This is a genomic window from Vreelandella sp. 162(4c), assembly GCF_058152265.1.
The window spans coordinates 3,380,734-3,437,325 of the sequence record NZ_CM176981.1; the positions used below are offsets into that span (position 1 = coordinate 3,380,734).

The window sequence follows — 56,592 nt, forward strand, 5'->3', positions numbered from 1 at the left end:
CAGCGATTCGAGGGGAGCCGCGTGAGTAGTAAACCTCAGGCGCCGACTCTGGTAATGCTCCACGGTCTGTTGGGCGATGCTCAGGACTGGGGTGAGATCATCGCTGGCTTGGAAGGCATCCGCTGCCTCGCGCTGGATTTACCCGGCCACGGTGAGAATCACCACGTGCAGGTAGGCTCTTTTGAGGCTTTTCACCACTGGCTTGGCGATACGCTGATAACTCACGGTGTTCGCCGTTACTGCCTGCTGGGTTATTCCCTGGGCGGGCGCTTGGCGCTGTATCATGCCAGCCGTCAGCCACCGGGGCTGGAAGCACTCTGGCTGGAAAGTGCTCACCCAGGATTGCCCGCCAGTGAGCGTTCTGCCCGAATTGATCACGATGAGCACTGGGCAACACGCTTCGAGCAGGAACCATTGGAAAACGTACTTGCCGACTGGTACCAGCAGCCGGTGTTCGCCGACTTAACCGAGGTTCAGCGCGGTCGGCAGATTCAACGTCGGCTAGCGAATCATGGGCCAACTATTGCCAGCATGCTGCAATCAACTTCCTTGGGTCAACAGCCTACGCTTTGGCAGTGGCTGGAAAGCACCTCGCTACCGGTGGGGTACTTTTCGGGGCAGCGGGACATCAAGTTCCACACTCTGGCGTCTCATCTGGCAACAATGGCCCCGCGCCTGCGCCATATCACGCTGGAAGGGGGCCACAATCTTCATGCTGAGCAACCTGAGATGATTGCTCAGCAGCTCAATGCCTGGTATCGCACGCTAGGCTAATGTTTATCAGCTGATCACCATTAACCAGGGCAGGCCGACCACCAGCCAAACCACTAGGAATAGCAGCCCGAAGACCGCCCCTAGGCGCCAAAAGAGCGCGCTGGGCAGGTAGCCGCTGCCGTAGTAAACCGGGCTTGGCCCTGTGCCGTAGGGGGTCAGAATGCCCATAAAGCCAAGTGTGGGTAGCAGTAGCAGAACAAACATCTGCATATCCAGACCGGCAATGCCTGATGCCGCTGCCAGAATCACCGGTAGCAAGGCGGTAACGTGGGCAGTAACACTGGCAAAGAAGTAGTGCAGTAGATAGAAAATGACCACCAGCGCCACCATGGCCATTAGGGGGTTGAAGTGGCTTATTTGCCCGCCAACCACATTGCCAAACCAGTTAACGAAGCCGACTTGGCTGAGCCCGCCCGCTAGTGCCACCAGGGTGGCAAACCATACAAAGGTATTCCAGGCTGCTCGGTTATCGAGAATATCGCTCCAGGTCACAATGCCGGTTAACAGCATGCCGCAGATCACCACCAAGCCTACCAGCGACCCAGAGATAATATCGCCCGCAAAAATCCATAGCAGCAGGGCGGTGACCACCATAATGACCAGCATTATTTCATGGCGGGTCAGTGCTCCCAGCTTGGTTAACTCTTGCCCCGCCCAGTCGGAGATTTCATTCCCCGCTTTCACTTCGGGCGCGCATAGCCAGTAGCTCAGCAGCGGCACCAGCAGGAGCAGCAGAATGCCGACAGGTGCTACTGCCATAAACCACTGCCCCCAGTTGATATGAATACCTGTCGCGCTCTCGGTTAGCGCGATCGCCAATAGATTGGGCGCCAGAGCGGTCAAAAATAGCGAACTGGTCACACAGGTGGAAGCCAGCGCGGTCCACATCAAAAAGCTGCCCATGCGCTTCATGCTGGGGTCATTGGGGTGCGAATCGTAAAGCGGCGGCAGGTTGCGAATCACGGGGTAGATCGTGCCTGCGCTACGTGCGGTGTTCGAGGGCGTAAACGGCGCCAGAATGCCATCGGCAATCATCACCGCGTAGCCAAGAGTCAACGTACGTTTTCCCATTGCCTTGACCAGCCAAAGCGATATTCGCCTGCCGAGTCCGGTTTTTTCATACCCCAAGGCAAACATAAATGCGCCGAAAATCAGCCATACGGTGGAATTGGTAAAGCCCGACACCGCCCATGAGAATGCCTGGTTAGCAGCACTGAATCCGTCAGTCGCCAGTTGCTCCGGAGAGAACAGCACCCACCGGGAAAGTAGTGCCACCAGGGTAACGCCGACCAGGCCCACCACTGCGCCCGGCAATGGTTCAAGAATAAGGCCAACCACACAGCCGAGGAAAATGGCGAAAAAGTACCACGCATGAGGCGCAAGCCCCAGGGGAGTGGGTATCAGCGCGACGATGATAGCAACTGCTAGCGGCGCTAACAGTTTCCATCGCGGTGAGGGTTGAGCATCGGTCGTCATGCGGCACCTCTCTTCAGTGTTGGTAGTGTGCTCTTTTTGCTTGGTGGGCAGTGGTCTGCCCGGCAGTGAGTGATTTGAAGAGTAGGCGGTGCAGCACTAGGGTAAAAGTGATGCTAGCTCGATTCCTCCCTTTCTTGATGTACATCAATAGTCCTTTGGACTAATGAACAGGGCCTTCCCCTTGTATGGTAAGTTCGAATAGACAAGACGGCAGCGCAGATTGCCGCCAGTACCACCTTTGACTTGGCTAATGAAGGGGCTTTTCATGCAACAGCGAGATTTTGATATCGTCATTGTTGGTGGGGGTGGTGCAGGCTTACGCGCTGCTATCGGGGCTGCCGAGCAGGCCAAAGAGCAGGGCACTCCCCAGCGCATAGCGCTGCTGTCCAAGGTTTACCCCATGCGTTCCCATACCGTGGCGGCTGAAGGTGGCGCTGCCGCCGTCACCAGTGCCGAAGATTCCCACCAAGCGCATTTCGACGACACGGTGTCAGGCGGTGACTGGCTGGTTGAGCAGGGCGTCGTCGACTACTTTGTTCATCACGCTTATCAAGAATTGGTGCAGATGGAGCGCTGGGGCTGCCCCTGGAGCCGTAAAGGCGATGGCCAAGTGCAGGTGCGCCGCTTCGGGGGCATGAAAACCGCACGCACCTGGTTTGCGGCCGACAAAACCGGCTTTCATATGCTCCACACCCTGTTTCAGACCTCGCTGAAGTACCCAGAGATTGAGCGTTTTGATGAGTTCTTTGTGCTCGATCTGGCGGTACACGAAGGTGCGGTTATTGGCGTTATAGCCCTGCAGATCGCTACCGGTGAACTGACCCTGCTGCGCGCTAAAGCGGTGATTCTCGCTACCGGCGGCGCAGGGCGCTTGTTCCGCTTCAATACCAACGCGGGAATTGTCACCGGCGACGGCATGGCGATGGCCTATCGTCACGGTGTGGCGTTGCGGGATATGGAGTTTGTCCAGTACCACCCCACCGGCCTGCCCGGTTCTGGCATTTTGATTACCGAAGCGTGCCGGGGCGAAGGCGGCATTCTGCTCAATAAAGAGGGCTACCGCTATCTGCAGGATTACGGCCTGGGCCCAGAAACTCCGCTTGGCAAGCCGGAAAACAAATATATGGAACTGGGGCCACGGGACAAACTCTCCCAGGCCTTCTGGCAAGAGCAGCAGGCGGGCCGCACCGGCAAGTTTGGCGACAGCGATGTGGTCTATCTCGACCTGCGCCACTTGGGTGAAAAGTACATTCTGGAGCGCCTACCGTTTATCTGTGAACTGGCTAAATCCTATATCAATGTTGATCCGGTGAAAGACCCCATTCCCATTCGCCCGGCGGTTCACTACACCATGGGTGGGATTGAGACCGACCCTCAGTGCGAAACCTCCATTGCCGGGCTTTACGCCGCCGGGGAGTGTGCTTCAGTTGGTTTGCACGGTGCCAACCGCCTGGGCTCCAACTCGCTGACCGAGCTGCTGGTATTTGGCCGCTTAGCCGGTGAACAAGCGAGCCAGCGAGCGGCCAAAACCGAGTGGGCTGATGAGCGCTTGCTGGAAGCCCAGGGCGATCGCCAACAAGCCAAGCTGTTGCGGCTCTGTGACGGAACCGAGGGGGCAGAGAATTGGGTAGCACTCAAGCACGCCATGGTGCAAGCCATGGAGAGTGGCTGCGGTATTTACCGCACTGAAGAGGGCATGCGCCATTCGCTGGATACCATGCGTCAGCTACGTGAGCGCTTTAATAAGGTTCGCGTTAATGATACCAGCAAGATATTCAATACCGAGCTACTGGAATGTCTTGAACTGGAGTGTGGCCTGGATATTGCCGAAGCCTCTTGCTTAGGGGCGCTTGAGCGTCGTGAATCCCGTGGTGCCCATCAGCGCCTGGATGAAGGTATGCAGAAACGCGACGACGTTAACTACCTCAAGCACAGCCAAGTGTTTTATCAAGGCGATGCCCATGCCGAGCTACACTGGCAGGATGTCGATGTGCGGTTTTCCGCCCCGGCGGAGCGGGCTTATGGCGATGCGGGCAAGGGGGGCAAGGCATGAACACCCAGCAGATCAGCACCAAACAAATCAGCGTTAAACGCTATTTGCCAGACAGTTCGGCTGAGTCCTACTGGCAGCAGTACGAACTGCCGGTGGACGACAGCACCTCTTTGCTGGATGCCCTCAACCACATTAAAGAACAGCTCGATAGCACGCTGAGCTACCGCTGGTCGTGCCGGATGGCGATTTGCGGCTCCTGCGGGGTCATGGTGAATGGCATTCCCAAGCTCGGCTGCAAAACCTTCCTGCGCGATTATGAAGGCGAGATCCGCATCGAGCCGCTATCCCACTTCCCGGTGCAGCGGGATTTGGTGGTGGATATGGAGATATTCCTTGAGCACCTGGCCGCGGTTAAGCCCTACCTGATTGATGACAACCCGGTAAAACCGTATGACCCCCAGGCGCCGGAAACCTATCAGCAGTCCCCTGAGCAGCTCGCCCGCTATAAGCAGTTCGCTAACTGCATTAATTGTGGCCTCTGCTACTCGGCCTGCCCGCAGTTTGGCTTGAATCCTGAGTTCCTTGGCCCGGCGGCGCTAACGCTGGCCCACCGCTACAATCTGGATAGCCGCGACCACGGCAAGAAGCAGCGCATGGCCGAACTTAACCGCCACGAAGGCGTTTGGAGCTGCACCTTTGTGGGCTTCTGCTCCAAGGTATGCCCCAAACACGTTGACCCCGCCGCTGCGGTCAATCAGGGCAAGGTCGAAGCGGCCAAACACACACTCATTGCGCTGTTTAAAGGGTAGGGGAGGAACGTCATGGATAAATCATCATCGCAACGCCTGCCGCCACTGAAACGCAACTGGTGGCTGAAACACCGCTTTTTTAAACTCTACATGCTGCGCGAAGCCACTGTGCTGCCGCTGGTGTTTTTCACGCTCTGCTTACTCGCCGGTATGGTTGCTCTTCTTCAAGGGGCAGAAAGCTGGCAGGGGTGGATCGCCTTTATGGGCTCCCCCATCGTATTAGTGCTGAATCTTCTAGCGCTGGCCGCCAGCCTGTTTCACGCCGCCACCTTCTTTGTGCTGTTCCCACGGGTAATGCCGCTGCGTATCGCCGGGCATAGCCTGCCTGATCAGGCTATTGTTGCCGGGCAGTGGGCAGGGGTAGTGGCGGTCGCACTGCTGTTTTTCTGGCTATTCGGGAGGGCGTAATTATGGAAAAACTAGCCATGAATAAACCAAGCATGGGCAAAAACAGCGCTCAGCATAAACAAGCCTTTGATGAGCCGCTCTGGTGGGGGCTGTTTAGCGCGGGTGGCGTCTGTTTTGCCGTCTTTCTGCCTGCCGTGATTCTATTTATCGCCGTTCTACTGCCCCTTGGCCTGCTGCCCGCCGAGGTGCTGAGCTATGAGCGGGCATCGGCACTGCTGTTCAGTGTACCGGGCTTTCTGTTTGTGGGGGCGGTAGTTTGCTTGCCGCTTTTTCATGCCGCCCACCGCCTGCGCCATGGGATGTTTGATATCAGCGTGGGCAATGACGCACTCAACAAAAAGCTAATGTACGGTGGTGCTGCGCTGGTAAGCATTGTGGCGCTGGGTCTAGTCGTCGCAGGTATGCTGGGTTAAACGGCTCGCTGTCAGCATTTCGCCCCAACAGATAAGAAGAGATAGGCATGATTAACGGACTCACTGAAACGGAACTCTATGCGCCGGTAGAGTGGCAGGATCGCTCCGATGGCTATCAGGATATTTTGTACCACACCACTGCCGATGGCATTGCGCGCATCACCATCAACCGGCCCGAGGTGCGCAACGCCTTTCGCCCGCTGACGGTTAGCGAGATGGCCCAAGCGCTGAATCGCGCCCGCCACGACAGCTCTATAGGCGCCATTCTGCTCACTGGCGCAGGCGACAAAGCGTTCTGTGCCGGCGGTGACCAGCGCATTCGCGGTGACTATGGCGGCTACCAGGATGAAGAGGGCACCCACCACCTCAACGTGCTGGATTTCCAGCGCGATATTCGCACCTGCCCCAAACCAGTAGTGGCGATGGTGGCGGGCTACGCTATCGGCGGCGGCCACGTGCTGCATCTAATGTGCGACCTGACCATTGCCGCCGAGAACGCTGTCTTCGGCCAAACCGGCCCTAAAGTCGGCTCTTTTGATGGCGGCTACGGCGCCTCGTATATGGCGCGCATTGTGGGTCAGAAAAAGGCCCGGGAAATCTGGTTCCTGTGCCGCCAGTACAGCGCCGCCCAAGCGCTGGAAATGGGGCTAGTCAACCACGTGGTGCCGCTAGACGAGCTAGAAAAAGAGAGTGTGCGTTGGTGCCGCGAGATGCTGCAGCATAGCCCTATGGCACTGCGTTGCCTGAAAGCTGCACTCAATGCCGATTGTGACGGACAGGCCGGGCTTCAAGAGCTGGCGGGTAACGCCACCATGCTCTACTACATGACCGAAGAGGGGCAGGAAGGGCGTAACGCCTTTAACGAAAAGCGCCGCCCGGATTTTTCCCGCTACCCGCGTAACCCGTAATGCAGCTGGCGCTTTACCGCTACTCCCTCCCGTTCCGTCAGCCGCTAATGTTTAAAAGAGAGCGGTTGGCGAACAGAGAAGGGCTGTTAGTTTCCATTAACGGGCAGTGGGGCGAGATTGCCCCGCTACCTGGCTTCTCAACGGAAACCCTGGCGGAAGCTGAAGCCGAAAGTCTGGCTTGTTTGGCTGCTTTGAGCCGAGGCGAAATAGTCTCCCCAACGCTGCCATCGGTGCAGTTTGGGTTTGACTGCGTCCAACGCTCTTGGCCACTCAATCTTCCTGAGCCTTTGCCGCCCTACCCACTGCTCCAGGGTGCACCTGCCGCGCTGATCCAGTCTCTTTCAACCACCGATTGGCAAGCCTCGCTACCGTCTCGGCTCAAGCTGAAAGTGGCACGCCATGCTATGGAGGAGGAGCTGGCGCTGATTGAACAACTTGCCGCTCGGCTGCCCACCACCAAGCTGATTTTGGATGCCAACGGCGGCTGGACGCGGGAAGATGCCCAGCGCTTCTGTGAGCGCCTCCCCCTTAAACAGATCGACTACCTGGAAGAGCCCTGCGCTGCCTTTGCTGACACCATCGCCGTGGCAGAAGCAACGGGGGGGGCCATTGCCCTGGATGAAACGCTATCCCGCCGGGAAGAGTGGTACTGCCACCCACAGCTCAAAGCCTTGGTAATCAAACCCACGCTAATCGGCTCGCTAAGCGACTGCGAAGCACTCGTTCAACGGGCACGGGCGGGTAATCTTCGCGTGGTGGTCTCCTCCAGCTTTGAATCCGGTCTAGGCCTTGTGCAGCTTGCCCGCCTGGCAAGCGAGTGGGCGCCTGATGAGCCGCCTGGGTTGGATACCGGCCATTGGCTTGCCGGACGTGTGACTAATCTAGCGGGTGAGGTGATGACAGAAAACGTGCACTGTCTTTCTAAAATGGAAAATTTAGCGTGATAGATACCTGCCCCATTCACTACTGGGCCAAAGAGACCCCTGAGCATATTGCGGTAGAGGCTGGCTCCGTGTGTCTTAGCTACCGAACGCTTAATCGCCGGGTGGCGTCTTTAACGCAGCAACTGAAGCGCGCAGGTTTTGTGCCCGGTGATCGCTTAGTGGTGCCCGCCAAAGGCTCGCTTAAATCCTTGCTGCTGGCGTGGGCCTGTCTGCGGGTTGGGGTTGTTTTCTGCCCGTTTAACCCAGCATTCCCTGTTACCCAGCAGCTCAATTTAGCTGAGCGCTTGCAGGCTGGCCGCGTCTGCCAAACGGAAAGTGACAATGATTACTCTTCACAGCTAACCTCTTCACCGCTAACGCCGATCACCCTGGATTTCCTGGCGGAAGCTGGCTCAGGTGAGTCGCCAGCGCTCGATGGCAGCCAGCTGTGTAACACCATTTTCACCTCTGGTTCCAGCGGTACGCCCAAGGCGGTGCTACATCGTGTGGCCAATCATTTAGCCTCCGCCCGCGGTTCGGCGTCGCTGATTCCCGTTGATCAGAACAGCGGTTGGCTACTGTCGCTGCCGCTGTTTCATATCGGCGGCTATGCGATCCCGTTTCGCGTCTTTCTCGCCGGTGGGCGGGTGATCCTCGACGATGCTCCCGATACGCTGGCGGAGCGCCTTGAGCAGCAGGCGATTAGCCATCTTTCCCTGGTGCCTACCCAGCTTTGGCGGCTGCTGAAAGCGGGCTTTACGCCCCAGCGCACCCAACTACGTGAGCTGTTACTAGGCGGTGCGGCGATTCCAGCACCGCTGGTGGCGAAGATGACATCACTGGGGCTGACGCCGAAGGTTAGCTATGGGCTGTCCGAGATGGCCAGCCAGGTATGCACTGGCATACCCACCGCTCCGGGCGTCGTCGGTAAGCCGCTGCCAGGTCGTGAGGTCAGAATAGTCGAGGGTGAGATACAGGTACGCGGCGAGACTCTGTTCTGCGGCTATTTGAATAACGGCAAAATGAATCCAGGTCTCAATAACGAAGGCTGGTTTGCTACCCGTGACAAAGGACACTTCACTTCGGAAGGCGCGTTGGTGGTGGAAGGGCGGCTCGATAACGGTTTTATCTCCGGCGGTGAGAATATTCAGCCAGAAGCTATTGAGCAGCGCTTGGTTGATCACCCTGGCGTTGCCCAGGCGTTGGTTGTAGCAGTGCCCCACCCCGAGTGGGGCGAGCGCCCGGTGGCGTTTATCGATTGGCACGGTGAGGCCGTCCAAGAGCAGGCGCTAAACACCTGGGTGCGTGAGGCACTGCCCGGCTTTATGGTGCCCGACGCCTGGCTAGCCTGGCCGCCAGGAGTGGGCTTTAAACCCTCCCGCACGCGGTTTGCTGAGCTGGCGCGGGCACGCGTGAATTTTACCGTTTAGCGGCGCAACCCATTGGTGACTTAATACCTATTCCGCTAGGCCAGCAGCGTCCAGCATGGCGTGGAGCAGAACGTTACAGCCTGCATGAATGTGTTCCGGCGTGGCGCTTTCGATCTCGTTGTGGCTAATGCCGTCCTTGCAGGGAATAAAGATCATTGCCGCGGGGGCTACGCGGCCCACAAACATTGCATCGTGGCCCGCGCCGCTGATGATATCCATGTGTGATAGGCCGAGCTTCTTCGCTCCTTCACGCACCGCATCAACACATTCTTTGTTGAAGTGTTCCGGGGCAAAATCCGCTGTGGGCGTTAATTCATATGCCAGCCCGTGGCGTTGGCAAATGTCTTCCACGGCGGCGGCCACCGCCTTGCCCATTGCGATAAGGGCTTCAGGCTCCCAGTGGCGCATATCCAGAGTCATTTTAACCTGGCCGGGAATCACGTTACGTGAACCGGGGTGCAGCGTCATACAGCCCACTGTGCCACGGCCGTGGGGCTGATGTTCAAAGGCGATACGGTTGAGCGCTTGGGTGACTTCGGCTGCGCCCATCATGGCATCCCGACGTAGGTTCATCGGTGTAGGGCCTGCGTGGGCTTCAAGTCCAGTCAGCGTTAAGTCGAACCACTTCTGCCCAAGTCCGCCGATAACCACACCAATAGTGGTGTCGGTATCTTCCAAAATCGGGCCCTGCTCAATGTGTGGTTCAAAGTAAGCTTTGATCTCATCTGGCGAGACGCTGTCGCTGCCACGGTAGTGAATGGCGTCCAGGGCATCGCTTACCGTGACGCCATCGGCGTCGGTGCGCGCCATCATGGCATCAAATTCCAGCTCGCCGGTAAATACGCCGGAACCCATCATGCAGGGCGGAAAACGGCAGCCCTCTTCGTTAGTCCAGGCTACGACTTCGATTGGGGATTGCGTGGTGATGTTGTGCTGGTTAAGGGTGCGGATCACTTCCAGGCCAGAGAGCACGCCGAAGCAACCGTCGTACTTGCCACCGGTAGGCTGACTATCAAGATGGCTACCGGCCATAACGGTTTTGGCGGTTGGATCGCTGCCTTCCCTACGGGCAAAGATATTGCCGATATTATCAATGCGAATAGTGCAGCCCTCGGCACGGCACCACTGGATAAATAGGTCACGTCCCTGGCGTTCTAAATCGGTAAGCGCCTGGCGATTAACGCCGCCCTTAGGGGTGGCGCCTAGTTTGGCCATCTCCATTAGTGCTTCCCAGAGGCGGTCACTGTCAGTGCGCAAATCAGCTGTAGCGATTTTCGGTTCAGCAAACGAGTTCATATGACTTCCTTTTATTGAGCACGGAGGAAGCTGGCGACTCCCCGATTATTGTTTGGCTCATTGCTAGAGTAGAGATAAAAAAGCCGACGTTACGTATAGATTCTCTAACGTGAACAAAAGAAAAGCATAATTTTATAAACGTGTTTGCTGGCGCATGCTGAGACCAAGTCTTATAGCGATGGAGCTGGACAGCATGTTTGGAATAAAAAGCAAAACGAAGCCTGAAGCATCGAGCTCTTCTATGGAGGAGGTGTCTTCTAAAACGGCACTTAATCAGCACTACTGGATGCCGTTTAGTGCCAACCGCGACTTCCATGCCAACCCGCGTGTGATCACCGGTGCGGAAGGGCGCTACTACATTGATGACCAGGGTCGTAAGCTGTTCGATTCACTTTCCGGGCTATGGACCTGCGGCGCGGGCCACAACCGTGAAGAGATTCAAAAAACCGTAGCGGCGCAGCTAGGTAGCCTCGACTTTGCGCCTGGCTTTCAAATTGGCCATCCGTTGGCGTTTAAACTGGCGGAAAAGGTGGCCAGCCTTACGCCAGCCGGACTGGATCATGTGTTTTTCACCAATTCGGGGTCAGAAGCCGCAGATACCTCGGTCAAAATGGCCAAGGCTTATTGGCGGCTAAAAGGTAAGCCAGAGAAAACGCGCATGATTGGCCGCGCCAAGGGCTACCACGGGGTAAACATTGGCGGCACCAGCCTGGGTGGGATCGGCGGCAATCGCAAACACTACGGCCAGTTGATGGATGTAACCCACCTGCCACACACCCTCCAAGCGGGTCACGCCTTCACCCGTGGCCAAGCGGAAACCGGTGCCGAGCTTGCCGATGCATTGCTCGATCAAATCGCCCTACATGATGCTTCCACCATTGCTGCGGTGATTGTTGAGCCGATGTCCGGCTCGGCGGGGGTGATCGTTCCGCCGAAAGGTTACCTGGATCGGCTGCGTGAGATCTGCACTGCCCACGACATCCTGCTGATTTTTGACGAAGTGATTACCGCCTTTGGGCGTAGTGGAGCAACCACCGGTGCGGAAGCCTTTGGTGTCACGCCGGATATCATGAACGTGGCGAAGCAGATCACTAACGGCGCAATTCCCATGGGCGCGGTGATCGCGTCCAGCGAGATTTTCGATACCTTTATGCACGCCGGTGGCCCCCAACATGCCGTTGAGTTTCCTCATGGCTACACCTACAGCGCCCATCCGGTGGCCTGTGCGGCGGGTCTGGCGGCGCTTGAGATGATGGAGCGTGAAAACTTCCCTGCTCAGGTCAGCGCCATCGCACCTACCTTTGAGCAGAAGCTACACGCCTTGAAAGGCCGCAATCACGTTGTCGATATTCGTAACTACGGCCTAGCTGGTGCCATTCAGCTAACGCCCCGGGAAGGCGACCCAACGATCCGTCCCCGCGATGCCCACATGGCGCTCTGGGAAGCAGGCTTCTACGTGCGTTACGGCGGCGACACGCTGCAATTCGGCCCTCCCTTTGGCACCAGCGAGGCCGAGCTAGAGCGGCTGTTCGACGCCGTGGCCACCACCCTGGATTCGTTAGCCTAAGATTCGCTGGCATAACCGACTGACCTAAATTTCAGAGAGTTTAAATATGAGTGTTGTTTCCCATCTGATTAACGGCGAGTTAGTTGAAAGTAAGCGTACGCTGGATGTCACCAACCCCTCCATCGGCAAAGTGATTCGCCAAGTGGCGGATGCCAATGCCGCCGATGTAGAGCGCGCCATTACCGCCGCCCAAGAGGCGTTTCCCGCCTGGCGCGATACGCCGCCCGCCAAGCGTGCCCAGGTGATGTACCGCTTTAAGCAATTGCTCGAAGATAACGCTAACCGCTTGGTGCAACTGGTCAGTGAAGAGCACGGCAAAACTCCCGAAGACGCCATGGGCGAACTCAAGCGCGGCATTGAGAACGTCGAGTACGCCTGTGGGGTGCCAGAGCTGCTCAAAGGAGAGTATTCCCACAATGTAGGGCCGGGCATTGATGCCTGGTCAAACTTCCAGCCATTGGGTGTGGTGGCAGGTATCACCCCGTTTAACTTCCCCGCCATGGTGCCGCTGTGGATGTACCCCATGGCGATTGCCTGCGGTAATACGTTTATATTGAAGCCTTCGGAGAAAGACCCTTCGGCGGCCATGGCAGTAGCCGAACTGCTTCAAGAAGCGGGGCTACCCAAAGGTGTAATGAATGTAGTCCACGGCAGTCGCGAAGCGGTGGAAACGCTGCTGGATGCCAAGGCCGTTAAAGCCATTTCCTTTGTCGGCTCCACGCCAGTGGCTGAGGCGATCTACTCTCGTGGTTCCGCCGCGGGTAAGCGCGTTCAGGCGTTAGGTGGGGCGAAGAACCACGCCGTGGTGCTGCCGGATGCCGACCTGGAAAACGCCGCCAACACATTAATGGGCGCAGCGTTTGGTAGTTGCGGCGAGCGCTGCATGGCGATCTCGGTAGCGGTATGCGTGGGCGACGAGACCGCAGACCGTTTGGTTGAAACCCTACTTCCTAAAATCGCTCAATTAAAAGTCGGCCCCGGCACCAAGCGGGATCTGGATATGGGGCCGCTGGTGACCGCTGAGCACCGGGATAAAGTCCTCGGCTACATCGAAGATGGCGTAAAGGCTGGCGCGACACTGGTTGCCGATGGTCGCGACCTTCAAGTCTCAGGCTATGAAGAGGGCTATTTCGTGGGCGGCTGCTTGTTCGATAACGTCACCGCCGAAATGCGCATCTACCAGGAAGAGATCTTTGGGCCGGTGCTTTGCGTGGTGCGCGTGGGTAGCCTGGATGACGCCATGCACCTGATCAACGACCACGAGTATGGCAACGGCACTTGCCTGTTTACCCGCGATGGCGAAGCTGCCCGCCGCTTTACCGACGGTATCGAGGTTGGCATGGTGGGCGTGAATGTGCCGCTCCCGGTGCCCGTGGCGTACCACAGCTTTGGTGGTTGGAAGCGCTCGCTGTTTGGGGATCTTCACGCCTACGGGCCGGACTCGGTGCGCTTCTATACTCGCCGCAAGGCGGTCTCCCAGCGCTGGCCGTCGGTGAGCGAGGCCACCCGGGCCGAGTTCTCGTTCCCCAACAATCAAAGTTGACGTCTTAGAGTAACTAGGACATCTTCTCAGCACCGTCGCTCTGCGATGGTGCTTTTTTTGGTGCGTACTTCAGACGTATAGGGACGAGAACAGCGTGGCGAGAACCCAGGACGAAATTCGGCAAACCAACGTAAAAAAGATTCTCCAGGCGGCAGAGCAGTTGTTTGCCGAAAAGGGCTATGCAGGTGCTTCCATGGGCGAAATCGCACAACTGGCAGAGATCCCCAAGTCCAACGTGCACTACTACTTCTCGACCAAAAATGCGCTGTATCAAGATGTTCTGTTAGAGCTTCTCGAGGTGTGGAAACAGGACGCGCTCTGCTTCGAGCTCTACGATGATCCTCGTGTCGTGCTTTCCACCTATATTCGCGCCAAGATGAACCACTCCCGCAACCGCGCCCACGGCTCGAAAGTCTGGGCGGCCGAAGTCATGCAGGGCGCGCCGATTCTTAAGGAGCGCCTGCGCGACAATCTTTACGAATGGGCCAAGCTTAAGGAGTCGAAAATTCGCGAGTGGGTCGAGTCAGGTCAAATCAACCCCGTCGAGCCTTCCTACCTTCTTTATATGATTTGGGCCTCCACCCAGCACTACGCTGATTTTGACTACCAAATCTACCTGCTCAACGACGACCAACCGCTGGACGACTTGCAGTTCGAAAAGGCTGTGCAGTCGGTGACCTCGGTGATTTTGCGCGGGATTGGATTGACGGCGTGAGCAGCATTCAACGACTGAGCTGCACAGACGTATCAAACTTATGCCGCTTACGCGACAGTAGCGTGCGGAACTTGCGCAGGTTGTCGTCGCCATAGAGCACGCGATCACAAAAGCTGTCGTACTCATCTAAATCAGCGACTGTCACGATCAATACAAAATCACACTCTCCGGTTACCTGATAGCACTGCTTCACTTCAGGGGCGCTCAGCGCTGTTGTTAAAAAACGCTGGTAGAGTGATTTGTTATCCCGCTCCATGGTGACTTCTACCACCATGTGCAAGCACTGCCCCAAGGCGTCAGGATTGAGTAGTGCTACCTGCTGCTCAATGATTCCAGCGTCGCGTAATCGATTAACGCGCTTTAAACAGGCAGAGGGTGAAAGCCCTATCTCGTCCGCTAGCGCTTGGTTGGTCAGGCTGGAGTTACGCTGAAGTTGGTCAAGGATTCGTCGATCAATGGCGTCCATGAAATAAAATGTCCTTTCTGAGCTCATAAAGAACGAATAGTGATTGTTAGTGCGGAATTGAAAAGAATATTCTGCGCCAGCCCCATTATCATAACCGTTGTTCAAATGATGGCAACGGGGGCTTGATGCAGATAAAAATTCATCATCTATTGGCTTGGGTAACTCACCTATTACAAGACGCGCTGCGCGTGTACCTGACGCTGCTCAAAATCCTGATTCCAGCGTTGCTTATCGTCAAAGGATTAGAGCTCTTGGGGGTTATCGGCTGGCTGGGAACGGTATTAGCTCCCTTAATGAGCATACTCGGTTTGCCCGAGCAGTTGGGCGTTGTGTGGGCGGCGGCGCTCTTTACCAACTTGTACACCGCCATTGCGGTATTTCTCCAAGTAGCTGGTGATATGCACTTGAGTGTCGAGCAAGTGACAGTGCTGGGTGCATTAATGCTGGTAGGGCACTCAATTCCTGTTGAGGGGGCCGTTGCCAAGCGCGCTGGCGTACCTTGGTGGGCTACGTTAGTCCTGCGCGTAGGTGGGGCTTTGCTGCTTGCTTGGCTCTTGCACTGCTTCTATTCGTATTTTGGTTTGTTGCAAGCGCCAGTAGCATTGGTATGGCAACCAAGCTTGTCGACAGCGCCAACGCTAAGCAGTTGGGCTATTGCACAGCTTGAAACGCTAGCGCTTATCTTTGTGATTATTTTAGCGCTGATTGTGCTCCTAAAACTTCTGAAAAAGCTCGGCCTGGAGCGCTGGATTCATCTTGGTTTGCTACCGCTACTCAAGCTATTAGGCATTGGCCGTTCGGCAGCTAATGTAACGGTGATTGGTTTTACGTTGGGATTAAGCTATGGCGCAGGGCTGCTGATTCGGGATGTGCAGAACGGGGTGCTTAGCAAGCGTGATAGCACGCTTGCACTGTGCTTTCTCGGCCTCTGCCATAGCGTTATAGAAGACACGCTGCTGATCTTGATGCTCGGGGCCGATATAGCGGGCATCTTGTGGGCAAGGCTACTCTTTGCCGTTATTGTCACCGCGATGATTGCCCGTTGGCCCGCAGCCACAATCAATAGGGCGCTACACCGGCTGCCGTAAGCGTAAAATGGATAGGCCCAATCCGATAAAAGCACTGCCCATCAGGCGATTGACCCATGTCACCCGCGAGCGACTGCTCAGCCAGCGGGCGAGATGCTTGGCAAGGGTGCCGTAGGTCATCAAGGTGACAAAGGAGAGTGCCATGAAGGTGCTTACCATGATGGAGAACTGAGGAAGCAAAGCGCGCTGCGTATCCAGAAACTGTGGAAACAGGGCAGTGAAGAACAGGATCGCCTTAGGGTTGCTCATGGCGACCAGTATGCCTTCACTGACAGTGCGCCATCTGGGAGTGGGTTTTGCCGGGCTGGTTGAGACCGCAAGGGAGGTGTTGCTGCGCCACTGACGAATGCCCAGGTAGATCAAGTAGGCTGCGCCGCCCAGTTTAAGCAGGTTGAACAGCACTTCCGAGGCGTTCAACACCACCCCCAGCCCCAAGACTGCTGCACTGGCCAGTATGAGTAGGCCAGTGATATTGCCCAGCGACGAAAGCGCCACGCGTTTGGCTCCTCCTGCCATGCCATTGCGCACCGCGACTAGAAAAGCGGGCCCGGGGCTGGCAATGCTGACTAGTGCCACGGCAACAAAAAGCAACCAAGTGGAAAGCAGCATGGGCGCATCTCCTGACGGGGTTGAAGTGACTCATCGCATTAATCCTAATGGATAACACCCGTGTAGACGACTAAAAAGCGTATTTAAGGTGTGGCGAATAAAATGAATGTGTTTCGCGCAATATAGGACTTGTCCTTTCGGTTTCCGGGTCAGGAAGTGGTCGGGTCGGCGACTCAAACTCTCAGCAAGCCTCTAATATCTCTTTTGACAGAGACTCCCCGTTCAGTGTGCGTGCGTACTGTGACAGCTAAACTTTGCTGGCGACCAAAAGGGCGGTCAGCGATCTTAGGCAATTCTGCCCAAAATACCGGATTTTGTAAGACATTCGCTATTGGGTTTGTAAGATATCTCTTAAAAATCGATGACTGAATTGATTTTGCTAGGAGATGCTGTAGTTTTTCCCGGCGTTGCTATCAGGGTTAAAGTCCTAAGCAATAAATGGCATCGACTTAATACGACTTTTTATAGAAGAGCCCTTTCTCAACAAGATGAAAAAGGGCGATCCCTCATGGCGGCATTCAGTATTGATGGCGCTTGTGTTTAGCCTTACTGGGTTTCAGGCGCATGCCTTTATTTATTTCGATTATTACCAGCTTTCCTACCGTCATCTTTACAGTACTGCTAAGTGTCGCCGTTCTTTACTGGTTAGTTTCGCTATCGGGATTGGTCGATAGCGACGTAGTCGAGGGTGATGTTGGCGAAGGCGGTTCGCTGGCGCTGGGTGGTTTACTGGCAACGCTGGGCTTGCACGGCGTTCCCCTGCCGCTAGTGATTACGCTGCTGGCATTAACCGGCTGGCTGTTTAGCTATTTCGCAATGCTGTTGTTAGGAACACACCTAAACCCAGGCCTGTTGCTGTGGGTGTTTAATGGCGTCGTGCTGATATTAGGGTTTGTTGTCGCCACTATTATCACGTCCTTGCTGATTCGCCCTATGCGGCCACTTTTTCGCCCCGCTCAGCACCTGCCTATTGAACAGCGTTTGACAGGTAAGCAATGCACGGTTCGCTCGGCAGAGGTGACAAAAGAGAAAGGCCGCGCCGATGCGCATATCGATGGTGACCATCTTATTTTGCAAGTGCGAAGCGACTCAGCGCTGGTGCGTGGTGAGCGCGCCATCATTATTCAGTACCTGTTTACTGAAGATGCGTATTGGGTGATATCTGAAAAAGATTTTGAAGCCGGCTTAGCCGATTAATTGCCTTGGTGCAGGAGATAAAGATGGATTTGTCGTGGATCATGCCACTACTGGTTAGTGTCAGTGTGATTGTTATTGCACTGCTTGCAATACTGGCACTGTTTAAAGCCTTTTATCGAAAAATAGATCAAGGTCAGGCGTTAATCGTCAATGACCTCTCCACGACTCCTAAGGTTTATTTTACTGGCGCCATGGTGCTGCCCGTTGTTCACCGTTCCGAAACCATGAAGGTGTCGGTGATCACCCTGGAGCTCAATCGTACCGGGAAAGAGGGGCTGATTTGCCGCGATAATTTGCGTGCCGATATTAGCGTAGCATTCTACCTACGCGTCAATGCCACTGCCGAAGACGTCTTGCGCGTTGCTAAATCCGTAGGTGTTGGTCGTGCGTCCGATCGCGATGCCGTTAATGAGTTGTTTAACGCCAAGTTCAGCGAAGCATTGAAGACCGTCGGTAAAAAGATGGACTTTATGCAGCTCTTCGAAGAGCGCCAGCAGTTCCGCGACGCCATTGTTGAGACCATTGGTCAGGATCTTAATGGCTATATTCTCGAAGACGTTGCCATTGATTATTTAGAGCAAACGCCGAAAAGCTCGCTGGATCCGAACAATATCCTGGATTCAGAAGGTATCAAATGTATCACCGAGATTACCGCCCGACACAATGTTGAGACCAACCGCCTGGAGCGCGACCAAGAGCTGGAAATTCAGCGCAAGAATGTATCCGCACGCGAAGCAGCGTTAGAACTTGAGCGAACTCAGGCCGATGCCGAGGCGCGTCAGCGTCGTGAAATCGAAAGCTTGCAGTCTCGTGAGCAGTCCGAAGCCGAGCAGGTGCTTCAGCAAGAACGTGCGAAAAGCGAAGCCGCGCGGATTAAAACCGACGAAGAGCTGGCGATTGCTGAAGAGAACAAGCAGCGCCAGATCGAAATGGCCACCAAGGCCCGCGAACGTGCGGTACAGATCGAAGAGGTGCGCATTCGTCAGGCAAAAGAGCTTGAGGATGTAACCCGTGAGCGTGCGGTAGAAATTGAACGAATCGGTATGGAGAAAGCGCTGGAAGAAGAGCGCAAAGAGATTGCCGACATTACCAGCCAGCGTATTGCGGTTGAGCGCAGCGTGGCCGAAGAAGAAGAGAATATTAACGATGTGCGCAACCGCGCCGAGGCGGAGCGCCAGAAGGTCACTCGTTTGACCGCTGCTCAAGCCGAAGCTGAAGAGCGCAAACTGAAAGAAGTGCGCGCAGCGGAAGCCGTGTTCGAGCGCTCCAAGCTGGAAGCGGAAGAGGCGGTTATTCGCGCCCAAGCCGATCTGGACGCCGCAGAGAAGAAATCCGCAGCAGAAGAGAAGCAGGCGCGCGGTCATCAAGCCCTTGCCTCGGCAGATGGGCTGGCCGAAGCACAAGTGTTGGAAGCGCGTGCTCACGCCCAACGTAGTGAAGGCTTTGCCCAGGCCGAGGTTAAAACGGCCAATGCGAAAGCTGACGAAGATGCCGGACTGGCGGAAGTGCGTATTCTTGAACAGCGCCTTGAAGCCGAGGCCATGGGCGAGGAAAAACTGGGCACTGCGAAAGCACAGGCTCGGGAAGCAATGGCCAAAGCCGAAGCAAATGGCTTGGTCGAGAAGCTGCGCGCTTACGACAATATGTCCGAAGAGGCTCGCCACTTCGAAGAGTTCCGTATGAACCTGGAAGTTCACGAGAAAGAAGTCATGGCGCAAATCGAAGCCCAGCGCATCGGTATGCTCGAAAATGGCAAGGTAATGGCTGCCGCGATGCAAAATGCCAAGTTTGAACTGATTGGTGGCGACAGCGATGTGTTTGAAAAACTCACCGCCGGGCTAGGCTACGGTAAAGCGGTTCAAGGCGTACTCGATAAATCGCCAGCACTGCAAGCCACCCTTGCGGGCTTGGCAAATCGTGCCATGAGTTCTGGCAAATCCTCCGAAACTGCCTAAAGGATAGGGCGGCTCTCTATGGGGAGAGCCGCCCTACCTTTGCCATTAGTGTCGCGCCAAGCGGCCGGTGACCTATCCAGACAGTTTTCGTAAAAGCCAAAGACCGCAACTGTCAGCCAATTGCGGTCTTTGCTATTTCTAGTGAGCACTTTTCAGGATGAATACCTATGTCGAAGGAGCATGCTTCGGTTGAAAATATCGTCAGAGAAAGCACCGCATTCGAGACGATTCAGCGGCGGTTGAGAACCCAGGGCGGCGAACTGGGCGCTTCGATCGGTAAACTGAATGACGCCCGCGCTGACGTTTTCGGTAGCAGTAGTATGGCGCTTTTGGGTAGGGCCCGTGTTCGAACCGAAAATAACGCCATTGCTCGCGATATGGTACGCATTGGCGAGCAAATTTTGTTTGGCTTTAATGTTCAATTAGGGCTGCGCAAAGAACTGGAAGCGAGCGATATTTTTGCGCTCTACCACCTCAAAGATGATGAGGAGGGGCTTGAGTTAAGTGAAGCGCCAATGGCGAATAGCTTCCTCACCGAGAGCCGCTTTGTTCAGGATTTCAAAGAACTCCAGAAATACTACAGCCATGCCACGCTGGTTCAACTGGTCACCCTTAACAATAAACTGCTAATTGCTTTTCAAATCGGTGAAAAACTAAGCGACCTGCGCGTCTTCCGTTGGGAGTTAGCCGCCAGCGGCGAGGTGAGCCGCTATATCGATAATCGCGGCGAGCGCGACCTGATCTTTCCTGACCGCTTCGCTTTCTCCTGGCAAACCGCAGGCCGGGATATGCAGGAGCAGGGTCGCGCGCCCCATCTGAATATCCTTGATACCGTCTTCGTGGACAACCTGCGCGGACACATTACCTTTAAGATTGAGAACAACACCAGCAGCGGCGAGGGTGTCTTTAGCGACCCGGTGGAGTCAGACTCCCAGTCGCTGGACGATGCCAGCTTTGAATATGCTGATCTTGGTGCGGTGGTGCTGATTCGTATTTTGCCCTTCAATGAGCAACAGTGGCGCTACTACCTTTTCAACCGTGCTGAGCAGCACGTTAAACGTGTTGATGCCATGGCGGGCTCCGTCGTTGAGCTGCCGGAAAACCACGGCCTGATTTTTCCCTCAGGCTACTACTTAAATACCGGTGAGTTGACCACCTACGAAGTACCCGAGGAAGACCTGCGCTTCAAACGTATGGTGCGCTCGCCAAACGGCGAAGATGTTCTCTACACTTTCTACGCGCCGCAAACCGGGCAGGTGGTGCTTTATCGCTACAACTTGATCCGCAAGCAGGTCGATACCCCCATGGTGGGGCACGGGGCGGCGATACTTGAAAACGGTCACCTAGCGATTTTTTACGCTGAAGACGAGCCTACGCTGGTTCATCCTATCCAGGTATGGGCGACGCCCTTTATGTCGGAGCGCTTCCATGCCCAGGATGCGGTACGTAACGACACGCCACTAGGCCGAATCGGTAACCCTGATCTGGTACGCGGTATTGCCGAGCTCAATAGCATCGTGCAGCTCGCTAACGAGCAGCAGGCGTCAGAGCGTCACTTTAATGCCATCATCCGGCGGGTTGACCGCACGCTGAACCAGTTCCACTGGATTGGCGAGGCTGATTTCCAGACGATCCATGCCGCGCTTGAACAGCTAAAGCACACTGCTGAACTGATGCTCGATGAGTATGAGAAAGTCCAGGCGATTCGTGCTCAGACTGCTCAGGCGCTAGATGAGGTTGAAAAACAGCAGGCGACGATGCTGCGGGAGCTAAAGCCCAGCAGTTGGAAAACTCCCGACCTATTCGTCACCTACCTGAAGCACTTACGCGACCATCGTGGCCGACTGATGGCGCTGCGTGAGCGCCGCTACCTGGATGAAGAGCGCCTGCAAACCTTAGAGCAAGCGCTGGATAAAGCGGAACAATCGCTGACCCAGCAGACCTTTAGCTTTCTTGCTCAGCCAGAAGCGCTGGATGGCTACCGGGAAACCCTGGCGACGTTGAAAGAGCAGGTGGGTGAGGCAGAGAATCGCCAGCAGTTGGCGGAGTGCGTGGAGCGTTATCGCGAATTAACCGCGGGCCTGGATATGATTCAAGGGTTGCTGTCATCGATGTCTGGCGGCGATGCTATTGAGCAGACGCGGATTACCGAGAACATCTCCAGCATCTACGCCTCGATTAATCAGCAGCGCTCCGAAGCGGAGATCCGTTTAAGAGAGCAGGGGAGCGCAGAGGCTCAGGCACAGTTTGCAGCCCAGATTCGCCTGTTCGAGCAGAGCCTGGCTAACGGCGTGGGCGCGTTGCGGGAACCCGATGACTGCGATCAGCTGATGACGCGTATCCTCGATCAACTCCAGGAGTTGGAGAGTCAGTTCGGCGAATTTGATGAATTTTTAACCACCATCCTTGAACAGCGTGAAAGTGCCCACGAGAGTATCGAAGCACGCCGCCAGCAGCTGCAGGATGAGCGTCAACGTCGTGTCTCTACCCTAACGGACGCCAGCCAACGGATTCTGGCTAATGTGGAGCGCCGCACAGAGCGCTTTGAAACTCTGGAAGAGCTGCATAGCTTCTTCGCAGCGGATGCCATGGTGGGCAAAGTGCGTAGCATGATTGATGAGCTACGCGAGATGGGCGGTAACCTTGAGGCGGACGATATCGCCGGACGCCTGCGCTCCTCCCAAGACGCCGCCATGCGTAGCGTGCGCGACCGTTCCGATATTTATGAATCCGGTGGTGATGTTATTCGCTTAGGGCCGCGCCACCGCTTCAGCGTCAACCAGCAGCATCTTGATTTAACCCTGGTGCCTCGCCAAGAGCGCATCATGCTGCATCTGACGGGCACCCAGTATTACGAGCCGCTGGAAGATGAGCGGCTGACCGAGCTGCAAGACTACTGGAGTATGCTGCTGCCTTCTGAAAGCCCCGCGGTCTATCGCGCCGAGTATCTTGCTTATCGCTTTATGGACGAGTTGGCGCAGCCCGGTGCTAAGCCGATTAATGTGGAAGATTTCAGCGAGTTGCAGCGTCAGATTGCCAATTTTGCCTCGCCGCGCTACCGCGAAAGCTACGAAAAAGGTATCCACGATCACGATGCTGCGTTAATCGTACGCACCTTGTGGCCAGCCCGCCAAAGTGCTGGCTTGCTAGGGTTTGGGCCACTGCCGCGGGCATTGGCAATGCTCTTCTGGGCCGATCGTATTCATGATGAAGAGGCGACCCGTAACCTGCGCGCTCGCTGTCTTTCGGCAGGCATTCTGTGCCGCATTATGAATAACGAGGATCTGCTACGGGCTTTGATTCAGGAAGTGCAGCCGCAGCTTGATGCCTTTGTCACGACCCAGCAGTTGGCTAGCGTGTCAGGTCAGGCTGATTCGTCTAGCTTGATAAGCAGCGCCGCTGATTTCCTGGTACGTCAGTTAGCTGAAGAAGGCGAACGTTTTCCGGTCACTCAGTACGCCGCCAGCCTGGTGGAAAGCTTTACCACCTCCATGCAGCAGCAGGGGCACTACGCACATTTCCAAGAGGCCCTGGCCGTGGTGGCGGGTAACCCCGGCGCCCGCTGGGTGATCACTTCCCACTGGCTGCAGGCCCACGCGGGGCAAGCCAAGCAAGAAGCGTTGCTGCACTACCTGCCTGAAGCGATTGCCATGCTCAACACGGCTGACCGGCTAAGCACCGCCACCCATAATGTTGAGCTAGCCTTCACCGTTACCGGCCTATTGGGCCAGCACGGGCGTCTTGAACAACAGGAGCTCACGCTTCAGCTCGATGACTTTCAGGAGCGGCTGCGCCACCATGAGCAGGTCGTGATACGCGACTGGACGGCACTGCAAGAGCGTCGCCAGCTGATTTTACGCGAGCAGCGGGAGCGGTTGAGGCTCGAAGAGTATCTGCCCAAGCCGCTGAACTCCTTTGTGCGCAACAAGCTGATTACCGAAAGCTACCTACCCATTATTGGCGATAACCTAGCTAAGCAGATGGGCACGGTGGGCGATTCGCGGCGAACGGATAATAGCGGTTTGCTGATGATGATCTCCCCGCCCGGCTACGGTAAAACCACGCTTATGGAGTATGTGGCGAACCGCCTGGGGCTGATCTTTATGAAGATTAACTGCCCCAGCCTTGGCCATGATGTGACCTCGCTGGATCCTGACGCGGCTACCCACTCCACCGCCCGGGCCGAGCTGATCAAGCTCAACCTCGCCTTTGAGATGGGCAACAACGTGATGCTCTATCTGGATGATATCCAGCATACGCATCCGGAGTTTCTGCAGAAGTTTATCTCGCTATGCGACGGCAGCCGACGGGTAGACGGTATCTGGAACGGACGCACCAAGACCTACGATATGCGTGGTAAGCGCTTCTGTATCGCCATGGCGGGTAACCCCTACACCGAAAGCGGCGACGTGTTCAAAGTGCCCGATATGCTGGCTAACCGCGCCGACGTTTATAACCTGGGCGATGTATTAAGCGGCATGGAGGAGGTGTTTGCGCTCTCCTACATCGAGAATGCCATGAGTGCCAACACGGTGCTCGCCTCTTTGGCCACGCGGGGCATGGACGATTTCTACCGCTTTGTGGATATCGCCATGGGCCGCGAGGTGCCGAGCACCGACTTTGAACACGACTATAGCGCCGCTGAGCACGAAGAGATCGTGGCGGTGCTGAAGAATATGTTTAAAGCACGAGAAGTGGTGCTGCGAGTTAATCAACAGTATATCGCCTCCAGTGCTCAGGCTGACGAGTACCGTACCGAGCCGCCGTTCCGCCTACAGGGCAGCTATCGCAATATGAATCGGTTGGCGGAGAAGATGTCACCGATCCTTAGCGACGATGAGCTTGAAGCGATCATTGATGATCACTATGTCGGGGAAGCGCAGCTGTTAACCCAGGGCGCCGAAGAGAATTTACTCAAGCTGAAAGAGCTTAGAGGCACTTTGAGCGAAGCGGAAAAGCAGCGCTGGGAAGATATCAAACGTGAGTTCCAACGTCGGCAGCTAACCGGAGGCAATGAAGAGACCGGTGCCTTGGTGGTTCGACAGTTAAGCTTAATTGCAGAAGGGGTTGGGCAGTGGGGGAAGGTAAGGTCGGGGGAGAGTTGATGCCGACTACATTGCCGCCCCCTGGTTAATCATTTGTTATCGATAATGATGCTGGGTCGATAACAAATCAGCCGCTGTTAATCAGCGGCTGATTTTTTATCTAAAAGCCCCCACCTAAAGCACTTAATCAATAGCGGAGAAAGGATTTTCTGCCATTAAGAAAGCGCGTAAATCGGCTTTTTGAGCGTGGTTATGTAGCCACTCACGAACGTCGCAGGCTTTTTGATAATCGGACTCGCCAAATTTGCTGCGATAAAGATTTTCAAAGGTGTCACTGGTCTTTTCCTGACGTATCCGCTTTTGCCAAGCGTCTGTCAGTATGCTGTTCAAATTGCCAGCCAGTCCTTCCGCAACCAGCATTTCCCACTCACCTTTATTCAACCAAACGCCCCCAACGCGGGCGCTATAGTCGATTCGGTGGGCATTATCTTTAGTAATGCGAAACTTACTCATAATGCCGCCGGTCACTGGGCAAATCAGTGCGCCTACGGTGTCTCCAGCTTCAATGCTCTCAACACAAATGTCATCAAACACGTGTTCGGGATGACGCTCTTTCCAACTTATGTAATCTTCAATCAATATCCAATTTCCGCCGCAGTTGTTGCAAGTATGACTGCGGAAAAGAGCATCAATAAAGCTGGGGACTAAGTTTCCCTGCTGGCATGCGGTACATTTCATTGGCGCGTTCCTGCTATTAAGTCCATGATATCTTTCTCATGTACGAAAGTTGTCACAAAGGCTAATTAAGAGCAAGTTGTCACGCCGAGAAATTAACACTTAAAACTTAACCGATGCCTGCAGGCTAACTTCCAGTGGGTCGCCGACCACTAAAAGGAGGTTTCAGGCGATTCGTAGGGAGGGGCCGATAGTTCTAGTAGTTCCTGGGGTGGCTCTTTATACAAAGTGGGTTCCTGACCCAGTCGCTCGGCCATGAAACTGATAAAAGCACTGAGTTTCGGCGGAAGATATCGAGTTGGTGGATAAAGCACCCAGGCCTCGCCGCAATAATAATGGGTCTTGAATTCCCATTCCGGAAGTACTTGGACGATATGTCCCTGCTGCAACGCATGGCGAGCAGTGAAGTACGGCAAGCTGCCAATGCCAAGGTGTTGCAAGACCGTATCCAGCCTTGCACCAGTGTGATTGACCGCATAGCGACCATGCACATTGACGCTCACGTTCTTGCCGTTGCGCTGGAATTTCCAGCGGGAATCACCGGGCTCCTCGCCCAGAAAAATGCAATTGTGCACTTTCAGATCGTGCGGGTGCTCTGGTGTGCCTTGACGCTTGAGATAGTCCGGCGTCGCGCAAAGCATGTGGTCGATGTCAATGAGCTTTCGCCCCATAAGACCTGGTGAAGGGCGATCAGTAATGCGGATTGCCAGATCCACCTGATCATCGATCAAGTCCACATAGCTGTCCTTGAGCTGTAACAGAACATCGATTTTGGGATAACGCGCCAGGAAGTCAGGAATGTGGGGGTGGATGACAAAACGTCCTACCGCCTTCGGCACACTGACTCGTATTAGACCTTGTGGTTCTGGGTCGAACTGCCCGGAAACGGCCATCACGGCTTGCGCTGCGCTCACCATATCGACGCAACGTCTATGAACCTCATGCCCGCTTTCGCTCAGCCGCAGTTTGCGGGTCGTGCGCTGGAGCAGCCGGGTACCCAGCGCCTTCTCCAGGCGGGCAACCGAGCGGCTGATTGCCGAGGGCGTTGCGCCCAACTGGCGTGCCGTTTCTGAAAAGCTGCCGGTTTCGACGACCTTGACGAAGACCGCCATTTCGCCCAACAGGGCGACCATCTTATTTGTGCTCATGAGGCAAAAAATATTTGAATTTACGCTGGATTATCGCAGCCGCTCTTTATTAATACAATTGATAGTCGATGAGAGAGGAGCGGATATATGACACCGGATTATCTGGCGGAATTTCTCGCCCTGGCCGCCATCCACTTTCTTGCAGTCGTGGCGCCGGGGCCGGATTTCGCCGTCACGATTCGCCAGAGCGTGCTCTATGGGAGGCGTCTAGGCATCGCTACGGCGGTTGGCATTGGTGCCGGTATCTCGGTACATGTGATCTATACCTTGCTGGGGGTCGGCGCGTTGATGCACACAACCCCCTGGTTACTGAGTGCGGCCGAGTTGGTGGGCGGAGCCTACCTGTTATATCTCGGCGTCACGTTCATTCGGCAGGCAGGCAAGCACACAACCGGGCTGGCGCTGGATGCCGGAGCCGAGACAGGGGCAAGGAGCTTTCGTCAGTCGTTCGCGCTGGGGTTTCTGACCAATGCGACCAACCCCAAGGCGACGCTGTTTTTCTTGGCTGTGTTCACGACTGTGGTCAGTGATTCGACGCCATTGCGCATTCAAATGTTTTATGGCGGCTGGATGTGCCTGGTCAATGCCGGTTGGTTCGTGTTGGTCAGCCTTGTGTTCACCAGCCCGCCTGTTCGCGAGCGCTTTCTGCGTATCGGTCACTGGTTCGAGCGGTTGATGGGAGTGCTGCTCATCGCCTTTTCGATGCGTTTGTTGTGGGGGATCGGAGGAATGCTGTTCACTTTTTCACAATGAGAAGGGGGCTCAAATCTTGTGCGCGGAATAACTGGTAGCTCTGTCTAGTCCTGAAATAGATTGACACCTATTTCACCTCAAAACGCCCGACGTATTGTATCGGGCGTATTCAAGCACTAGCCTTCCGGCTTTGGCAGCCGTCACATTTGGTTGAAGCCTATAAAGGGAATTCCCTGTTCAAAACTTAACCGACGCCTGAAGGCTGACTTCCAGCGGGTCGCCGACCACTACCCGTGTGCTGCCACCGCTTGAGGGGTAGTAAGTAGTATCGAACAGGTTCTTGGCGTTGAGCTGCAGGTGCAGGTTGTCGCCCAGCCAAGGGGTATCCCAGCCGATAAACGCATCGGCGACGGTGTAGGCGTCTAGCTGGAAACTATTGTCGGCATCGCCTTCGCGCTCACCCACATAACGAACCCCGCCGCCCAGGCGCCAGTTGCCCAGTTCCGGGCCGGTAGCTAGGTCGTGAGCCAAATAAAGGCTTGCGGTGTGGCGTGCGGCGTTGGTTAGCCGGTTACCCTCGGTACCTTCGGTATCTTTCAACACCTCGGTATCGGTATAGGCGTAAGCGCCTAACAGCGAAAGCTGATCGGTCAACTGGCCGGAAACCGTTAGCTCCACACCCCGGGAGCCCGCTTCGCCTACCGTGCGGGTGACGCCGTTGTCGGAGACGGCGACATTCTCCTTGCGGATATCAAATAGCGCAGCGGCTAACGAGAGCTGGTCGTTCCATAGGTGTTTGACGCCGATCTCACTGCCCATACTGTGCTCAGGATCCAGCGTCTTGCCCGTATCGCTGTCGGCGCCATTGGGCACAAAGGCTTCGCTATAGCTGGCATAAACCGACGTATCCGGAGTCAGGCGATGCAGCAGGCTGACCGACGGCAGGAAAATATCGTCGCTGATATCGGTGGCGGTCACGAAGGGGCGGCCACGGCCACCAAACTGCTCATAGCGGGTATAGCGCCCGCCTAGCCCCAGCGTCCAGCGGTCGTTGAAGTGCCAACGGTCATTGAGATAAACGCCGGTCGTATTAATCTCATCCAAGCGGTTGCTTCGCGAGGTGTTAAGGCGATCTCTATCCAGATTAAGACCGCCGTAGCTCATATCATAAATATTCTGGTCGGTGACCGCCGAGCCGCGATACACATCGCCCACGTAATCCCGGCGGCGTTCGTGATCAATCCCGACGGTCAGGTCGTGACGCATGTCAGCCAGAGTGGCGGTACCGGTGGTATCCCAGGCGGTGTATTGCACACGGCGGTCAAAGCCATAATTAGCGTCTGCACGGCGGGTTAGTGCGCCGGTATCTTCATTCACACGCAGTACCCGCGGTTGGCCATCGCTGTACTGGCGGCGGTTCCAGCCGTAGGTCAATCTTGTCGACCAGTTGTCGTTGATATCCTGCTCCCACCAGGCGGTGACCGCTTCGTCGTGACCAAATACCCGCGACCAGGGTTCATCGAAACGGCGGTCATTGGGTACCTTGGCGGGCTCACCGTCGACAATCACCGTGCCGCGATCCAGATCCAGGTCGTAGTCGCGATACTCATAGGAGATCTGCGCGCGACTGTCGCTGCCTTCCCAGCGTAGCGAGGGGGCAACGGTAGTGCGTCGATTGTTACCGAAGGCTCGAAAGGAGTCTTCATCTTCATGGTGGACGATAAAGCGGAAGGCAAGCCCGGTATCGGCAAGCGGGCCAGTGACATCGACGCTGGCATTGCCGCCACCCAAGGAGGTGGCTTCGGCGCTGATTTCGCGCTGCCACTCGTACTCAGGGCGTTTGGTCACCAAATTGATTACCCCGCCAGGATCCTGCTGGCCTTGGAAGAGCGAGGCTGGCCCTTTGAGCACTTCGACATGATCCACTGTCGCCATGGAGAAGGTGCCCCGGGGCTGGCGAATGCCGTCGATCAACGTCGAACCATCGCTGTTGCTGCCAAAGCCGCGTTTGATATAGCCATCCTCGGTGCCCCCCATATTGTTGCCTTCGGTGACCCCCGCAACCATCGCCATCGCCTCAGTGAGGCTGTCGATATTATGATCGGCCATCACCTGGGCGGTGACCGTCTCTACGGTGCGGGCTTCTTCCAGAAACGACACCGGCTGTTTGCTGGCCAAACTAGAACGCTGGGCACGATAACTCTGCGGGGCCACGTCAGTGAGGCGATCCGAAGTGACGATCAGTGTTTCTGAAACTGTTTCTGAAGTAGTCTCGTTGGCTTGTTGCGCGAAGGCATATGGCAGCGGGTTCAGCAGTAGCAGCGGCGAAAACAGTGCAATGGTTCGAGAACGGCGCATGGGCGGTATAGATCCTTTTTGTCGTCAGTGGGTGGAATGAGCAAGCGTTATTGCGCGTTGAGTGCGCCCCAGAAATGTCCCTCGCGGCTTAGCGCTGGTGGGGCGGGCAGCAGCGCGTCGAAGGTAGCGGCCGGGTCGAGGTCGGCGAAGCGTTCGGGGTAGAGCCATTGGGCAATGCGTTCTAGTGCCACAATGGCAAAGGGGCCTTGGTGGAAGCCGTGCCAGAGCGCGTAGAACTGACCTTGCTGAACGGCGTCGAGATGCTGCCAGCCGGGCAGTTCGTGGCTAAGCGAGCGCAGGCCTTGGGCAATCTCCGCATCGCTAATCCCAAGTCCCACGCTGATGCCATCTCCTGCTGCCCATTGCCCCGCGGTATTGATAACGACGTCGGGCGGGTGGCTCAGCACCCACTCGTTGCTTAGCGTCGCCGAAGCGCCGGGGGTTAACGCATCGGCGATATTCTCGCCGCCTGCCCGCGCGACCAGGTCGGCCAGCCCGTTTCTTAAATTGGTACGGCAGCAGTCGACTTTGACTCCAGGGGCGACATTGATCAGTACCCTGGGCAGTTCAGTGGGATGCTCTGTCAACTTCAGCTCTGCCAAACCCTGGTCGATACGCGCCAAGCGCTGTTCAATCAGAGAGATCATACGATTGGCCCGTGGCGTCGCGTTTAATGCCTCACCTAAAAGTGCCAGGCTTTTGGGCGTGTTTTCCAACGGGTGGCGGTTAAAGTCGATAAACAGGTAGGCAATGCCCAACTCGTCGAGTAGCTGCGCCAAAGGGGAGCCTTCAACACTGCTGGCACGTGAGAGATCAAACAGCACCAGATCCGGGGCCAGATTCAGTAGCGCTTCGCTATCGAGCTGGGGGATTGGCGCGTGTGAAAGCGTAGGCAATTGGGCAAGCGCGGGCCACTGGGTAGTAAAACGTTGGGCCATGGAAGGGTCGAACACGGCCAGCGGATAGGCCCAGCCCGCCAAGTGTTCGGTCGGGTTATCCAGTAAGCTGGCTAGCGCATAGAGCTGGCGCGGCTGGGTAAGAAATAGCCGTGATGGCGGTGCTGAAAGCGTTACCTGGCGCCCGGCGAGATCGGTAAGTTGTTTGGGAAAGCCCGCCTGTGAACCGGCTGCCCAACAAGCGGTAGTGCTTAACAGACTGATCCAACACAACAGATTGATAGCCAGGTGGCGCATTGGGTTATCCTGGATTGACGTCGCTAAATGGAGTGCGCAGTTTGCTCACTGACGCGATCGCTAAGCACAATTGGCCGCCCCAACGAGCATTGCTCGACCCGTGACTCGACTCCGTAGGCGGCGTGCAGTACGTCGGGGGTAATCACCGTGTGAGGGTCGCCGGCAGCCAGCAGACCACCGTTGCCAAACAGCAGCACTTGGTCGCAGAAGCGCAGGGCCAGATTGATATCGTGGATAGCCATCAGGCAGACCGACTGCCGTTCCGCAATCACTGTGCGCACGGTATCGATCAGTGCCAGCTGCCAACGCAAATCCAGCGCACTGGTGGGCTCATCCAGCAGTAACAGCGCCGGTTGACGGGCAATCGCCTGGGCCAGACCCACCATCTGGCGCTGACCGCCGGAGAGTTCGCTTAGCGGGCGTAAGGCTAGCGGTCGAATGGCCAGCGCATCGAACACTCGCTCAATCAATGCCTCAATCGCCGCGCGGCTTAAATCGGGGCGCACCGCTCGGCAGGCGCTAAGCACCGCTTCATAAGCGACTAACGTGGTGGCCTGAGGGAGCATTTGCGGCAAATAGCCCACATGGCGCATCCGCGCTGCGCCGCTGAGGCTGGCGAGGTCGATATCGTTGAGCTGCATTTGCCCGCTGGAAGGCTGTAGGCCAGCGACTGCTTTTAACAGGGTCGATTTACCCACCGCATTGGGCCCCAGCACCGCGACCAGCGAACCGGGTGGTAGTGTGGGCAGGCTTAGCTGGTCGAAGACGCGCCGTTTGCGATAACCGGTCGTGAAGTTGCTGAGCGTAAAACCTGCCTTCATCGTGCTCGCCCCTGCATCATGATCAATGCCATAAAGAAGGGGATACCCACCAGCGAGGTCACCAGACCCACGGGAAGCACCAACCCATCGACCAGCGTTTTACTGGCGATAGAGGCAAGCGAAAGCACCAACGCCCCGGCCAGGGCGCTGCCCGGTAAGTAAAAGCGGTGATCTTCACCCAGCGCCAGCCGGGCCATATGTGGGCCGACTAACCCTATAAAGCCGATAGTGCCCACAAACGCGACCGCCGCAGCGGCAAGTAAACTCACCCGCAGTAGCGAGATAAGCCGCAGGCGTTCAACCGCAATGCCGAAGCTGCGTGCGTGCTCATCACCCGAGCGCAGTGCCGTCATCGCCCAGGCGCTGCGCAGTGAGAAGGGCAAGCACACTGCCAGTACTGCTGCCACGATGCCCACCGTCTCCCAGGAGGCACGGGACAGGCTACCCATCGTCCAGAACACTAATTGCTGTAACGCATCGGGACTGGCGATGAGCTGCAAAAGTGCAACCAGTGCATTGAGTACAAAGACCAGCGCAATACCAAACAGAACGATAATCTCACGACTGGCCCCGTAGAGGCGCGACAGCGCATTGATGGTCAAAATCGATGCAGCCGCAAACACAAACGCCATCAAGGCGGTGGCGTAGTGGGCATTCAAGCCAAACAGGGAAAAGTTGAAGACAATCACCAGCGATGCGCCGAGGGTGGCCGCTGCGCCCACACCGAGGGTAAACGGACTGGCCAGGGGGTTATTCAGCACCGTTTGCATTTCCGCACCGGCCAGGCCCAGTGTGGCGCCTACCAGTACCGCCATTAGCGCTGCAGGCATGCGGATCTCCCAGACAATGGCCTGCTGAATCGGGCCTTGAGCATGGGCATCAAACAACAGCGCGATTAAATCAGCCATTGGGATATGTGCAGGGCCACTGGCGATATCAGCCAGCAGGGAGATGACCAAGGCGATGGCTAAACCCGCGACAATCAGCAAACGGAGAACGATAAAGCGCCGATAGCTGGATGCCAACGGCGCAATAAGTGGCGAAGAGGCGGGCATTATAAAGGTGATTCCAAGTGTGAAGCGAAGGAAACAAGAGGAGTCTTATTTGCGACTAACACTCATTCTTGATTGTATTTTCATCTTTTAGTCGTAGTCTTGTCAACTGTCGGGAGACCTAGCGCCACCTGATTGCGGTGGTGCTTTCCCTATGCTCTATTGAAGCGCTAGGCTTTATTAAATCGATACGCTTTATTTAAGCAGTTTTTGGCATACACTTACTTTTTGTTACATACAAATATAAAGGAGCTCATCATGACTGATATAGCCGCTTTGCTTGGCAGTGACGCCGAGAGTTTGCTTAATCACACGTGCCAGGGCGTACCCCGTGAGAGCTTGCACCTGCCGGGCCCAGACTTTATTGACCGTGTTATGGCGGATAGCGACCGCAGCCCAGCGGTGCTGCGCAATATGCAGGCGTTCTTTAATCACGGCCGTTTGGCGGGCACCGGTTACCTTAGCCTGCTGCCGGTAGATCAGGGCATTGAACATTCGGCAGGCGCTTCCTTTGCTCCTAACCCGCGCTATTTCGACCCGGCCAATATCGTTGAGCTGGCACTCGAAGGTGGTTGTAACGGCGTGGCATCGACGCTGGGCGTGTTGTCATCGGTGGCGCGGCGTTATGCCCACAAAATCCCGATGATGCTCAAGCTTAACCATAACGAAACGTTGAGCCATCCGGCGATATACGACCAGACGCTATTTGCTGATGTAGACCAGGCCCACGACATGGGGTGCGTGGCGGTGGGGGCGACGATTTACTTTGGCTCCCATGAGAGCCGTCGGCAAATCATGGAGATTAGCGAGGCCTTCGAGCGCGCTCACCAATTGGGAATGGTAACGGTCTTGTGGGCTTATTTACGCAATCCAGCCTTCAAGCAGGACGGCACTGATTATCACGCCTCCGCCGACCTCACCAGCCAAGCCAATCACATGGCCGCGACGCTTAAAGCCGATATCGTCAAGCAGAAGCTGCCTGAGAACAACGGCGGCTATCGTGCGGTAGGCTTTGGCCATACGCACGACAATGTCTACAGCGAGCTAACCACTGACCACCCCATTGATTTGGCCCGCTACCAGGTTGCCAACTGCTTTATGGGCCGCGCGGGTTTGATTAATTCCGGCGGGGGCTCCAAGGGGAATTCTGATCTCGGCGAAGCGGTGCGCACGGCGGTGATCAATAAGCGTGCCGGTGGTATGGGCTTGATCTCAGGGCGTAAGGCCTTCCAGAAACCCATGCAGGAAGGCGTTGAGCTGCTGCATGCGATTCAGGATGTCTATCTCTCTACCGATATTACGGTTGCCTGATGGCTGGCAGTTGGCTAAGCGTAGGCCCTTAAGTGAGCACTAACAAACTTGATGAATATTAATTAATATTAAATAATCGTCCTATTGAGATGTTTAAAACGGCATACGCTTAAAGGAGCTATATCATGAGTGGAAAGCCAGCAGCACGTATTACTGACCTTACCGCGTGCCCTATACCAGGGCACGGTACAAACCCACTAGTCAGTGGCTCGCCTGATGTTTTTTACGATAGCTTGTCTGCCGCAAGGTTAGACGATAAATCTGCTTGCGGCAGTCCTATTACTCACGAAGTCTCGTCCACCGTATTCGTCAACGGTAAGCCAGCCGCTGTCCTGAGCAGTGTGGGTGCCCACGGTAATGAAGTCATCACCGGATCGGGGACGGTCATCATCGGTAAGTAGTGGTGTCTGCCTCCATTGATCGGAGCGCTGACGGCCGTCAAAAAAGCCTCAAAAATTGCCATCCAGACCCTTGAAAATCGACTGACCGCTCCTATTTTTTACATCGTAGAGGCTGCTTCCGTGGGTTGCGTAAGAGGCTGCCTCTTATGACAATTCTCACAGTCTGCTTAACGTAGGAGGTGTTCGATATGTTCGATGATCTCAAGCGTTTTGAAACCGGCTCGCCTCGGCAGTTTGACTGGTTTAGTCAACTGTTGGACGGCTTCTTCCCCGATGGCAATGCGATGGATATTCGCGCGGTGCCACGGGGTAGTTTCCCGATGATTAATGTGGCGCGTAGCGATGATGCCGTGCGTGTGTATGTATTTGCTGCGGGGTTGGCACACTCTGATCTGACCATTGATATCCAAGACAATGTGCTGACGCTACGTGGCAAGCGAGACTCTGTGACGAGTGGCAATGAGGATGGCAGCTCGCGCCCGGTATTTCGCCGAGAGCGCGCCAGCGGTGAGTTTGTAAGGGTGATTGCACTCCCCGATGGCTTAGATGCCGAGCGGGCAGAGGCACGCCATGCCCATGGTGTGTTCGAGATCGTGTTGCCTAAACGCGAAGAACTCAAGCCGCGGCGTATTGATGTTCAGGCGGCGTAAATCATGTTTGTTAACCTTGCATAAGGAGGGATAAATCATGAATAACGTTGTTCGTTCATCCAACCACTCCCCGCTTTTACAGCGTGGCGAGGAGCAACCTTCTCAAGAAACCCTGCTGCCAGCGGTGGATATCATTGAAGAGTCCAATGCGCTCAAACTGGTGGCAGATATGCCTGGCGTTACTAATGAAACGCTGAAAATAGAGCTCGACAACAACGTGCTGAGCTTGGAAGGTGAGATAGCGCTAAATATGCCCGAAGGGCTGAGCGCGCTGCACGCCGAGGTTCGCGGCCAGCGTTTTGCGCGGCGTTTTAACCTCAGTCACGAAGTGGACAGTGATGCCATTACCGCCACTCTCGTCAACGGCGTATTGACGCTAACGCTGCCCAAGAAAGACAGCCACCGTACCCGCCGTATTGAGGTACAGGCAGCATAACGTTAGCCAACTGAGAACAGATGCTGAGTGTCCGCGATATCGTGGGCACTCTTTTTTTGTTTCAGCTTTTGGTTACTGTTCTAGGTAAAACTCTCCCTTACCCACTACCACTGCGTTACCGCCAACCCGCACAAAACCGGTTTTGATACCGCCATTTGCTGCTGTGTAGATAACGCTGGGACGCCCCATCTCAACACCCTGGTGAATCTTGCATTGCAAGGCGTTTGGCTGAAGTGATGCCAAGTAGCCGGTCAATGCTGCTGCGGCACTGCCGGTGGCGGGGTCTTCGCAGATACTGGTGTGCATACAGAACATACGGCTTTTAACCACTGTTTCTGCTCCGTTGGTTTGCTCTATCGCATATAGATATATCTGTTCGGCGCTGCTGGGTACGACAGCACTTGCCCAGGTGGTCGTTGATATATGAACGCTCTCTAATGCTGCTACATCGGTGAGTTCAATCAAATGAAAAGGCAGCCCGCAGGAGGACATCGTGGGATCACCAATAACCTGGTGAATGTCCAGTCCCAGCAGCTCAACGGCAGTGATACGATCAAAAGTGCTGTCTGCAACTATGCTGGGTTGGGCTGTGGTAAAGGTTGTTCTACCTTGTTCATAATTTACCGCCAACTCGCCGATAGGGGGCTGAAGTACTAAGGTTTGTGTAGAACTCACTAGATTCAGCTGTGCTAGTAACTGTGCAGTGCCCACTGTGGGGTGACCAGCAAAAGGTAGCTCCTCAGTAGGGGTAAAGATACGCATGGGGTAGTGATTCGGCCCAGTAGCAGCACTCAAAAACACCGTTTCGGCCAAGTTAAGCTCGTTTGCCAGCGCCTGCATGGTACTGGCTGCCAACCCATCAGCCTCTAGAAAGACGGCCAATGGGTTGCCGGTAAACGGCTGGTCGGTAAAGACGTCGAGTAGGTAATACTCAGCGGTTTTCATAAGGCCCCTCATCTAGTGGTGTATGCTTCCAAAACGCTTTATGTCCCTCTTTGAGCGCCTGTGTACGGTCAATGCCGATATCATCAAGTAGCCTGTCATCAAGCGCCAGTAACTGGCGGCGGCTACGACGGTAGTGACGGTACTGGCGCAGTTGAGATCTTAGCTGATAACGAAGCTGGGTGAGGCTGAAGCGTGGCATGGCGATTCTCCTTGAGGGCGATGTGCCTAATTAGGTTACTCAGCGCCACTTTCAAGATACAGATATAGGTTTGATTGATTTAACGATACAGAAGGACGTGTTATACCTCTGTATGGTGGTTTGGTTGCGCATCTGTATCTTTGTTGGTCTAGGGGGAGGGCGGTGTTATGACACGCTACGAAGAAGTCGCTGGCATTTTGCGGGAGCGTATTGAGCACGGTATTTACCGTGTAGGCGATCGGTTGCCGTCTATTCGCGCGGTGTGCCAGGAGCTGGACGTTAGCATTTCGACGGCTCAAGAGGCCTACCGCCAACTAATGGACGTTGCATTGATCGAGTCTCGACCAAAATCGGGCTATTTCGTTCTGCCTAGCCGCGTGCCATCGGTGCTGCCGTCGGTCTCACGACCCGCACAGCGCCCGCTGGATATTTCCCAATGGGATCAAGTGCTGGAGCTTGTCGCCACCCAGCGTGATGACGTGCGGCTACTTCTGGGGCGCGGCATACCGAATTTTGATTATGAGACGCTGCGGCCGCTGTCGAAGATACTCGCTGGCCTTCATCGTAGTAATGACCTGCATGGGTTCAACTACGACAAGTTGAACGGTAGCCCTGAGCTTCGCCAACAGGTAGCGCGGCTGGCTATTGCCTCCGGTTGCTTGCTACACCCAGACGACATCATGGTGACCACCGGCTGTCAGGAGGCGCTGGCCATCGCGCTGCGCACCCTTACCCAGCCCGGCGATGTGGTGGCCGTGGACTCACCCAGCTTTTACGGCACCATGCAGATACTCAAGGCCAACGGCTTAAAAGCGCTGGAGATACCCACCGACCCACAAACCGGCATCAGTCTGGAAGCCCTGGAGCTAGCGTTAGAGCAGTGGCCAATCCGCGCGATACAGGTCACGCCCACTTACAACAACCCGCTGGGTTACACCATGCCTGAAGCACGCAAGCGGGCGCTGTTTCAGCTTGCTCAACGCTTCGATGTAGCCATTATCGAAGACGATATCTACGGCGACTTGTCATTTAGTCTGCCAAGACCGCGCACCGTGAAATCCTTCGATGATGACGGGCGCGTGATGCTGTGCAGCGGCTTTTCCAAAACCGTGGGGCCGGGGTTAAGAGTGGGTTGGCTGGCGCCAGGGCGCTACCGTGATCAGGCACTGCATATGAAGTATGTCTCCACCGGTGCTTCAGCCACGCTGCCGCAGCTGGCAGTGGCGGAATTCGTCGCCAAAGGGCACTACGAGCGCCACGTCCGTTACGCCACCCGCCAATATCAGCGTCAGCGCGATATCATGATCAGTTGGATTCAGCGCTACTTCCCCAAGGGCGCGGGTATTAGCTACCCCCAAGGCAGTTTTTTGCTATGGGTAGAGCTACCCGCCGCGGTGGACTGTGTGAAGCTCAATCAGCGCTTAGCGCAGCATGCTATCCATGTAGCGCCGGGATCGCTGTTTTCAGCTTCGGGCAAGTTTCGTCAATGCCTACGCTTGAACTATGCGTTCACGTTAACACCCAGCATCGAAAATGCCGTGCGTACCGTGGGTGAGCTAGCCACCGAGATGGTGGAGGAAGCTCAGACGCATGCGACAAGCGTTATCTAAGTTCACGTCTAAACCGCAACCTTGAGCATTTATCTTTATCCATATTAGGCCATGGAAATTCATCCGCTATGTTCGAGGTACCCATGCGTCGTCATGCTCTAACCTATCGCGCGTTCGGAAGGCCGCTTGAAACATTGAACGTGGAAACCGCGGAAGTTCCACGTTTGATTGAGGGCAAGCTCAGGGTGAGAATGTTATGTGCTCCAGTGAACCCGTCTGATCTGATACCCATCAGCGGTGCTTACTCGCACCGTATAACGCTTCCCGCGGTCGCCGGCTACGAAGGAGTGGGGCGCGTTATTGAGGCACCTAGACAGTATGCCTCTCTGATCGGAAAGCGAGTGCTCCCATTACGAGGCGAGGGCACTTGGCAGACGATTCTAGATTGTGATGCTGCACTCGCAGTACCTGTCCCCGATACCATTTCTGACGCCGTTGCCGCACGGGCCTACATTAATCCCTTGGCTGCCCTGACCATGCTTGAGACTTGGCCTGTCGAGGGAAAACGTGTTCTTCTCAGTGGAGCGGGTTCCAATTGCGCTGACTATCTTGGGGCGTGGGCATATCAGCACGGCGCCAGGGAGGTTATCGGCATATACCGCTCCGAGAGTAGAGTTGCCCGGCTGGAAAAGCTCGGTATTAAACCGGTATCGATTCAGGATATGTCCCTGACCTCGCGTGTGGCCCGTAAGTCTGACGTGGTGTTCGACGCTTTAGGGGGGCCAGTTGCGGCAAATATATTGCAACTCATGGCACCGGAAACGACATTTATCGCCTACGGGTTATTGACGGGACAGGCGATTCAAGTGGATTCGAAACCCAGGGCTCTCTATAGGAAGTTTCATTTGCGCGACCCTTTGTCCAGGATGTCCGCGGAAGCTTGGCAGCAAAAATTCTTGGCTATCTGGGGGCTTTTAGACCAGTCAGCGATGCCTGATTATCAAGTGTTTCCAGTTCAGGACTGGCGGCAAGCTGTCGAGAGGGCGCTTTGCCCGAGTGGCCAGAAAGTGCTTCTGGACTTGTCCACTCTTGGGCAATGAAAGCTGCTTTATGTCAGATCCATAAACGGATTGTAGGCGACTTCCCAGTAATGACCTTCTGGGTCGCGAAAGTAACCGGAATAACCACCCCAGAATACCTCTTCCCCAGGCTTTATAAGCTCTGCGCCGGCGGCAACCGCTTGTTCAATCACTTGGTCAACGGCCGCTTGGCTGGCGACATTATGAGCCAACGTTATACCGCTGAAACCGCTCGGTGCATCATCAGCAATGCCGATATCTCTGGACAGCGCTTCGCGTGGGAAAAGTGATAGCCAGGCCCCTTCCATTTTGAAAAAGGCGACTTCATCGCTGTCCGTTTCATGCTCCGGCAGGCCCAGACCTTCACGATAAAAACGGATGGCGCGTTGCAGGTCATGTACACCAAGGGTGATCAGACTGATTTTCGGCTTCATGAGGTGCTCCTAATAGATAGCTTTAGCCGGGTCGCTGAAACTGCTGCCGCGACTGCTCTACGCGTTCGCGTGTAATGCAGTTTAGCGAGTGGTCGTTGAGCAGCCCCATTGCCTGCATAAAGGCAAAAGCGGTGGTGGGGCCGAAGAACTTCCAACCGCGCTTTTTCAGTTCTTTCGCCATTGCTACGGATTCGGGCGAGGTGGTCTGAGTCTGTGGTGTCGCTAATTCGGTCGGCTCATAGCGCCAGAAAAAAGCGGCCAAAGAGCCTTCTTGCTCAACCATTTCCTTTGCACGTTGGGCGTTGTTGATGGTCGCTTCGATTTTTCCGCGGTGGCGAATAATGCCTGCATCTTGGAGTAAACGCTGCACATCATCTTCATTAAAGCTGGCGACTTGATGGAAGTCGAAGCGGTGAAAAGCGGCGCGAAAGTTGTCGCGTTTATTAAGAATCGTGCGCCAGCTTAAGCCCGATTGAAAGCTCTCTAAGCAGAGCTTCTCGAATAGCCGCTGATCATCGTCTACCGGGAAGCCCCACTCATTATCGTGATAGGGCAGAAACTCTGCCGCGCCGCCACACCACTTGCAGCGGGGATGCCCATCGGGGGCGATAAAATCGTTGTCCATCAACTGCTCACCTATCAATTGAACCACTCTTGGGCAGTACGCCACAGGCATATGCCGATGAAATAAATCGATGTAATCCCCCACCCCCATAATGCCCAGGCGGCGTGCTCGGGGCTGGAGAGTACTAACGATGTTATACATGCGCACCATACGAGTGTGACGGTGATATTGAGCGGCATGAACTGGCGCACCCGAAAGGGGTGGAGGAATTTCATATTAGTCACGGTGAGGATGGCCAGAAAGGTGATAGCGGCAAAGGTGATAAAAGGCGGGAAATCGAGAATATAGAAATAGGCTGCGGCGATATTCCAGGCGGCAGGAAAGCCAACGAAGTAATTATCCTGGCTTTTCATATCAACATTGCAGAAACAGAACATCGATGAAAGCAGAATAATGAATACTGAGAGCAGTGCAAAATTGGGCGGCAACTCAATAAAGTAGTAGATGAAAAGGGCAGGGATAAAGGCCCAGGTCAGGTAATCAATCACCATATCGAGTGTTGAACCATCGAAATGGGGCAGTATGGCCTTCACTTCATACTTGCGGGCCAGGGTGCCATCGATTCCATCGATCATCATCGCGGCACCTAACCAGAGCAGGCAGGCGACTGGATTATTGTCGACCAGAGCGAGCAGCGCCATGGTGCCGAGTAGCACACCGCTGGCGGTAAATATGTGCACGCTCCATGCCTTCCATATCGAGGTGCGGGATTCTGTGTGCGAAGAGAGTAATTGAACCACATTAACCCCATTGGGAACGTGGGTCCCCTTTAAATTGAATTTATAAATAAGCCTGTAAAGAAAGATACACTACTACAAGAATGCTTCCAGAGAATATGTCGAAGCATATCCTGCGATGACGTGATTGATACTTCACACGCTATGCACGCCACTATTGGCGTAAGCGCCGCCATGCCTCACTTAACCACTCACCTGCGTTCATTAGTTCGCTTTCAGTCGAGCCCGCATAGCCAAGCACTAACCCAGGGCGCTTATTCTCGGAAAGGTAATAGCGGGAAAGTGGAGAAAGCGTAATGCCTGCTTCACTGGCACGCTTAACGAGCATCTCTTCTTCCTCGATAGTATCGAGTTCAGCTAATAGATGCATACCCGCATGGCCGTCAGAAAGCCGAAGCCCAGCGGCCACTGCAGGCGTTAATGCCGTGCGTAAACACGCTTGTCGCTGACGATAGGCCGCCCGCATCCGGGCGATGTGGCGAGTAAAATGCCCGCTGGTAATAAATTCAGCAAGCGCCGATTGCACGGGATAGTTACCTTCACGGTGCAGTCGGGCATGGGCACGTCTGAAGTTGTGGGCAAGTGTATCAGGCAGCACCAAATAGCCTAAGCGTAAGCCGGGATAGAGCACTTTGCTAAAGGTACCGACATAAATAACCGATGCCTGTTCGGCAAGACCCTGTAGAGAGGGAGTCGGCGGCGTGCCGTAACGAAATTCGCTGTCGTAATCGTCTTCAATGATCCAACTACCAGCGCGAGAAGCATACTCAAGTAACGCCAGTCGCCTGGGGACTGGCATGGTAACGCCGCTGGGATATTGGTGGGAGGGTGTCACGTAAATTAGCCGAGGTGCTGGCGCCTTCTCAGGGGCAAGTGAAGGGTTTAACCCTTCTTTATCGACGGGGATGGGCGTTACCGTTAATCCCGACGCCAGAAAACAGGCTTGGGCGCCACCGTAACCCGGCTCCTCCATCCAAACCGAATCCCCATGATCGGTGAGTAGTTGAGTAATCAGTTCAAACGCCTGCTGGGCGCCTTGGGTAATCACAATCTGTTCTGGTTGGCAGCGCACCGCGCGGGAGAGTCTTAGATAGTCACAAAGAGCCGCTTTGAGTACAGGTAGACCACCGCTGGTTTGATAATCCACCCATGCCATTTCTGCGTGATAATAGTGACGCCGTAAAAGGCGCTGCCACTGCTCGCGGGGAAACAGGTCGAGCGCCGGGACGCCTGGGGCAAAGGCGCGATGGTCGTGGCTCAACGTTCCGCTTAGTGTTAATAGCTTGTTACCCCGGCTTGAGTAGCGAACAGGCAAAGGTGGCGGAAGCTCTGCTCGGGTTAACAGCGCGGGGAGGTTCGCCACATAGAGTCCTGCTCCCTGGCGGGCAATCAGTAACCCTTCCGCCAGTAGCCGATCCATGGTGGCCAGCACCGTATTACGGCTAATACCCAAAGCGCGAGCCAAGTAGCGGGAAGAGGGAAGCGTATCGCCAGCCGTCAGCTCACCGTGTTGAATCCACTCCTTAAGCGAGCAGTAAAGTTGCTGAACAAGTGTGGCTGCTTCATTCGCAGTTAGCCTTAGCGCTAGCGCCTCCGCAATCCAGTCGCTGGCAGCGTCACGTCTTTTCACTGGTTCCCTCAATTTAGCGATAAGTGGCTCTTTATCATAGACCACTATGACGGCAAGCTGTGTTGAATCACCACCCAAAGGGAGCAGTCGTTATGGTTAATGTTCGTTCGGCGGTACTCAATGACTTAGAACCTCTTAGCGTATTACTTGATGGCTATCGTCAGTTTTATAAGCAACCGAGTGACATTCAGGCGGCGCGTGATTTTTTAGATCAGCGTATGGGGTTAGGGGATTCATTCATTCTGGTTAGCGAGAACAGCGAAGGCATGCTCACGGGGTTTGTGCAGCTTTACCCAGGTGTTTCCACGGTGGGCTTAAATGCCCGCTGGACGCTAAATGACCTCTTTGTGCTGCCGGAGTGTCGCGATAAAGGCACCGGCAGAGCACTAATGGAAGCCGCCACCCAGCTTGCCCATGACCACGGCGTCGCACGTTTGATATTAATGACGCAGGTAGAGAACGAACGCGCCCAACACCTTTATGAATCATTGGGCTGGCAGCGTAATACGGCGTTTTACGGTTATTTACTGGACGTTAAATAATAAAAGGTTATAGATGCATGCTTAAGTGGCATTCTCCGGCAACTTACACACATCCACCCACTCGGCATTGACCAGTTCGGCCAGACGCTTGGGGCTTAGGCGTACGGCGCTAGTGGGCGAACCAGCGGCGGGCAGCACTTCGTCATAGGCGTGGAGCGATTCATCGCAGTAAACCGGCAGGTCGGTGGCGAGGCCGAAGGGACAAACGCCGCCAACCGGGTGGCTGGTCAGTTCCATCACCGTTTCGGCGTCGAGCATTTTGGCCTTGCCGCCGAAGGTATCGCGAATTTTGCGGTTGTCGATACGCGCATCGCCACTGGCCACAATGAGTAGCGGTTTGTCACCGACTTTGAACGCTAGGGTTTTGGCAATTTGACCTGGTGCTACGCCATGGGCATCAGCGGCAAGTTGTACCGTGGCAGTACTGGTTTCAAGCTCTTCGATGTTTACATCCGGCGCGTGCTCGGCAAAAAACTGGCGAACGGTTTCGATGCCCATCTTGGATTCCCCTGATTATTAACAGTCGGCATTAACATTCGTCGGTAACATTAGACGGTTCAATGACTAATCTAACGTGCCTTTGGTGGATTAGCCAAGCCACTGGGGCGTGGTGATTTTGGCAGGCTCACGCTGCATGATGATTTCGCCATGGCGTACGGAAAGCAGCACTTCGCCTTGAGTGCGCAGCACGCTGTAGTCATCCTCGCCCTCCAACAGGTTGAAGCTGGCGGGTTTGCCGACCTCGATGCCGTAACGCTCTTCAATATTGAGCGTGCGGGCGCTGTTGTCGGTAATCAGTGAAAGTGCCTGGCTGAAGTCCTGATAGCCCATCATTTGGCAGATATGCAGGCCAAAATCCAGCGTTCGCAACAGCTTGCCATTCCCCAAGGAGTACCAGGGATCGAATATGGAGTCCTCGGCAAAGCAGACGTTAATGCCCGCTGCGTTGAGCTCCTTAACACGCGTCACTCCGCGCCGTTTCGGGTAGGTGTCAAAGCGCCCCTGCAGGTGGATGCTTTCGGTAGGGCAGGAGATAAAGTTAATACCCGAGCGTTTTAGCAGCAGAAACAGCTTGGAGCAGTAAGCATTGTCGTAGGAGTGCATCGCCGTGGTGTGACTGGCGGTAACGCGGCTGCCCAAATCATTAAACAGCGCCTCGCAGGCCAGTACTTCGAGAAAGCGTGAGTTGGGGTCGTCAATCTCGTCACAGTGCACATCCACCAGGCGGTCGTACTTGATCGCCAATTCGATCACTCGCTTCATGGAGGCCACGCCCAGCTCACGGGTGTATTCGAAGTGGGGGATGCCGCCCACCACATCGGCGCCGATCTCTAGTGCCTCCTCCATCAGCCGATCGCCGCCTGGGTAAGAGAGCAGGCCATCTTGAGGGAAGGCGACTACCTGAATATCAATTTTATCTTTTAACTCGTCGCGCAAGGCGCACAGGGTTTTAAGCCCAATCAGGCTAGGGTCGCTGGTGTCGGCGTGGGTGCGCACAAACTGAACGCCGTTGCCGATTAGCAGGTTTAGGGTTTTAAGCGCGCGCTCGCGAATATCCGCTTCGGTGAGCATAGGCTTACGCTCGCCCCAGCGCTCAATGCCTTCAAACAGCGTGCCGCTCTGGTTCCAGCTTGGCTCACCTGCCGTAAGGGCGGCGTCCAAATGGATATGGGGCTCAATAAACGGCGCACAAATGAGCTTGGCGCCTGCATCAATCTGCCCTTCGCTCGCTGTTTGCGGCGTGTCTTGCTCGGTAATCGCTGTGAACGTGCCGTTCTCAATCTCAAGTCGGTAAAGCTCAGGACGCTGGCGCAAACGGGCGTTAAGAATCTGCATGCTCATATAACAAGGCTCACTTATTTTATTACTTCGCAGTAGAGGGAAACGTATCGCTCAGCGTAGCGTGGTTTAAACGAAGCAGCACGGCGTAGCTTCCTGCTGCCACTACAACACCTACCAGTGGTGGCAGTAACGGGGAGAAGTAAGCGGCCCCGGCGCCCAGCGCATACGCAGCTAACCCTCGGCGGTTGAAGTCGGGTAGTTGTGCTTTATCCAATGTGGGGTAGCGGCCTTTATGCTTGAGCCAAAAGTCCGCCATGATCACCCCGCCCATGGGCGGTATAAAGGTGCCGAGTAACACCAGAAATGGGATGAGTAGGTTATACATACCGCCCACTGCCAGCACGGTGCCAATCGCCGCGCCACCCACAGTGACCAGGCGGCGCTTTTCGGTGCGCAGCAAATTACAGCCCGCCACGGCGAAGTTGTAGATAGTGTTGTCCTGGGTTGTCCAGATATTCAGGAACAGCATCAGCACGGCGATGGTGACAAAGCCCTGAGCGATCAATACATCCACGATATCCGCCTGCTGGTAAATCATGGTGCCAAGTGCACCGGTCAGCACCATTAAGCCGTTACCGACAAAAAAGGCCGCCAGGGTCGCGATCACGGCAATTTTCGGTGTTTTGGAGAAGCGGCTCCAGTTAGTCGCTTGGGTACCGCCGCTAATAAAGGTACCGATAATCACGGTAATCGCAGCCGCCACACTCATACTCTCCGTGGGCGTTTGCTGGCTCAGTCCCGCAAAGCCGCGCACATCCACCAGGCCGGTAAACAGGCTGATGACGATAAATAGCATCATGGCGGGGACGGCAAAGCGCGATAGCCAGTCCATACCTCTGTAGCCAATCATGGCGGTCACGCAGAAACCAAACCCAAATAGCACCATTAAGGGGATTTCCAGCCATTCAGGCATCCCGGTGGTGCGTACTAACACTAGGGCAATCGTGGCAGTGCCCCAGGCGTACCAGCCGATCTGGGTAAAACCGAGAATAAAGTCGGAGAGTTTGCTGCCTTTTTCGCCGAAGCAGAAGCGTCCCATCAGCACCGAATTGAGCCCGCTTTTACAAGCAATATAGGCGAGGGCTGCCGCATACACCCCCAGCAGCAAGTTACCAATCGCTATGATCCATAGCAGTTGGCCAATCGGAAAGGCTTGGCCTAACGTGCCGCCCGCCCACATGGTGGCGGTGAAAAACGTAAACCCAAGCAGTACTGCCGAGGTAGATAGCAGGCCCTTGCGGGCGCTGGTAGGGACTTCACTGAGTGGATAGTCAGAATGATGCATCACGCCCTCCTAATATAAATCAGCGAACCTGTTAGCTATTTATAAAGCAAGAGATATGCCAAAAGGGTATGTCAATAAGAATGATTAAGCTTGTCATTTTTTAAGACATGCCCACTCATTTTAATGATACTTTAGTAAATAAAACCTAATTGTTTGTGTACGTTTGCCGAATAAAATAGTGGTCAAAAAAGCTTGTTTGTTAAAAAAATGATCGCTCATTGTGATTACGGCCAGACACGCCCGCTGCAGCTATAGCCATGAAGGAACCGGAGTAGATGCCAGAACCCCAGCATAGGAGTGCTTCACTGCCTGCGGCTAAACTTCCTTGGCATCATACCCTGGTGGGTAAGGTGGTGATGTTTATGCTGATGGGCGTGCTGTTTGCGTATGTAACGGGGGCGCTGTCAGGTTTTTTTATGGTTGAGCGTGGGGCTCGGGAGCAGTGGTTGCGCGAAGCGCAGGTGAATGCCCAGATAGTGAGCGCGACTATTAGGCGTATTTATACGTCCGTGGCGGTTAAGACCGATGGCACGGGTCAAGTCACGCATATCATTTCCCAGCGCCCAATTGGCGATGAAGAGTCGGTTCTGGAAACTGGGTTTAGCCCGATTGATGTATTAGCGTTAGCAAGTGCACAAACACGTAACAACGTATGGCTGTTCACTAAGTCATCAGAAGGTTCTCTCACCGTAGTGGCTGATGCGCTTAACACACCATCAGACTCACCTGCCAACTTGGCGGTAGATACATGGCAAACAAAAGCGGATGCCGTTGATTTTTATGTTGGATTTGCCAGCATTGGCAATGAAGAGCACTTCATTAGTTCGCTGCCCATTGTTACTCCTGATGGTCAACTGTTAGGCGTGCTGGTAGCCACTATAGGCCAGAAAGGTGGGCTGTATCAGATGCGTAATGATCTGATCAGTAAAGCATTTGTAGCGCTACTGGTGGTATTGGTCGCAACAGCCCTGCTAGTCACTGTTTTGATGCGTCAGTTATTTACACCCGTGCCAGTATTAATTAAGTCGCTCACCGAAATCGCTAAAAACCAGACTGCTGACAGCACGCCTTATACCGACCGTAACGATGAAATTGGCCGGATGGCAAAGGCCATAGATGCGCTTCGTAAGAAAGTCATTGAGCGTGAACACTTACTTGAAGTTAAAGACGAAGCGCTGCGCTTTCAGCATCTTGCTCATCATGATGAGCTGACCAAATTGCCCAACCGCGTGCAATTAAATAATGCTTTAAAAACCGCTGTGCACTCACTGCTTCAAGGCGAAGTATTTAATGTCATGCTATTTGATCTTGACCATTTTAAAGCAGTTAACGATAGTCTGGGGCACGCGGCGGGTGATGCTTTGCTCGTTGAAGTTAGTCAGCGGGTGCAGGGGCTGCTGACCGACGATGATTTGGTGGCGCGCCTTGGTGGCGATGAGTTTGCCATCATTCAACGCGTTGTGCGTAGTGCCACCAATGAGGCAAAAGTACTGGCAGAAGCAATTGTGTCTGTTCTACGTGAACCGTATCAGTTTAATAACCAGGAAATTAACATTGGAGTGAGTGTTGGCATTGCAACCGCGCCCGCTGATGGCCGCAATAGCCACGATCTGCTGCGTCACGCAGATCTGGCGCTCTATGCGGCCAAGGCGAAAGGGCGCGACCGTTATATGCTCTATGCCGCAGGGATGACAATGGATTCCGGGATCATCGAACAAAGGTAAGCCTATGAAGTGGCTAGTAGCGTTATTAATGACCAGTGCGATGTGGCAAGGTGCCGCTGCTGGTGAGGAGATCGACTCCTCGCCGACATTGTCGCGTATTGCGTCTGCTGGTGAGATTACTATCGGCCATCGTACCAGCGAAGCCCCCTTCTCCTACCTAGTTAACGACCAGCCAACAGGCTATGCGATTGACCTGTGCCTAAACGTCATCGAAGGTCTGGAGGAAACATTGGGCTTAGGTGATCTCAAGGTAAATTATGTGCCGGTAACGCCTGCAAATCGGTTCATATTAGTACGTAATGGTGAAGTGGATATCGAGTGTGGAGTGACCACCAATACCCCTGAACGTCGCCGTCAGGCCGCTTTTTCATACCCTCATTTTCTGACCGCAACGCGCTATGTATCCCTCGCCGAGCAGCATATGGACAGTTTGCAGGATTTGGCGGGCCGCAGCGTGGTATCAACAACAGGCACTATCAATATTGCCCAGCTCAACGAACTCAATCGCACCGAGGGGCTAGCAATATCGGTAATGCTAAGCCGTAATCATGAAGAAGCCTTTGATATGGTGGCTTCAGGACAGGCTTCCGCGTTTGTGATGGATGAGGTTTTGTTAGCAGGTTTGGTTTCGTCTGCCGTTGACCCTGCCGCTTTTCATATTTCTCAAGCAACACTGAGTAGTGCCGAGCCCTATGGCTTAATGATGCCGCCTGATGATCCTGTTTTTGTTGAGCTGGTCAATAAGGAACTGCGTAACATTTATCAAAGTGAAACTATTCACACTCTTTATGAAAAATGGTTTTTGCAGCCTCTCCCTCCCGATAATCGAGTATTGAACTTGCCGCTAGCGCCAGCGCTTGCCGCTATTTTCGCCAATCCTGAGCAGTACATAGAGTAGAGGAGGTGTGTTATGCGCCGAAGTTTATTGCTTGGGTGGTGTAGTTTGCTGGTAATGATGTCTGGTGGAGAGGCAGCACATGCAACGACACCTATCGATTCGCTTGAACGCATAGAAGCAACCGGCGTGTTAAGGGTTGGCTATGGTGATACAGCGCCATTCTCTTATTTAGATAATCAGGGTAACGTCGTCGGTTACTCTATCGATATTTGCCAACGTTTAGCGAAACAGCTGCAAGTGCAATTAGACCTGCCTTCTCTTGAAATAGCCTATGTGTACCGTACGCCCAGTAACCGGGTGCAACTGCTCAATAGCGGCGATATCGATATTGAGTGTAATGCCAGTACTAATACACAACAGCGGCGGCAGAGCGCGCAGTTTGCGCTTAGCCATTTCTTTGTCTCGGTGCGTTATGTGGCCCTGAAGGAAAATGGCTTTACCGCCTTGGAGGACTTGGCCGGGCGTAGCGTGAGCGTGGCGCGTGGCACCGTCAATGTCAGCCAGATCAATCAGGTAAATCGAGAACGCCAGCTGAATTTATCGGTGGTGCCCGTAGGTACATTGCAGGAAGCGTTTGATTTAGTTGCTGATGGGCGCGTAGCGGCTTTTGCAATGGATGATATATTACTAAGCACAATGATTGCTGAGTCCGATCACCCTGACGCGTACGCGCTTTCCGAAGAAGCCATTACGTCGATAGAGCCTCTCGGTTTTTTAATGCAATTGGGCGACGATGCCTTTGCCGCAGAGGTAAATAAAGCCCTCGAACATATTTATACCAGTCCGGAAATGCCGTTGCTTTACGAACGGTGGTTTCAGCAACCTCTCCCTGGCAAAGACATTACGCTTAATGTACCAATGAGTGCCGTCTTGGCTGAGCACTTTGCCACCCCTCGCGAGATAAACGCAGATTAAGTGCATTAGATAAATATAGATTAAGATTTAGCGCAGGTTCATACGGTTTGAGTGTTAAATAAACCACGCATTAACGTTTCCACGATACCACTGCTCTCATCCGCCAGAGAATGCTGCTGGGGATCCTGCAGCCAGTCGAAACAGACGCCAATCAAAAAGCCATGAAATTGGCGCCGGGCGCTGGCTGGGGTTAAGTCAGCGCGTAAAGTGCCAGCGATTTGGGCCTGTTCAAACAATTGCTCTACTCGTGCCTCTGCGTGCTCAGAGAGTCGAGTGATCATGCAAATCCGCGGGTGCTCCTCTTCCAGTTTCTCGCAGCGGTGCAACACGATAGTGGCTGCTCTCTGCAGTGGCAGGTCGTGGGAAATGGCTGCCAGCGAGCGTAGAGCAATGTCGCGTAAGCAGTCTGCCGGTGCTGAGCCTAGGCGTTCCACCACCTCATCGACAATTTCATCCAGAGGGACACGCACGCGCTCCAAGAGTGCATCGAACAATGCAGCTTTGTCTTCAAAGTGCCAATAAATGGCCCCTCGTGTCACGCCTGCTGCCTGGGCGATGTGCGCCAAGGTGGTACGCGAAACGCCTTGGGCTAAAAAGGTGGTCTCTGCCGCGTCCAGAATGATTTCTCGGGTACGTTCGGCGTCGGCCTTACGACGGGACATAGCGGCTCCTATTATTAAAATAAGCGGTATTTTGGCAGTGATGGATAGCAAAGTCGCGGGTGGGTGATTATTATACACCTCACTGACATTCATGAATGTCAGTGAGGTGACTATATTATTCAACTTGTACCCTGAATGCAGGTTTGAAAATCATCACTGACCGCCATCAAGGAGCTACTCGTGCCCGTTACTCTTCTCCGTTCACTGCCCATCATACTGGCTCTGCTTGTGCTAACGGGCTGTGAGCAACCCCTGGCGCAGTCGACTGATGCCACACGACCGGTAAAATTGATGACACTGCAGTCGGCAAATGCTACGGCCTTACGGCAGTTTCCCGCGCGGGTGGAAGCCTCTACGCGCAGCAATTTGTCATTTCGTATGGCCGGGGAATTATTGGAGCTCAATGTGAGCCCCGGCCAACAGGTGAGCGAAGGCGAGGTGATTGCGCGCATTGATGATCGCAATGTGCAAAGCGAGCTGGACAGCGCCCGCTCGCGCTTGGAGCTCGCCGAGGCAACGCTAGAACGCATGCGCTATACCCTGCAGCGTGGGGCGGTTAGCCAATCCCAGTTTGATGAGTCGGAAAGCGAGTGGCGGGCCGCCCGGGCCACCTTCGAACAGGCACAAGAGCAGGTCGAGCATACAAAGCTACGCGCCCCTTACGATGGTGTGATTGCCCAGGTGCCAGTGGATAACCGCCAGATAGTTCAAGTTCAAGAAACGGTCGCGGTGATCCAGCAGCCAGGGCAGCTAGACGTGGTGTTTCATCTGCCCGAGCAGATCGTGCAGCGCATACCGCGAAATAATGGAACGCCCTTCGGTGATGCGTTGGCGTTTGAAGTGCGCTTTGGTAATAGCGATAAACCCTATCTTGCCCAGCTAGCCTCTTACACCACCCAAGCCAGCGCACAGAGTTTGGCTTATGAAGTCACCCTAACGCTGCCCCAGCCGGACGATATCACCCTGTTAGACGGTATGAGTGCCAATGTGCGGCTCGATTTGAGTTCGCTGCAAACCGAAAATAGCACCCCGCTGTGGCTACTGCCCACTGATGCGGTGAGCTATGCCGGTGATGATCCCGACCAGGCTCAGGTATGGCGCTTCATCGAGCCAGAAAACGTGGAAGCGGTGCCGGTGGAGGTCGGTCGGTTAACCTCAAACGGCCTGGAAGTTAGCGGAAAGTTGGCAGCGGGCGATCGCGTTGTGGCGGCCGGAGCCCACCGTTTAACCGAGGACACCAGGGTGACCCCGTGGGAAAAAGAGCAGGGGCTTTAACATGGTCGACTACTTTCTACGCCACCGGGCGACCAGCTATTTAATGACCGTGGTGCTGCTGGCGGGTGGCGCGCTGTCGTTTTTGGGCATGGGCCAGTTGGAGTTCCCCGAATTTACCATTCGCAATGCGCTGATCACCACGCAGTACCCTGGTGCGACGCCTGAAGAGGTAGAGCAGGAAGTCACTTCGACACTCGAAGAGTCAATTCAGGAGATGTCATCGATCAAACGGGTTAGCTCGGTGAGTTCTGATGGCCTATCGCAGATCACCGTTGAACTCGAAAGTACGGTGCAGAACGAGGAGTTGGAGCAATTATGGGATTCGCTGCGCCGTAAAGTACAGGATGCCCAGGCCGCGCTTCCGCCGGGTGCGAGTCAATCTCGCGTAAATGACGACTTTGGCGATGTATTTGGTTTCATGGTCAACCTGACGGGCGATGGCTATAGCATGCCGGATCTGGCTGACCATGCTGATTTTCTCAAGCGCGAGCTCGCTTTGGTGAAGGGCGTCGCGAAGGTGTCGCTAAGCGGTGAGCACGAAGAGCGCATCTATATCGAAGTTGATCGCGAACGCCTGCGCGCACTGAATATTCCGTTAACACGATTACAGCAACTGCTTGAGACCCAAAATGCAGTGGCAGACTCAGGGCATCTTAAACAGGATGGCCGCCGTTTTCGTATCACCCCCACGGGCAGTGCGGCAGATATTGAAGCTCTGCGCGCCCTGATTGTCAGTGAGGGCGGCGGTGAACTGGTGCGGCTGAGCGATATTGCCGATGTGAGCCGCGAGCTGGCGAAGCAGCCCCAGCAGCTTTACCGCGATATGGGCAGGCCGGCGATCTCGTTGGGCGTCTCCTTTGAAAGCGGAGTGAATGTTGTCGAGGTGGGAGAACGGCTACAGCAGCGTCTGGATGAACTGCAAACCCGCACACCACTGGGTATGGAGCTGAATGTCGTTTATAACCAGCCCCAGGTGGTCGATGACGCAGTATCCGGTTTCCTGGTCAGCTTGATCCAGGCGGTGGCTATCGTGATCGTGGTGCTGATGCTGTTTATGGGCTGGCGCAGTGGTCTGTTAATGGGCTTTATCCTGCTGATCACCATTATTGGCACCTTTATGTTGATGCGCTTTCATGGTTTGCAGCTGGAAAAAATCTCGCTGGGTGCGTTAATTATCGCCCTGGGAATGCTGGTAGATAACGCCATTGTGGTCACCGAAGGCATGCTGGTGGGGTTAAAGCGCGGCAGCACGATTCGTGATTCGGCGCATCAAGTGGTTCGCCAAAATGCCTGGCCCTTGCTGGCCGCAACGCTGATCGCGATTGCAGCCTTTGCGCCCATCGGTTTATCGCCAGACACCACCGGTGAGTTTATCGGCTCGTTATTTTTCGTGCTGCTCTACTCGCTACTGCTGAGCTGGATCACGGCGCTGACGTTAACGCCGTTCTACTTCAAGCTGTTTTTCCGCAATGTTGCCCCCGGCGATGGACAGGAAGACCCCTATAAAGGCGTGGTTTATCGTTTTGTAGGCCGTGTCATTATCACCGGTATTCGTTGGCGCTGGTTAACCTTGGCGCTGATGGTAGCGATATTGGCTGGCGCGGTGGTCGGCTTTGGTTCGGTTAAAAATGCCTTCTTTCCGGCCTCTAATACGCCGATCTTTTTTGTCGATTATCGCACGCCGGAAGGTACCGATATTCTCGAAACCCAACGCCGCGTTAGCGAGCTTGAAAAGAGCGTGATGGAGATGGACGGCGTTCGCCACCTGACCACCACCGTGGGCGGCGGAGCGCAGCGCTTTACCCTCACCTATTCACCGGAAGACCGCTATGCAAGCTATGCGCAGTTGATTGTCGAAACCGACGATAAAGCGACTCAACACGACCGCATGGCTGACGTAGAGCAAGTGTTGGAGCGGGATCATAGCGATATCGACTACAAAATCGCCCCGTTGGAGGTCGGCCCCGCTCCCAAAGCCAAGCTAGAGGCGCGCTTCTACGGCAGCGATCCAGCGGTGCTTCGCCAGTTGGGCGATCAGGTTGAGGCCATGTTCCTTGATACACCGAATTTGACCAGCGTGCGCACCAGTTGGCGTAACCGCGTGCAGGCGATTGAGCCCGTTTTTCTTGAAGATACTGCACGTAGGCTGGGTGTGACCCGTGAAGACCTGGCCAGCACCCTGGCGCTAAGTACCAGTGGCAGCCAGGTGGGCATTTACCGCGACGGCAGCGACCTGATTCCGATAGTGGCGCGGGCAATCCCCGAACAGCGTCACGATGTGGATAACCTAGGCTCACTTAACGTCTGGAGCGCAGAGCAAAACCGCTATATCTCCGCCGATCAAGTCATCGGCGATATCACAACACAGGTGGCGGATCCGCTGATTATGCGCCGCAATCGCGAACGCATGCTGGCGGTGTACGGTGAGCCGGATCCGCTAAGCGGGGTGACCGCAGCCAGCGTATTGGCCGACATTCGACCAAGGGTGGAGGCCTTGGATCTACCAGCAGGTTACCGGTTGGAGTGGGGTGGTGAGTTTGAGACCGCTGGCGAAGCGCAGAGTGGGTTATTTTCCTCGCTGCCGCTGGGCATAGTGATGATGTTTATTCTCACTGTGGTGCTGTTCAATAACTTCCGCCAGCCGTTGGCTATCTGGTCGCTGGTACCGCTGACGATTATTGGCGTAGTGGGCGCGTTGTTGGTTACCGGGTTACCTTTCTCGTTTATGGCTCTGCTGGGTACGCTGAGCTTGATCGGCATGGTAATCAAAAATGCCATCGTGTTGGTAGAGGAGATCAACGTGCAACTGCTGTTGCATCAAGACCGCTACCACGCTGTGGTGCGAGCTGCGGTCAGCCGCGTGCGTCCGGTCGCCATGGCCGCGCTGACCACCATGTTGGGCATGATCCCGCTAATTAGCGATGCCTTTTTCGCCAGCATGGCGGTCGCGCTGATCGGTGGCCTGGGTGTCGCCACGCTATTAACCTTAATCGTACTGCCGGTAGTTTACTGCGTGCTCTACCGGATTCGCATACATCCTGATCAATAACTCGAGCAGACTCCTTTCATCTTAGCCGTGGCCTTGACCAATCCACGGCTAAGATAGCCTCTGCACCGATATTCAATGCGCCTACCACTCCGTTCACTGCTGTTTGCAAATCGTTTCTATTTTCATTTGTGAAAATAATTTTCAAGCTAGACTAAAGTCTATGCTATCCAGGCCGATAGCAGTTCCTCGTAAAAGATATTGGTCGATTTAAGTTAATCTAAAGCCGCTGGAAGTGCTCTAGCTAGATTATATAAATTGCCAAAAGCTAATGGATCTGGCCTGGAGGCATTCCGCATATGAATCGTGTACTTAGTAATCTATCCGTCAAACTGGGTTTAACCCTTGTTTTGGCCATCTTTTCATTATTAATAATAACCATTGCCTTTCTAGGCTATCAGGCAGGCGAAGAGGGCAGTACTTCGTTAAAAGAGCTTGACCTATCAGGTGATCGCACTTTAGCACTTAGCCGCAGTCAACGATCCATAGCCTACGCTCAGCTTTTCTACGTTAGTAGCTTCGATGCGTTTGAGAAAGGTGATGCCAGTTCATTCCGTGACTACCTGGCTCGGGCCCAAGATGCTCAGCGAGTTGCGCAAGATTACTTTACAGAGGGCGGATGCAGACTCTGAGTGCAACACACTCACTGGATGGTTGATGGGCTTTCATGGTACTTGGTCATCAGCTCGCTCATCACTTCTATCGGACATTTAAACCCAAAGCGTTTTCGAGGTCGCATATTTAGCTCAAAGGCAATGGCGTCTAGCTCTTCCTGGCTATGCACTGAAAGATCCGTTCCTTTCGGTAAATATTGACGGATTAGGCCATTGATATTCTCATTGGCCCCCCGCTGCCAGGGGCTATGGGGATCGCAAAAGTAAATCGCAACACCGGTTTCTTGAGTAATTTTTGCATGGTGTGCCATTTCACGCCCCTGATCATAAGTCATGCTTTTTCGAGCGGTGGTCGGCATTCGGTTCAGGGCAGCACTAAAGCCTGCGACGGCGGATGTGGCGGTGGCGTCATCCATTTTTGCGAGTATCAGATAGCCACTACTAAGTTCTACCAAGGTGCCTACCGCAGACGCGTTATTCTTACCTTTAATCAGATCGCCCTCCCAGTGGCCGGGCATTTCACGCTTACTGACCTCGGGCGGACGTAAGTGAATGCTGACCATGTCAGGGATCTGTCCACGTCGATCCACTTCGCCACGGCGAGGCTTGCGTGTGGTTTTACCTTGTCGCAAGCAGTGAATCAGTTCCTTGCGAAGGTGGCCAACAGGCAAGGCATAAATGGCCGTGTAGATGGTTTCTCGGCAGACGTAGGCATCGCGCAAATCAGGTAGTTTCATCATTTTGAGCTTGCCGCTAATTTGTTCAGGAGACAAGCGTTGTCGCAACATATAAACGATGAGGTCAAAACGCTCCGTGCCCGGCACAAGCTTCTGTGTCGGGCGACAGGCAGCTCGACGCTTTTCTCGCTGACGTTGAGCGTGCCGGGCACAGTAACCGTTCTGGGCTATTTGGTTACGGCGTATTTCACGAGAGATGGTTGAAGGAGCTCGCCCTAAGAGCTGGGCAATATGCCGAAGGCTCATCCCTTGGGCTTGACCCACTTGGATGCTGGCACGTTCTTCAATGCTGAGTTCGAGGTAAGACATGGGACAACACCTTAGCGAAATGCTCAGGTGTTGCACTCAATTTCTGCGGCCAAGGAGTTTAAAGCCACCAATCCTGAGTCGGCACTTTCTGATACCGTGATTGCCACCTATGAGAGCTTGATCCAACGGGG

General features: G+C 54.8%; 52 protein-coding genes (2 of these 52 cut by a window edge). 31 read left to right on the top strand and 21 right to left on the bottom strand.

Going from position 1 to position 56,592, the window contains the following annotated elements:
• Both menD and menH read left to right on the top strand, forming a co-directional pair.
• Positions 1-29, top strand: partial view of a 2-succinyl-5-enolpyruvyl-6-hydroxy-3-cyclohexene-1-carboxylic-acid synthase gene (gene menD, locus AC4EYZ_RS15530; protein WP_490203864.1) — the end only. It extends 1,720 nt beyond the left edge of the window; 29 of the gene's 1,749 nt are visible here — the last part of the coding sequence; its start codon lies off the left edge, out of view; its stop codon occupies positions 27-29.
• A complete protein-coding gene (gene menH / locus AC4EYZ_RS15535; protein WP_027957067.1) occupies positions 22-774 on the top strand; it encodes a 2-succinyl-6-hydroxy-2,4-cyclohexadiene-1-carboxylate synthase in 753 nt (250 codons plus the stop codon). Before menD ends, menH begins: the two co-directional genes overlap by 8 nt.
• Before the next feature lie 6 nt (positions 775-780).
• On the opposite strand, the gene AC4EYZ_RS15540 is transcribed toward menH, so the two are convergent.
• Positions 781-2,250 (bottom strand): anion permease, encoded by a 1,470-nt coding sequence (locus AC4EYZ_RS15540; RefSeq protein WP_027957066.1) that lies wholly within the window; start codon positions 2,248-2,250, stop codon positions 781-783.
• A 265-nt stretch (positions 2,251-2,515) separates the two neighbouring features.
• Here AC4EYZ_RS15540 and frdA point away from each other — a divergent pair, with 265 nt between their 5' ends.
• Genes frdA through menE form a run of 7 tightly spaced genes read left to right on the top strand, consistent with a single transcriptional unit; the run spans position 2,516 to position 9,134 of the window.
• Complete coding sequence (frdA, locus tag AC4EYZ_RS15545; protein WP_022521692.1) at positions 2,516-4,303, top strand: fumarate reductase (quinol) flavoprotein subunit; 1,788 nt, start codon at positions 2,516-2,518, stop codon at positions 4,301-4,303.
• The gene (locus tag AC4EYZ_RS15550; protein ID WP_009285922.1) at positions 4,300-5,052 is read left to right on the top strand and encodes a succinate dehydrogenase/fumarate reductase iron-sulfur subunit; all 753 of its coding nucleotides are present in this window, start codon (positions 4,300-4,302) and stop codon (positions 5,050-5,052) included. The genes frdA and AC4EYZ_RS15550 overlap by 4 nt, the downstream gene beginning before the upstream one ends.
• A gap of 12 nt (positions 5,053-5,064) precedes the next feature.
• Positions 5,065-5,460 carry a succinate dehydrogenase/fumarate reductase transmembrane subunit gene (locus tag AC4EYZ_RS15555; protein WP_027957065.1) on the top strand — a complete coding sequence of 132 codons (396 nt, stop codon included), beginning with the start codon at positions 5,065-5,067 and terminating at the stop codon, positions 5,458-5,460.
• A 17-nt stretch (positions 5,461-5,477) separates the two neighbouring features.
• Positions 5,478-5,873 carry a fumarate reductase subunit FrdD gene (frdD, locus tag AC4EYZ_RS15560; protein ID WP_231500587.1) on the top strand — a complete coding sequence of 132 codons (396 nt, stop codon included), beginning with the start codon at positions 5,478-5,480 and terminating at the stop codon, positions 5,871-5,873.
• A 47-nt stretch (positions 5,874-5,920) separates the two neighbouring features.
• Positions 5,921-6,781, top strand: a complete 861-nt coding sequence (gene menB, locus AC4EYZ_RS15565; RefSeq protein ID WP_009285921.1) for a 1,4-dihydroxy-2-naphthoyl-CoA synthase — start codon at positions 5,921-5,923, stop codon at positions 6,779-6,781.
• A complete protein-coding gene (menC, locus tag AC4EYZ_RS15570) occupies positions 6,781-7,725 on the top strand; it encodes an o-succinylbenzoate synthase (RefSeq protein WP_027957063.1) in 945 nt (314 codons plus the stop codon). Before menB ends, menC begins: the two co-directional genes overlap by 1 nt.
• Positions 7,722-9,134, top strand: a complete 1,413-nt coding sequence (menE, locus tag AC4EYZ_RS15575; RefSeq protein ID WP_027957062.1) for an o-succinylbenzoate--CoA ligase — start codon at positions 7,722-7,724, stop codon at positions 9,132-9,134. The genes menC and menE overlap by 4 nt, the downstream gene beginning before the upstream one ends.
• Before the next feature lie 27 nt (positions 9,135-9,161).
• Here menE and AC4EYZ_RS15580 read toward each other — a convergent pair whose 3' ends face one another.
• Positions 9,162-10,430, bottom strand: coding sequence for a Zn-dependent hydrolase (locus AC4EYZ_RS15580; protein WP_027957061.1), 1,269 nt, complete (start codon positions 10,428-10,430; stop codon positions 9,162-9,164).
• Positions 10,431-10,623: 193 nt separating this feature from the next.
• On the opposite strand from AC4EYZ_RS15580, the gene aptA reads away from it, so the two are divergent.
• The 3 genes from aptA to AC4EYZ_RS15595 all read left to right on the top strand — a co-directional run bounded on the left by aptA (position 10,624) and on the right by AC4EYZ_RS15595 (position 14,255).
• Positions 10,624-11,997 (top strand): omega-aminotransferase AptA, encoded by a 1,374-nt coding sequence (gene aptA, locus AC4EYZ_RS15585; protein WP_141440582.1) that lies wholly within the window; start codon positions 10,624-10,626, stop codon positions 11,995-11,997.
• A gap of 46 nt (positions 11,998-12,043) precedes the next feature.
• On the top strand, positions 12,044-13,540 hold the full coding sequence (locus AC4EYZ_RS15590; protein WP_141440583.1) for a CoA-acylating methylmalonate-semialdehyde dehydrogenase: 1,497 nt from the start codon (positions 12,044-12,046) through the stop codon (positions 13,538-13,540).
• Between the two features lie 94 nt (positions 13,541-13,634).
• Entirely contained in the window at positions 13,635-14,255 is a 621-nt protein-coding gene (locus AC4EYZ_RS15595; protein ID WP_027957058.1) for a TetR/AcrR family transcriptional regulator, read from the top strand.
• A gap of 7 nt (positions 14,256-14,262) precedes the next feature.
• Here AC4EYZ_RS15595 and AC4EYZ_RS15600 read toward each other — a convergent pair whose 3' ends face one another.
• Entirely contained in the window at positions 14,263-14,721 is a 459-nt protein-coding gene (locus AC4EYZ_RS15600; protein ID WP_027957057.1) for an Lrp/AsnC family transcriptional regulator, read from the bottom strand.
• A gap of 125 nt (positions 14,722-14,846) precedes the next feature.
• On the opposite strand from AC4EYZ_RS15600, the gene AC4EYZ_RS15605 reads away from it, so the two are divergent.
• Complete coding sequence (locus tag AC4EYZ_RS15605) at positions 14,847-15,809, top strand: nucleoside recognition domain-containing protein (protein ID WP_035538744.1); 963 nt, start codon at positions 14,847-14,849, stop codon at positions 15,807-15,809.
• On the opposite strand, the gene AC4EYZ_RS15610 is transcribed toward AC4EYZ_RS15605, so the two are convergent.
• Positions 15,792-16,418, bottom strand: a complete 627-nt coding sequence (locus AC4EYZ_RS15610; RefSeq protein ID WP_027957055.1) for a LysE family translocator — start codon at positions 16,416-16,418, stop codon at positions 15,792-15,794. The two genes, AC4EYZ_RS15605 and AC4EYZ_RS15610, sit on opposite strands and share 18 nt — an antisense overlap.
• Positions 16,419-16,982: 564 nt before the next feature.
• Between AC4EYZ_RS15610 and AC4EYZ_RS15615 the strand changes: the two genes are divergently transcribed.
• The 3 genes from AC4EYZ_RS15615 to AC4EYZ_RS15625 all read left to right on the top strand — a co-directional run bounded on the left by AC4EYZ_RS15615 (position 16,983) and on the right by AC4EYZ_RS15625 (position 24,675).
• Positions 16,983-17,615 carry a hypothetical protein gene (locus AC4EYZ_RS15615; RefSeq protein ID WP_141440584.1) on the top strand — a complete coding sequence of 211 codons (633 nt, stop codon included), beginning with the start codon at positions 16,983-16,985 and terminating at the stop codon, positions 17,613-17,615.
• Positions 17,616-17,638: 23 nt separating this feature from the next.
• Positions 17,639-19,570, top strand: coding sequence for a flotillin family protein (locus AC4EYZ_RS15620; RefSeq protein ID WP_474191308.1), 1,932 nt, complete (start codon positions 17,639-17,641; stop codon positions 19,568-19,570).
• Between the two features lie 167 nt (positions 19,571-19,737).
• Positions 19,738-24,675, top strand: a complete 4,938-nt coding sequence (locus AC4EYZ_RS15625) for a DNA repair ATPase (RefSeq protein ID WP_474191309.1) — start codon at positions 19,738-19,740, stop codon at positions 24,673-24,675.
• 123 nt (positions 24,676-24,798) lie between these two features.
• On the opposite strand, the gene AC4EYZ_RS15630 is transcribed toward AC4EYZ_RS15625, so the two are convergent.
• On the bottom strand, positions 24,799-25,353 hold the full coding sequence (locus tag AC4EYZ_RS15630) for a TFIIB-type zinc ribbon-containing protein (RefSeq protein ID WP_474191310.1): 555 nt from the start codon (positions 25,351-25,353) through the stop codon (positions 24,799-24,801).
• A gap of 149 nt (positions 25,354-25,502) precedes the next feature.
• On the bottom strand, positions 25,503-26,483 hold the full coding sequence (locus AC4EYZ_RS15635) for a LysR family transcriptional regulator (protein ID WP_400670410.1): 981 nt from the start codon (positions 26,481-26,483) through the stop codon (positions 25,503-25,505).
• Between the two features lie 102 nt (positions 26,484-26,585).
• Here AC4EYZ_RS15635 and AC4EYZ_RS15640 point away from each other — a divergent pair, with 102 nt between their 5' ends.
• Positions 26,586-27,251: a LysE family translocator gene (locus tag AC4EYZ_RS15640; protein WP_474191311.1), complete on the top strand. Its 666-nt coding sequence runs from the start codon at positions 26,586-26,588 to the stop codon at positions 27,249-27,251.
• 177 nt (positions 27,252-27,428) lie between these two features.
• Here the strand turns inward: AC4EYZ_RS15640 and AC4EYZ_RS15645 are convergent, their stop codons facing one another.
• Genes AC4EYZ_RS15645 through AC4EYZ_RS15660 form a run of 4 tightly spaced genes read right to left on the bottom strand, consistent with a single transcriptional unit; the run spans position 27,429 to position 32,618 of the window.
• On the bottom strand, positions 27,429-29,549 hold the full coding sequence (locus tag AC4EYZ_RS15645) for a TonB-dependent siderophore receptor (RefSeq protein WP_427769507.1): 2,121 nt from the start codon (positions 29,547-29,549) through the stop codon (positions 27,429-27,431).
• A 47-nt stretch (positions 29,550-29,596) separates the two neighbouring features.
• Positions 29,597-30,742 carry an ABC transporter substrate-binding protein gene (locus tag AC4EYZ_RS15650; RefSeq protein WP_474191312.1) on the bottom strand — a complete coding sequence of 382 codons (1,146 nt, stop codon included), beginning with the start codon at positions 30,740-30,742 and terminating at the stop codon, positions 29,597-29,599.
• Positions 30,743-30,765: 23 nt separating this feature from the next.
• Positions 30,766-31,563 (bottom strand): ABC transporter ATP-binding protein, encoded by a 798-nt coding sequence (locus AC4EYZ_RS15655; protein WP_039857312.1) that lies wholly within the window; start codon positions 31,561-31,563, stop codon positions 30,766-30,768.
• A complete protein-coding gene (locus tag AC4EYZ_RS15660) occupies positions 31,560-32,618 on the bottom strand; it encodes a FecCD family ABC transporter permease (protein ID WP_009285902.1) in 1,059 nt (352 codons plus the stop codon). The genes AC4EYZ_RS15655 and AC4EYZ_RS15660 overlap by 4 nt, the downstream gene beginning before the upstream one ends.
• Positions 32,619-32,873: 255 nt before the next feature.
• On the opposite strand from AC4EYZ_RS15660, the gene AC4EYZ_RS15665 reads away from it, so the two are divergent.
• The 4 genes from AC4EYZ_RS15665 to AC4EYZ_RS15680 all read left to right on the top strand — a co-directional run bounded on the left by AC4EYZ_RS15665 (position 32,874) and on the right by AC4EYZ_RS15680 (position 35,413).
• A complete protein-coding gene (locus tag AC4EYZ_RS15665; protein ID WP_490203865.1) occupies positions 32,874-33,926 on the top strand; it encodes a class I fructose-bisphosphate aldolase in 1,053 nt (350 codons plus the stop codon).
• Between the two features lie 125 nt (positions 33,927-34,051).
• Positions 34,052-34,327, top strand: a complete 276-nt coding sequence (locus AC4EYZ_RS15670; protein WP_082116848.1) for a PAAR domain-containing protein — start codon at positions 34,052-34,054, stop codon at positions 34,325-34,327.
• Positions 34,328-34,515: 188 nt separating this feature from the next.
• Positions 34,516-34,977, top strand: a complete 462-nt coding sequence (locus AC4EYZ_RS15675) for an Hsp20/alpha crystallin family protein (RefSeq protein WP_474191439.1) — start codon at positions 34,516-34,518, stop codon at positions 34,975-34,977.
• Between the two features lie 37 nt (positions 34,978-35,014).
• Positions 35,015-35,413: an Hsp20/alpha crystallin family protein gene (locus AC4EYZ_RS15680; protein ID WP_022521745.1), complete on the top strand. Its 399-nt coding sequence runs from the start codon at positions 35,015-35,017 to the stop codon at positions 35,411-35,413.
• Between the two features lie 72 nt (positions 35,414-35,485).
• Here AC4EYZ_RS15680 and AC4EYZ_RS15685 read toward each other — a convergent pair whose 3' ends face one another.
• On the bottom strand, positions 35,486-36,358 hold the full coding sequence (locus AC4EYZ_RS15685) for a PhzF family phenazine biosynthesis protein (protein WP_474191440.1): 873 nt from the start codon (positions 36,356-36,358) through the stop codon (positions 35,486-35,488).
• Entirely contained in the window at positions 36,345-36,557 is a 213-nt protein-coding gene (locus tag AC4EYZ_RS15690) for a YjiS-like domain-containing protein (RefSeq protein WP_138799318.1), read from the bottom strand. Before AC4EYZ_RS15690 ends, AC4EYZ_RS15685 begins: the two co-directional genes overlap by 14 nt.
• A gap of 167 nt (positions 36,558-36,724) precedes the next feature.
• Between AC4EYZ_RS15690 and AC4EYZ_RS15695 the strand changes: the two genes are divergently transcribed.
• Positions 36,725-38,167 (top strand): aminotransferase-like domain-containing protein, encoded by a 1,443-nt coding sequence (locus AC4EYZ_RS15695; RefSeq protein WP_022521748.1) that lies wholly within the window; start codon positions 36,725-36,727, stop codon positions 38,165-38,167.
• Positions 38,168-38,250: 83 nt separating this feature from the next.
• A complete protein-coding gene (locus AC4EYZ_RS15700; protein ID WP_474191441.1) occupies positions 38,251-39,207 on the top strand; it encodes a zinc-dependent alcohol dehydrogenase family protein in 957 nt (318 codons plus the stop codon).
• A gap of 8 nt (positions 39,208-39,215) precedes the next feature.
• On the opposite strand, the gene AC4EYZ_RS15705 is transcribed toward AC4EYZ_RS15700, so the two are convergent.
• The 4 genes from AC4EYZ_RS15705 to pdxR all read right to left on the bottom strand — a co-directional run bounded on the left by AC4EYZ_RS15705 (position 39,216) and on the right by pdxR (position 42,612).
• The gene (locus AC4EYZ_RS15705; RefSeq protein WP_027957041.1) at positions 39,216-39,620 is read right to left on the bottom strand and encodes a VOC family protein; all 405 of its coding nucleotides are present in this window, start codon (positions 39,618-39,620) and stop codon (positions 39,216-39,218) included.
• Positions 39,621-39,642: 22 nt separating this feature from the next.
• Positions 39,643-40,245, bottom strand: coding sequence for a DNA-3-methyladenine glycosylase I (locus tag AC4EYZ_RS15710; RefSeq protein ID WP_022521751.1), 603 nt, complete (start codon positions 40,243-40,245; stop codon positions 39,643-39,645).
• 14 nt (positions 40,246-40,259) lie between these two features.
• Positions 40,260-40,943 carry a phosphatidylcholine synthase gene (pcsA, locus tag AC4EYZ_RS15715; RefSeq protein ID WP_342211988.1) on the bottom strand — a complete coding sequence of 228 codons (684 nt, stop codon included), beginning with the start codon at positions 40,941-40,943 and terminating at the stop codon, positions 40,260-40,262.
• A 193-nt stretch (positions 40,944-41,136) separates the two neighbouring features.
• The gene (gene pdxR, locus AC4EYZ_RS15720) at positions 41,137-42,612 is read right to left on the bottom strand and encodes a MocR-like pyridoxine biosynthesis transcription factor PdxR (protein ID WP_474191442.1); all 1,476 of its coding nucleotides are present in this window, start codon (positions 42,610-42,612) and stop codon (positions 41,137-41,139) included.
• Positions 42,613-42,704: 92 nt separating this feature from the next.
• On the opposite strand from pdxR, the gene AC4EYZ_RS15725 reads away from it, so the two are divergent.
• Positions 42,705-43,154 (top strand): GNAT family N-acetyltransferase, encoded by a 450-nt coding sequence (locus AC4EYZ_RS15725; RefSeq protein ID WP_474191443.1) that lies wholly within the window; start codon positions 42,705-42,707, stop codon positions 43,152-43,154.
• A 21-nt stretch (positions 43,155-43,175) separates the two neighbouring features.
• Here the strand turns inward: AC4EYZ_RS15725 and AC4EYZ_RS15730 are convergent, their stop codons facing one another.
• The 3 genes from AC4EYZ_RS15730 to codB form a co-directional block, all read right to left on the bottom strand.
• Complete coding sequence (locus tag AC4EYZ_RS15730; RefSeq protein WP_027957037.1) at positions 43,176-43,652, bottom strand: YbaK/EbsC family protein; 477 nt, start codon at positions 43,650-43,652, stop codon at positions 43,176-43,178.
• Positions 43,653-43,742: 90 nt separating this feature from the next.
• Entirely contained in the window at positions 43,743-44,996 is a 1,254-nt protein-coding gene (gene codA, locus AC4EYZ_RS15735) for a cytosine deaminase (RefSeq protein WP_474191444.1), read from the bottom strand.
• Positions 44,997-45,018: 22 nt separating this feature from the next.
• On the bottom strand, positions 45,019-46,281 hold the full coding sequence (codB, locus tag AC4EYZ_RS15740) for a cytosine permease (protein WP_474191445.1): 1,263 nt from the start codon (positions 46,279-46,281) through the stop codon (positions 45,019-45,021).
• Between the two features lie 356 nt (positions 46,282-46,637).
• Here codB and AC4EYZ_RS15745 point away from each other — a divergent pair, with 356 nt between their 5' ends.
• From AC4EYZ_RS15745 to AC4EYZ_RS15755, 3 genes are read left to right on the top strand one after another with little or no spacing between them, the layout of a single operon-like run.
• Positions 46,638-48,005 carry a diguanylate cyclase domain-containing protein gene (locus AC4EYZ_RS15745; protein WP_490203866.1) on the top strand — a complete coding sequence of 456 codons (1,368 nt, stop codon included), beginning with the start codon at positions 46,638-46,640 and terminating at the stop codon, positions 48,003-48,005.
• A 4-nt stretch (positions 48,006-48,009) separates the two neighbouring features.
• Positions 48,010-48,903, top strand: a complete 894-nt coding sequence (locus tag AC4EYZ_RS15750; protein ID WP_141440597.1) for an amino acid ABC transporter substrate-binding protein — start codon at positions 48,010-48,012, stop codon at positions 48,901-48,903.
• Positions 48,904-48,957: 54 nt separating this feature from the next.
• Positions 48,958-49,818: an amino acid ABC transporter substrate-binding protein gene (locus AC4EYZ_RS15755; protein ID WP_490204288.1), complete on the top strand. Its 861-nt coding sequence runs from the start codon at positions 48,958-48,960 to the stop codon at positions 49,816-49,818.
• Positions 49,819-49,856: 38 nt separating this feature from the next.
• Here the strand turns inward: AC4EYZ_RS15755 and AC4EYZ_RS15760 are convergent, their stop codons facing one another.
• Positions 49,857-50,480 carry a TetR family transcriptional regulator gene (locus AC4EYZ_RS15760; RefSeq protein ID WP_039857303.1) on the bottom strand — a complete coding sequence of 208 codons (624 nt, stop codon included), beginning with the start codon at positions 50,478-50,480 and terminating at the stop codon, positions 49,857-49,859.
• 180 nt (positions 50,481-50,660) lie between these two features.
• Here AC4EYZ_RS15760 and AC4EYZ_RS15765 point away from each other — a divergent pair, with 180 nt between their 5' ends.
• From AC4EYZ_RS15765 to AC4EYZ_RS15775, 3 genes are all read left to right on the top strand, one after another.
• Positions 50,661-51,755, top strand: a complete 1,095-nt coding sequence (locus AC4EYZ_RS15765; RefSeq protein ID WP_190374558.1) for an efflux RND transporter periplasmic adaptor subunit — start codon at positions 50,661-50,663, stop codon at positions 51,753-51,755.
• Position 51,756: 1 nt separating this feature from the next.
• Positions 51,757-54,804 carry an efflux RND transporter permease subunit gene (locus tag AC4EYZ_RS15770; RefSeq protein ID WP_474191448.1) on the top strand — a complete coding sequence of 1,016 codons (3,048 nt, stop codon included), beginning with the start codon at positions 51,757-51,759 and terminating at the stop codon, positions 54,802-54,804.
• A gap of 296 nt (positions 54,805-55,100) precedes the next feature.
• A complete protein-coding gene (locus AC4EYZ_RS15775; protein WP_490203867.1) occupies positions 55,101-55,433 on the top strand; it encodes a hypothetical protein in 333 nt (110 codons plus the stop codon).
• Positions 55,434-55,444: 11 nt separating this feature from the next.
• Here AC4EYZ_RS15775 and AC4EYZ_RS15780 read toward each other — a convergent pair whose 3' ends face one another.
• Positions 55,445-56,461, bottom strand: a complete 1,017-nt coding sequence (locus AC4EYZ_RS15780) for an IS30 family transposase (RefSeq protein ID WP_317998401.1) — start codon at positions 56,459-56,461, stop codon at positions 55,445-55,447.
• Positions 56,462-56,488: 27 nt separating this feature from the next.
• Between AC4EYZ_RS15780 and AC4EYZ_RS15785 the strand changes: the two genes are divergently transcribed.
• Positions 56,489-56,592: the start of a methyl-accepting chemotaxis protein gene (locus AC4EYZ_RS15785; RefSeq protein WP_474191918.1), read on the top strand. Its footprint extends 1,315 nt past the window's final position; 104 of the gene's 1,419 nt are visible here — the first part of the coding sequence; it begins with the start codon at positions 56,489-56,491; its stop codon lies beyond the right edge, outside the window.

What these genes read in the sequence shown, in the direction of transcription:
- AC4EYZ_RS15610 (WP_027957055.1), bottom strand. Translation starts at nt 16,418, where the DNA reads ATGCTGCTTTCCACTTGGTTGCTTTTTGTTGCCGTGGCACTAGTCAGC.
- AC4EYZ_RS15620 (WP_474191308.1), top strand. Translation starts at nt 17,639, where the DNA reads ATGGATTTGTCGTGGATCATGCCACTACTGGTTAGTGTCAGTGTGATT.
- AC4EYZ_RS15590 (WP_141440583.1), top strand. Translation starts at nt 12,044, where the DNA reads ATGAGTGTTGTTTCCCATCTGATTAACGGCGAGTTAGTTGAAAGTAAG.
- AC4EYZ_RS15680 (WP_022521745.1), top strand. Translation starts at nt 35,015, where the DNA reads ATGAATAACGTTGTTCGTTCATCCAACCACTCCCCGCTTTTACAGCGT.
- AC4EYZ_RS15580 (WP_027957061.1), bottom strand. Translation starts at nt 10,430, where the DNA reads ATGAACTCGTTTGCTGAACCGAAAATCGCTACAGCTGATTTGCGCACT.
- AC4EYZ_RS15640 (WP_474191311.1), top strand. Translation starts at nt 26,586, where the DNA reads ATGACACCGGATTATCTGGCGGAATTTCTCGCCCTGGCCGCCATCCAC.
- AC4EYZ_RS15600 (WP_027957057.1), bottom strand. Translation starts at nt 14,721, where the DNA reads ATGGACGCCATTGATCGACGAATCCTTGACCAACTTCAGCGTAACTCC.
- AC4EYZ_RS15605 (WP_035538744.1), top strand. Translation starts at nt 14,847, where the DNA reads ATGCAGATAAAAATTCATCATCTATTGGCTTGGGTAACTCACCTATTA.
- AC4EYZ_RS15650 (WP_474191312.1), bottom strand. Translation starts at nt 30,742, where the DNA reads ATGCGCCACCTGGCTATCAATCTGTTGTGTTGGATCAGTCTGTTAAGC.
- AC4EYZ_RS15770 (WP_474191448.1), top strand. Translation starts at nt 51,757, where the DNA reads ATGGTCGACTACTTTCTACGCCACCGGGCGACCAGCTATTTAATGACC.
- AC4EYZ_RS15780 (WP_317998401.1), bottom strand. Translation starts at nt 56,461, where the DNA reads ATGTCTTACCTCGAACTCAGCATTGAAGAACGTGCCAGCATCCAAGTG.
- aptA (WP_141440582.1), top strand. Translation starts at nt 10,624, where the DNA reads ATGTTTGGAATAAAAAGCAAAACGAAGCCTGAAGCATCGAGCTCTTCT.
- AC4EYZ_RS15550 (WP_009285922.1), top strand. Translation starts at nt 4,300, where the DNA reads ATGAACACCCAGCAGATCAGCACCAAACAAATCAGCGTTAAACGCTAT.
- AC4EYZ_RS15750 (WP_141440597.1), top strand. Translation starts at nt 48,010, where the DNA reads ATGAAGTGGCTAGTAGCGTTATTAATGACCAGTGCGATGTGGCAAGGT.
- AC4EYZ_RS15700 (WP_474191441.1), top strand. Translation starts at nt 38,251, where the DNA reads ATGCGTCGTCATGCTCTAACCTATCGCGCGTTCGGAAGGCCGCTTGAA.
- menC (WP_027957063.1), top strand. Translation starts at nt 6,781, where the DNA reads ATGCAGCTGGCGCTTTACCGCTACTCCCTCCCGTTCCGTCAGCCGCTA.
- AC4EYZ_RS15695 (WP_022521748.1), top strand. Translation starts at nt 36,725, where the DNA reads ATGACACGCTACGAAGAAGTCGCTGGCATTTTGCGGGAGCGTATTGAG.
- AC4EYZ_RS15745 (WP_490203866.1), top strand. Translation starts at nt 46,638, where the DNA reads ATGTTTATGCTGATGGGCGTGCTGTTTGCGTATGTAACGGGGGCGCTG.
- frdA (WP_022521692.1), top strand. Translation starts at nt 2,516, where the DNA reads ATGCAACAGCGAGATTTTGATATCGTCATTGTTGGTGGGGGTGGTGCA.
- AC4EYZ_RS15630 (WP_474191310.1), bottom strand. Translation starts at nt 25,353, where the DNA reads ATGAAATGTACCGCATGCCAGCAGGGAAACTTAGTCCCCAGCTTTATT.
- AC4EYZ_RS15625 (WP_474191309.1), top strand. Translation starts at nt 19,738, where the DNA reads ATGTCGAAGGAGCATGCTTCGGTTGAAAATATCGTCAGAGAAAGCACC.
- AC4EYZ_RS15755 (WP_490204288.1), top strand. Translation starts at nt 48,958, where the DNA reads ATGATGTCTGGTGGAGAGGCAGCACATGCAACGACACCTATCGATTCG.
- frdD (WP_231500587.1), top strand. Translation starts at nt 5,478, where the DNA reads ATGAATAAACCAAGCATGGGCAAAAACAGCGCTCAGCATAAACAAGCC.
- AC4EYZ_RS15660 (WP_009285902.1), bottom strand. Translation starts at nt 32,618, where the DNA reads ATGCCCGCCTCTTCGCCACTTATTGCGCCGTTGGCATCCAGCTATCGG.
- AC4EYZ_RS15670 (WP_082116848.1), top strand. Translation starts at nt 34,052, where the DNA reads ATGAGTGGAAAGCCAGCAGCACGTATTACTGACCTTACCGCGTGCCCT.
- codB (WP_474191445.1), bottom strand. Translation starts at nt 46,281, where the DNA reads ATGCATCATTCTGACTATCCACTCAGTGAAGTCCCTACCAGCGCCCGC.
- AC4EYZ_RS15635 (WP_400670410.1), bottom strand. Translation starts at nt 26,483, where the DNA reads ATGGTCGCCCTGTTGGGCGAAATGGCGGTCTTCGTCAAGGTCGTCGAA.
- AC4EYZ_RS15665 (WP_490203865.1), top strand. Translation starts at nt 32,874, where the DNA reads ATGACTGATATAGCCGCTTTGCTTGGCAGTGACGCCGAGAGTTTGCTT.
- AC4EYZ_RS15725 (WP_474191443.1), top strand. Translation starts at nt 42,705, where the DNA reads ATGGTTAATGTTCGTTCGGCGGTACTCAATGACTTAGAACCTCTTAGC.
- AC4EYZ_RS15540 (WP_027957066.1), bottom strand. Translation starts at nt 2,250, where the DNA reads ATGACGACCGATGCTCAACCCTCACCGCGATGGAAACTGTTAGCGCCG.
- AC4EYZ_RS15760 (WP_039857303.1), bottom strand. Translation starts at nt 50,480, where the DNA reads ATGTCCCGTCGTAAGGCCGACGCCGAACGTACCCGAGAAATCATTCTG.
- AC4EYZ_RS15675 (WP_474191439.1), top strand. Translation starts at nt 34,516, where the DNA reads ATGTTCGATGATCTCAAGCGTTTTGAAACCGGCTCGCCTCGGCAGTTT.
- AC4EYZ_RS15555 (WP_027957065.1), top strand. Translation starts at nt 5,065, where the DNA reads ATGGATAAATCATCATCGCAACGCCTGCCGCCACTGAAACGCAACTGG.
- AC4EYZ_RS15685 (WP_474191440.1), bottom strand. Translation starts at nt 36,358, where the DNA reads ATGAAAACCGCTGAGTATTACCTACTCGACGTCTTTACCGACCAGCCG.
- AC4EYZ_RS15705 (WP_027957041.1), bottom strand. Translation starts at nt 39,620, where the DNA reads ATGAAGCCGAAAATCAGTCTGATCACCCTTGGTGTACATGACCTGCAA.
- AC4EYZ_RS15615 (WP_141440584.1), top strand. Translation starts at nt 16,983, where the DNA reads ATGCCTTTATTTATTTCGATTATTACCAGCTTTCCTACCGTCATCTTT.
- AC4EYZ_RS15645 (WP_427769507.1), bottom strand. Translation starts at nt 29,549, where the DNA reads ATGCGCCGTTCTCGAACCATTGCACTGTTTTCGCCGCTGCTACTGCTG.
- AC4EYZ_RS15775 (WP_490203867.1), top strand. Translation starts at nt 55,101, where the DNA reads ATGAATCGTGTACTTAGTAATCTATCCGTCAAACTGGGTTTAACCCTT.
- AC4EYZ_RS15655 (WP_039857312.1), bottom strand. Translation starts at nt 31,563, where the DNA reads ATGAAGGCAGGTTTTACGCTCAGCAACTTCACGACCGGTTATCGCAAA.
- AC4EYZ_RS15710 (WP_022521751.1), bottom strand. Translation starts at nt 40,245, where the DNA reads ATGGACAACGATTTTATCGCCCCCGATGGGCATCCCCGCTGCAAGTGG.
- AC4EYZ_RS15730 (WP_027957037.1), bottom strand. Translation starts at nt 43,652, where the DNA reads ATGGGCATCGAAACCGTTCGCCAGTTTTTTGCCGAGCACGCGCCGGAT.
- menB (WP_009285921.1), top strand. Translation starts at nt 5,921, where the DNA reads ATGATTAACGGACTCACTGAAACGGAACTCTATGCGCCGGTAGAGTGG.
- AC4EYZ_RS15690 (WP_138799318.1), bottom strand. Translation starts at nt 36,557, where the DNA reads ATGCCACGCTTCAGCCTCACCCAGCTTCGTTATCAGCTAAGATCTCAA.
- codA (WP_474191444.1), bottom strand. Translation starts at nt 44,996, where the DNA reads ATGAGCATGCAGATTCTTAACGCCCGTTTGCGCCAGCGTCCTGAGCTT.